This window comes from Cupriavidus necator N-1 (genome assembly GCF_000219215.1).
Taxonomy (GTDB): Bacteria; Pseudomonadota; Gammaproteobacteria; order Burkholderiales; family Burkholderiaceae; genus Cupriavidus; species Cupriavidus necator.
Map to the genome: position 1 here is coordinate 1,465,842 of NC_015723.1, position 57,671 is coordinate 1,523,512.

At 61.6% G+C, this 57,671-nt stretch carries 45 protein-coding genes and 1 pseudogene (1 of these 46 only partly in view); 23 read left to right on the forward strand and 23 right to left on the reverse strand.

The annotated features are described in order from the left end of the window. Window positions 1-650: 650 nt before the first annotated feature. Window positions 651-965, reverse strand: coding sequence for a high-potential iron-sulfur protein (locus tag CNE_RS39445; RefSeq protein ID WP_080569592.1), 315 nt, complete (start codon window positions 963-965; stop codon window positions 651-653). A gap of 396 nt (window positions 966-1,361) precedes the next feature. On the opposite strand from CNE_RS39445, the gene CNE_RS24800 reads away from it, so the two are divergent. From CNE_RS24800 to galU, 10 genes are all read left to right on the forward strand, one after another. Further along, window positions 1,362-2,804: a sialidase family protein gene (locus tag CNE_RS24800; RefSeq protein WP_013953036.1), complete on the forward strand. Its 1,443-nt coding sequence runs from the start codon at window positions 1,362-1,364 to the stop codon at window positions 2,802-2,804. Window positions 2,805-3,422: 618 nt separating this feature from the next. After that, window positions 3,423-3,878, forward strand: coding sequence for a cellulose biosynthesis protein BcsD (bcsD, locus tag CNE_RS24805; protein WP_013953037.1), 456 nt, complete (start codon window positions 3,423-3,425; stop codon window positions 3,876-3,878). Window positions 3,879-3,946: 68 nt separating this feature from the next. Then, window positions 3,947-4,558, forward strand: a complete 612-nt coding sequence (bcsP, locus tag CNE_RS24810; protein ID WP_013953038.1) for a cellulose biosynthesis protein BcsP — start codon at window positions 3,947-3,949, stop codon at window positions 4,556-4,558. Beyond that, window positions 4,555-5,328 carry a cellulose biosynthesis protein BcsQ gene (gene bcsQ / locus CNE_RS24815; RefSeq protein ID WP_013953039.1) on the forward strand — a complete coding sequence of 258 codons (774 nt, stop codon included), beginning with the start codon at window positions 4,555-4,557 and terminating at the stop codon, window positions 5,326-5,328. Before bcsP ends, bcsQ begins: the two co-directional genes overlap by 4 nt. 14 nt (window positions 5,329-5,342) lie before the next feature. Further along, window positions 5,343-7,520, forward strand: a complete 2,178-nt coding sequence (gene bcsA, locus CNE_RS24820; RefSeq protein ID WP_371827413.1) for a UDP-forming cellulose synthase catalytic subunit — start codon at window positions 5,343-5,345, stop codon at window positions 7,518-7,520. A 79-nt stretch (window positions 7,521-7,599) separates the two neighbouring features. Continuing rightward, window positions 7,600-9,924, forward strand: coding sequence for a cellulose biosynthesis cyclic di-GMP-binding regulatory protein BcsB (gene bcsB / locus CNE_RS24825; protein WP_013953041.1), 2,325 nt, complete (start codon window positions 7,600-7,602; stop codon window positions 9,922-9,924). Beyond that, window positions 9,921-11,162: a cellulose synthase complex periplasmic endoglucanase BcsZ gene (gene bcsZ, locus CNE_RS24830; protein ID WP_041228638.1), complete on the forward strand. Its 1,242-nt coding sequence runs from the start codon at window positions 9,921-9,923 to the stop codon at window positions 11,160-11,162. Before bcsB ends, bcsZ begins: the two co-directional genes overlap by 4 nt. Continuing rightward, the gene (locus CNE_RS24835) at window positions 11,135-15,523 is read left to right on the forward strand and encodes a cellulose biosynthesis protein BcsC (RefSeq protein WP_013953043.1); all 4,389 of its coding nucleotides are present in this window, start codon (window positions 11,135-11,137) and stop codon (window positions 15,521-15,523) included. The genes bcsZ and CNE_RS24835 overlap by 28 nt, the downstream gene beginning before the upstream one ends. Before the next feature lie 746 nt (window positions 15,524-16,269). After that, a complete protein-coding gene (locus CNE_RS24840) occupies window positions 16,270-16,860 on the forward strand; it encodes a phosphatase PAP2 family protein (protein ID WP_013953044.1) in 591 nt (196 codons plus the stop codon). Window positions 16,861-17,623: 763 nt separating this feature from the next. Continuing rightward, window positions 17,624-18,478, forward strand: a complete 855-nt coding sequence (galU, locus tag CNE_RS24850; RefSeq protein ID WP_404997180.1) for a UTP--glucose-1-phosphate uridylyltransferase GalU — start codon at window positions 17,624-17,626, stop codon at window positions 18,476-18,478. A gap of 143 nt (window positions 18,479-18,621) precedes the next feature. Here galU and CNE_RS24855 read toward each other — a convergent pair whose 3' ends face one another. From CNE_RS24855 to CNE_RS24870, 4 genes are all read right to left on the reverse strand, one after another. Next, window positions 18,622-18,867 carry a hypothetical protein gene (locus CNE_RS24855; protein WP_013953046.1) on the reverse strand — a complete coding sequence of 82 codons (246 nt, stop codon included), beginning with the start codon at window positions 18,865-18,867 and terminating at the stop codon, window positions 18,622-18,624. Between the two features lie 115 nt (window positions 18,868-18,982). Next, window positions 18,983-20,104, reverse strand: coding sequence for a hypothetical protein (locus tag CNE_RS24860; RefSeq protein WP_013953047.1), 1,122 nt, complete (start codon window positions 20,102-20,104; stop codon window positions 18,983-18,985). Window positions 20,105-20,271: 167 nt separating this feature from the next. Next, a complete protein-coding gene (locus tag CNE_RS24865) occupies window positions 20,272-21,969 on the reverse strand; it encodes a hypothetical protein (protein WP_041228640.1) in 1,698 nt (565 codons plus the stop codon). A 297-nt stretch (window positions 21,970-22,266) separates the two neighbouring features. Further along, window positions 22,267-23,067 carry a hypothetical protein gene (locus CNE_RS24870; RefSeq protein ID WP_013953049.1) on the reverse strand — a complete coding sequence of 267 codons (801 nt, stop codon included), beginning with the start codon at window positions 23,065-23,067 and terminating at the stop codon, window positions 22,267-22,269. Window positions 23,068-23,566: 499 nt separating this feature from the next. Here CNE_RS24870 and CNE_RS24875 point away from each other — a divergent pair, with 499 nt between their 5' ends. Next, window positions 23,567-24,514: a helix-turn-helix domain-containing protein gene (locus CNE_RS24875; protein ID WP_148271658.1), complete on the forward strand. Its 948-nt coding sequence runs from the start codon at window positions 23,567-23,569 to the stop codon at window positions 24,512-24,514. Window positions 24,515-24,544: 30 nt separating this feature from the next. Here CNE_RS24875 and CNE_RS24880 read toward each other — a convergent pair whose 3' ends face one another. Then, window positions 24,545-25,363, reverse strand: a complete 819-nt coding sequence (locus CNE_RS24880; protein WP_013953051.1) for a hypothetical protein — start codon at window positions 25,361-25,363, stop codon at window positions 24,545-24,547. Window positions 25,364-25,908: 545 nt separating this feature from the next. On the opposite strand from CNE_RS24880, the gene CNE_RS24885 reads away from it, so the two are divergent. The 5 genes and pseudogenes from CNE_RS24885 to CNE_RS24900 all read left to right on the forward strand — a co-directional run bounded on the left by CNE_RS24885 (window position 25,909) and on the right by CNE_RS24900 (window position 30,533). Beyond that, a complete protein-coding gene (locus tag CNE_RS24885) occupies window positions 25,909-27,288 on the forward strand; it encodes an undecaprenyl-phosphate glucose phosphotransferase (RefSeq protein ID WP_013953052.1) in 1,380 nt (459 codons plus the stop codon). Between the two features lie 154 nt (window positions 27,289-27,442). After that, window positions 27,443-27,556 (forward strand): annotated as a pseudogene (locus CNE_RS43120) (hypothetical protein); the annotation flags it as partial. 234 nt (window positions 27,557-27,790) lie between these two features. After that, complete coding sequence (locus tag CNE_RS24890; protein ID WP_013953053.1) at window positions 27,791-29,050, forward strand: glycosyltransferase WbuB; 1,260 nt, start codon at window positions 27,791-27,793, stop codon at window positions 29,048-29,050. Window positions 29,051-29,095: 45 nt separating this feature from the next. Beyond that, on the forward strand, window positions 29,096-29,653 hold the full coding sequence (locus CNE_RS24895; protein ID WP_041228642.1) for an LbetaH domain-containing protein: 558 nt from the start codon (window positions 29,096-29,098) through the stop codon (window positions 29,651-29,653). Next, on the forward strand, window positions 29,643-30,533 hold the full coding sequence (locus tag CNE_RS24900) for a glycosyltransferase family 2 protein (protein ID WP_049800644.1): 891 nt from the start codon (window positions 29,643-29,645) through the stop codon (window positions 30,531-30,533). The genes CNE_RS24895 and CNE_RS24900 overlap by 11 nt, the downstream gene beginning before the upstream one ends. A gap of 133 nt (window positions 30,534-30,666) precedes the next feature. Here CNE_RS24900 and CNE_RS41095 read toward each other — a convergent pair whose 3' ends face one another. The 11 genes from CNE_RS41095 to CNE_RS24950 all read right to left on the reverse strand — a co-directional run bounded on the left by CNE_RS41095 (window position 30,667) and on the right by CNE_RS24950 (window position 45,004). Beyond that, entirely contained in the window at window positions 30,667-32,037 is a 1,371-nt protein-coding gene (locus tag CNE_RS41095; RefSeq protein ID WP_148271659.1) for a pectate lyase family protein, read from the reverse strand. Window positions 32,038-32,266: 229 nt separating this feature from the next. Continuing rightward, the gene (locus CNE_RS39450; RefSeq protein ID WP_080569593.1) at window positions 32,267-33,424 is read right to left on the reverse strand and encodes a glycosyltransferase; all 1,158 of its coding nucleotides are present in this window, start codon (window positions 33,422-33,424) and stop codon (window positions 32,267-32,269) included. Window positions 33,425-33,427: 3 nt separating this feature from the next. After that, entirely contained in the window at window positions 33,428-34,663 is a 1,236-nt protein-coding gene (locus tag CNE_RS24910; protein WP_013953058.1) for a polysaccharide pyruvyl transferase family protein, read from the reverse strand. Between the two features lie 53 nt (window positions 34,664-34,716). Then, on the reverse strand, window positions 34,717-35,919 hold the full coding sequence (locus tag CNE_RS41565) for a hypothetical protein (RefSeq protein WP_041228644.1): 1,203 nt from the start codon (window positions 35,917-35,919) through the stop codon (window positions 34,717-34,719). Further along, entirely contained in the window at window positions 35,894-37,186 is a 1,293-nt protein-coding gene (locus CNE_RS24920) for an O-antigen polymerase (RefSeq protein ID WP_013953059.1), read from the reverse strand. Before CNE_RS24920 ends, CNE_RS41565 begins: the two co-directional genes overlap by 26 nt. A 9-nt stretch (window positions 37,187-37,195) precedes the next feature. Next, the gene (gene fcl, locus CNE_RS24925; protein WP_013953060.1) at window positions 37,196-38,197 is read right to left on the reverse strand and encodes a GDP-L-fucose synthase; all 1,002 of its coding nucleotides are present in this window, start codon (window positions 38,195-38,197) and stop codon (window positions 37,196-37,198) included. A gap of 5 nt (window positions 38,198-38,202) precedes the next feature. Then, window positions 38,203-39,333: a GDP-mannose 4,6-dehydratase gene (gmd, locus tag CNE_RS24930; protein WP_013953061.1), complete on the reverse strand. Its 1,131-nt coding sequence runs from the start codon at window positions 39,331-39,333 to the stop codon at window positions 38,203-38,205. Window positions 39,334-39,363: 30 nt separating this feature from the next. Continuing rightward, window positions 39,364-40,818, reverse strand: a complete 1,455-nt coding sequence (locus CNE_RS24935) for a mannose-1-phosphate guanylyltransferase/mannose-6-phosphate isomerase (RefSeq protein WP_013953062.1) — start codon at window positions 40,816-40,818, stop codon at window positions 39,364-39,366. Window positions 40,819-41,154: 336 nt separating this feature from the next. Then, window positions 41,155-43,419: a polysaccharide biosynthesis tyrosine autokinase gene (locus CNE_RS24940; RefSeq protein ID WP_013953063.1), complete on the reverse strand. Its 2,265-nt coding sequence runs from the start codon at window positions 43,417-43,419 to the stop codon at window positions 41,155-41,157. 11 nt (window positions 43,420-43,430) lie between these two features. Further along, the gene (locus CNE_RS24945; RefSeq protein WP_013953064.1) at window positions 43,431-43,868 is read right to left on the reverse strand and encodes a low molecular weight protein-tyrosine-phosphatase; all 438 of its coding nucleotides are present in this window, start codon (window positions 43,866-43,868) and stop codon (window positions 43,431-43,433) included. Further along, the gene (locus CNE_RS24950) at window positions 43,865-45,004 is read right to left on the reverse strand and encodes a polysaccharide biosynthesis/export family protein (RefSeq protein ID WP_013953065.1); all 1,140 of its coding nucleotides are present in this window, start codon (window positions 45,002-45,004) and stop codon (window positions 43,865-43,867) included. Before CNE_RS24950 ends, CNE_RS24945 begins: the two co-directional genes overlap by 4 nt. Window positions 45,005-45,697: 693 nt before the next feature. On the opposite strand from CNE_RS24950, the gene CNE_RS24955 reads away from it, so the two are divergent. Beyond that, on the forward strand, window positions 45,698-46,978 hold the full coding sequence (locus tag CNE_RS24955; RefSeq protein ID WP_013953066.1) for an MFS transporter: 1,281 nt from the start codon (window positions 45,698-45,700) through the stop codon (window positions 46,976-46,978). A gap of 1,751 nt (window positions 46,979-48,729) precedes the next feature. Beyond that, the gene (locus CNE_RS24960) at window positions 48,730-49,521 is read left to right on the forward strand and encodes a transcriptional regulator (protein ID WP_238553092.1); all 792 of its coding nucleotides are present in this window, start codon (window positions 48,730-48,732) and stop codon (window positions 49,519-49,521) included. A 415-nt stretch (window positions 49,522-49,936) separates the two neighbouring features. On the opposite strand, the gene CNE_RS24965 is transcribed toward CNE_RS24960, so the two are convergent. Beyond that, window positions 49,937-51,751 (reverse strand): L-lactate permease, encoded by a 1,815-nt coding sequence (locus tag CNE_RS24965; protein ID WP_041228645.1) that lies wholly within the window; start codon window positions 51,749-51,751, stop codon window positions 49,937-49,939. A 333-nt stretch (window positions 51,752-52,084) separates the two neighbouring features. Between CNE_RS24965 and CNE_RS39455 the strand changes: the two genes are divergently transcribed. The 5 genes from CNE_RS39455 to CNE_RS41570 all read left to right on the forward strand — a co-directional run bounded on the left by CNE_RS39455 (window position 52,085) and on the right by CNE_RS41570 (window position 54,985). Next, on the forward strand, window positions 52,085-52,591 hold the full coding sequence (locus tag CNE_RS39455; RefSeq protein WP_371827403.1) for a cupin domain-containing protein: 507 nt from the start codon (window positions 52,085-52,087) through the stop codon (window positions 52,589-52,591). 431 nt (window positions 52,592-53,022) lie between these two features. Continuing rightward, the gene (locus CNE_RS24975; RefSeq protein WP_013953070.1) at window positions 53,023-53,967 is read left to right on the forward strand and encodes a histone deacetylase family protein; all 945 of its coding nucleotides are present in this window, start codon (window positions 53,023-53,025) and stop codon (window positions 53,965-53,967) included. A 221-nt stretch (window positions 53,968-54,188) separates the two neighbouring features. After that, window positions 54,189-54,500, forward strand: a complete 312-nt coding sequence (locus tag CNE_RS41100) for a hypothetical protein (RefSeq protein WP_148271662.1) — start codon at window positions 54,189-54,191, stop codon at window positions 54,498-54,500. 33 nt (window positions 54,501-54,533) lie between these two features. Next, a complete protein-coding gene (locus CNE_RS24980; RefSeq protein ID WP_013953073.1) occupies window positions 54,534-54,803 on the forward strand; it encodes a hypothetical protein in 270 nt (89 codons plus the stop codon). A gap of 8 nt (window positions 54,804-54,811) precedes the next feature. Continuing rightward, a complete protein-coding gene (locus CNE_RS41570; protein WP_013953074.1) occupies window positions 54,812-54,985 on the forward strand; it encodes a hypothetical protein in 174 nt (57 codons plus the stop codon). Window positions 54,986-55,105: 120 nt separating this feature from the next. Here the strand turns inward: CNE_RS41570 and CNE_RS24985 are convergent, their stop codons facing one another. The 5 genes from CNE_RS24985 to CNE_RS25005 all read right to left on the reverse strand — a co-directional run. Next, window positions 55,106-55,327, reverse strand: coding sequence for a hypothetical protein (locus CNE_RS24985; RefSeq protein WP_013953075.1), 222 nt, complete (start codon window positions 55,325-55,327; stop codon window positions 55,106-55,108). A 247-nt stretch (window positions 55,328-55,574) separates the two neighbouring features. Then, complete coding sequence (locus CNE_RS24990) at window positions 55,575-56,162, reverse strand: hypothetical protein (RefSeq protein WP_041228885.1); 588 nt, start codon at window positions 56,160-56,162, stop codon at window positions 55,575-55,577. Between the two features lie 64 nt (window positions 56,163-56,226). Continuing rightward, window positions 56,227-56,481 (reverse strand): hypothetical protein, encoded by a 255-nt coding sequence (locus tag CNE_RS24995; protein ID WP_013953077.1) that lies wholly within the window; start codon window positions 56,479-56,481, stop codon window positions 56,227-56,229. 186 nt (window positions 56,482-56,667) lie between these two features. Continuing rightward, entirely contained in the window at window positions 56,668-56,961 is a 294-nt protein-coding gene (locus CNE_RS25000; RefSeq protein ID WP_013953078.1) for a lysozyme family protein, read from the reverse strand. A 16-nt stretch (window positions 56,962-56,977) separates the two neighbouring features. Beyond that, a protein-coding gene (locus CNE_RS25005; protein ID WP_228772344.1) for a hypothetical protein crosses the window boundary here: on the reverse strand, window positions 56,978-57,671 show its 3' portion. The gene runs 506 nt beyond the window's last position; 694 of the gene's 1,200 nt are visible here — the last part of the coding sequence; its start codon lies off the right edge, out of view; it ends in the stop codon at window positions 56,978-56,980.

Genomic DNA, 57,671 nt, shown 5'->3' on the forward strand with positions numbered 1-57,671 from the left:
GGACTCTGGATGCGGTGCCGGAATCGCGAATGTCCGTGCCGGCGATGAAGACTGCAGTGCATCGCCGACGACGGTGGCGACAGAAGGAAGCGGAAGCTTCCTCGGGCGTGGGCGGGTCCCCATCGCGGTCAGCCTAGCATTCTTGCTTGGATAACACCGCTATACAATCCCGATTCAAATTGACAAAATGTTCAATAAAATTTGACAGTGAATCGGGCCGCTGAGGCACCCTCCGTCGGCGACCTTGACTCGAGGTTGTGCTTCTTGAGCAAGAAGGCGGTTCTGATTGCACCGCCCCTCTCCTCCGCAGGTCAGGGCTGGCCCTTTGGGGCCGACGCGGGGTGGCTACGCGTGGCCGCTGCCGAGGCGCCTTGGCCGCCTGCACGCCCCATATTACGGTCAACGTCACCGTGAGCTGCGCTCTTGTCCTTTTTGGCGCTCTCGCCGGAGGCACCGCTGGCAGCCTGCCCAGACGGCTCCGCGCGCCTGCCAGTGTCAGTCCCTGGTGTTGGAGGGGGAGCCGTAGCGGCCGCCCTGGGCCCAAGCCGCAACAGCCGTAAGCGAAAGGGCGGCGAGGAAGGCTAGCTTTTTCATTGCTGTCTCCGTTCATGTGAGATAGCGCGCTTAGAGATAGAGGCGTATTAGATTTTTCAAACCTTCTTCACGTAAGAGTTGCACCAACCGTTTGCTGCGACCTGCTTATTACTGAAAATAGGACAGGGTCCCCACGCGTCGCCGGCTTTTCCTTGAAACAATTGGCAGTTGCTGCACTTCTGGCTTGCCTCGTGCCTTGGAAATTTGGCCTTATCGACCTTCGTTGTTTCGTGCTTGTATCCTAGTGAGACGGCTTGTGGATCGTTCTCGTCAAGCTTCCCCGCTTGTGCATTTGCCGGGGACTCGATGCCACCCACTGCGGCCGCAACAACGCCCGATATACCCCTCAAAAATGTTCGTCGAGTAGTCATCGCAGCACCTCCAGTCAAGACATTGTTGGTCAGCTTGTATTCGCCTCCCTTCCTTTCACGCTAGACGTTCGAGCGGCAAACACAAGCCATGAGGCCCGCTTTGCTTCGAACCGAAAAGTGCAGCACAAGACGCTGCGACCGGCGTAACCCAGCGCCGCCCCCTGGGGACAGCGCCGCGGCGGCAAACTGCATTGCATGAACGCCGGGCCGCGCGGGTGGCATCCGCTCCATCCCTTGCCATCGCCCTGCCCCAGCCGAAACATGGTTCAGGAAAGCACCGCTTGTAAGCCGGAGGTCAAAAAGCCAGGTCTCATACAGAATTAACAATTCGTCATCTTGCCAACGAGACAAGTTGCCTAAGCTGAGGCGAGCCGTCTGCAATTGGAGGAGGTCCTCATGCATTGCAATAACAAGCTTATCCCGTTGCTAGCCGGAACCGCGCTCTGCGCAGCCTTGACGGTCAGCCCCCCCAGCCAGGCGGCCACGCTGGTTTCCGGCCCCAGCCCATTTGCCGGATGCACCGTTGGCGGCGGCACCGGCATAAATTATTTGAATGCAGAGGTCGAACCTTATCTGGCCATCAATCCCGCCAACCCCACCAATTTCATTGGCGTGTGGCAGCAGGACCGCTGGTCGGATGGCGGCGCACGTGGTCTGGTTGCCGGTTCCTCCTTCGATGGCGGCAAGACCTGGACGCAGACGGCCCTGCCGTTCAGTGCCTGCGCCGGCGGGCTCGGTTACGAGCGCGCCTCCGACCCGTGGGTGTCGATCGGGCCCGACGGCACCGCCTATGCGATCTCGATTTCGTTCAACCGCTCCAACAACAGCAACGCGGTCGGCGCCGCGGTCTCGCGCGATGGCGGCAAGAGTTGGCAAAACCTAAGTGTCATCATTGCGGATAACGAACCCTCTTCGCAGTTCTTCAACGACAAGGAATCGGTGACGGCCAATCCGGTCACCCCTGGCGTTGCCTACGCCGTATGGGACCGTCTTGAGCAGCCGAATGCCAATCCGTATGCCAATTTGCACACCGCCGCCTTCCGCGGACCCGCGCTGTTCTCCAAGACTGTCGACGGCGGCCTGACCTGGAGCCCGCCGAAAGTGATCGTGAACACCCCGTCGCGGCAGCAGACCATTGGAAACCAGATCGTGGTCAACTCGCAGACCGGCACGCTCTACAACTTCTTCAACCTCATCAGGCCGCCCTTCAATATCACCGCGTCCAAGCTCGCGTTCGTCATGTCGACCGACGATGGCGCCACCTGGAGCAAGCCTGACGTCATCGCCGACATGCGCACGGTGGGGGTGACGGATCCCAATACCGGCGAAGCAGTGCGCACCGGGGACATCATTCCCGAGCCCGCCATCGACCCGGCAACCGGGCAACTCTACGTGGTGTGGCAGGATTCGCGCTTCAATGGCGGGCTGTACGATGAGATCGCCATGTCGACATCACGCGACGGCGGCCAGACCTGGAGCACTCCGATTCGCGTCAATACGCCTACCGGACGTCCCGCATTCACGCCGTCCGTGCGAGTCAATTCTGCCGGAATCGTTGCTGTTACCTACTACGATTTCCGCAACCTGGCCACCGGCAACACCACCACGCTGCCTACGGACTACTGGCTCACCACCTCGGGCAACGGGGGCGTTTCGTTCGGCGGCGAAGTCCATCTGGCCGGTCCCTTCGATATGAAGACGGCGCCGGCGGCATCGGGCTTCTTTGTCGGCGACTATGAAGGGTTGGCGACAATGGGAAATGCCTTTGTGCCCTTCTTTGTCCAGGCGAACTCAGGCAATACCGCGAATCGCACAGATGTGTTCGTGGTTGCTCCGTAACAGTAACCTGCATCATCGCTCCCTGCCTCTCCTGGCCGACGCCAGGTTAGGGGGAGGCGTGGTTGCAAGGATGGCTAGAAGGCCGGCGCTGTCAACTTGCTGGCAGTGCGCCGAATCTGAGGCAGGCTGGTACCACTGCACAGAAATCAGGGGCGCGAAGTACCGATCCCCATTTCTTCGAAGAGCTCGCGCCCCTTCACGATGCACTGCTGCTTAGCATCTTTAGATTTTTTGTACGCCCTTCTGCCGTCTTATTTCCCGTCAATCCACTGAAAGCTGTGCTTGCGCCTGCTGGCGGCTCCGGTTCACGCCGTTCTCCTGATTGCCATCATCGTATCGACGTCAATGACGCAAAAATCGCGCTGGACCAATGCGCATACTCCTCACGGATATCGGAGCGATAAGGGCCCGGTGGCGAATCAGAATTCCCCATGTTTGCAAATTGCGTTTCCCCGCTTTAGCAGGGGGAGGCTTCCCACCGCGGAGGGAAGCTGTCAGGCTCGCCGATTGCGGCCCGCGCAATGCGGATTTGCGAACGCCGGAGCCGCCGATTGGGCTTGCGCGCCTTAGCACGGGTGCGGCTGCGCCAGGTTTTCATAGGACAGGATTTTTTTAGGGATGAATCAAGCGATCTTGCAATACCTGACCGAGCGCCACTGCTCCTCGCAATGGCGTGACGTGCTGACGGCGTTGGCCGAGGAACTCTCGGGGGTGATGGACCCGCCCAGCCTGCGCGCCTTCATGTGGCGCGTTGGCGTGCGGTTTGCCCAGCGGTTTGATCCGGGCAACTGCGCCACGCTGGCCGAACTCGAGCGGGCGCTTGCGCAGATCTGGCTGGACGTGGACTGGGGATGGGCCAGCATCGAGGATGCTGGCGGCGCGCTGGTGATCCGCCACTACTGCGCGCCGCTGCAGGCAGCGCTCGGCGAGTCATCCGGCAGCTGGTCGCCGGCATTCCTGGAAGGGGCCTACCAGCACTGGTTTCGCATGCTGGGTTCGTCCGACACCCTGAAGGTCAGCCAAAGTACGCCGATCGATGCTGCTGGGTGCCTGGAATTCCGGTTTGGCCGTTGAGGCGACGCGGGCCCGCCCTGCCGGGCCGGCCTCCCCAGCAACAGCACTCCTCTCCGTGAGTCAGAACCATGAGCCAGTTAGACGACCTGTCCCAGCTGTTCCAGCGCTTTGGCGGCAAGCCGGAAGCCTATAAAGAGATCGTGCGCGAGGACGCCGCGGCGCAAGCGCGCGAGCGTTGGCCGCTGCTGTCGGCGGTGCGGGTGGACGGCGCCGGCCTCGTGCCGCCGGTGCATGGCGCTGGACAGCCTGCGGCGGCACCCGTTGCGCCCGTAGCGTCGCCGGCCATGACGGCCGCGGTAAAGCCGATGGCAAACCCGGTCGAGGCGCCCGCGATGGCGCCGCGCTTTCGCACGCCCGAAGGCATGCCGCCGGCGCCGCAGACGCTGGCCCAGGCTGTCCCGGCGGTGCCGCCCGCTTCAGGTCCCGCATCTGGCCACGCATCCGGTCTCACTCCTGCTGCCGAGCCTGCAGCATCCTCCTGCCCCGCCGCCATCTGGACGCCCACACCCGAGCCCGCCGAGCCGGAGCGGGCAAGCCCGATCCAGCCTGCCCAGCCGGTCGCTGCCGGCACCGAACTGTCGCGCGTATTCGCGCGGCTCGAAGGCCGCACGCAGCCGGCTCCGGCCAGCGAGCGGGTGCCCGCCCGCCGTTCCTTCCTCGATCGGCTGAATCGCTCGTGAAAATCATTGCAGTCGTCTCGGCCAAGGGCGGTGTGGGCAAGACCACGCTGTCGGCCAACCTCGCCGAAGCCCTGGCCATGGCCGGCGAGCACGTCCTCGCCGTCGACCTTGACCCGCAGAATGCACTGCGCCTGCATTTCGGCATGCCGCCGCACGAGGTGTCGGGCCACGCGCGCGCCACGCTGGCAGGCGAGGCCTGGCAGCAGAGCATGTACCGCGGCCGCTCTCGCGTGGTGCTGATGCCGTTCGGCGCGCTCAACGAAGCGGACCGCTCCGCCTTCGAGGCCCATCTCGTCACCCATCCTGGCTGGCTGCGCACGCAGCTCGGCACGCTGGGCCTGGGGCGCGACGACGTGGTGGTCATCGATACGCCGCCGGGCCCTTCGCCCTACATGCGCCAGGCGCTGTCATGCGCGCAGCTTTGCGTGATGGTCTCGCTGCCGGACGCCGCCTCGTACGCCACCATGCCCCTGATGGAAGACCTGATCCGCACCTATTGCGAAGGCCGTCCCGATTACCTAGGCCACGTGCTGGTCATCAACCAGGTGGACGTGAGCCGCCAGCTTGGCAAGGACGTGGTGCAAGTGCTGCGCGCCCAGCTCGGCGAGCGCGTGCTGGGGGTGATCCACCAGGACCAGGCCGTGGCCGAGGCGCTTGCCTACGACCGCAGCGTGCTCGAGTACAACCCACATAGCCAGGCCACGCACGACCTGCAGCGCTGCGCCGCGTGGCTGCGCCGCGTCATGGCGGCCCATGGAGAAGCCGCGTGAAGCCAGACCAGTCCATGCGCTCCCCCAACGCGTTGTCGGCGGCCTTGCAGCGGTTCGGCAATGGCTTCGTGGAACTGCCGCTGTGGAACCGCAGGCCGGTACGCACCCTGGCGCTGGTGCTGGCGCTGTTCATGTTCGCGCTGGTGGTCACGGTGCCGCTGGAATTCTGGCAGCAAGTCGGCTTTGTCACGGCCTGCATCGTGCTGGCCATGTGGCTGAACCGGGTCAAGGGCCATCTCGCCACCCTGATGATGGTGGTGCTGTCGGTCGCGGTGTCCAGCCGCTATATGTACTGGCGGCTGACGGAGACGATAAGCCTGGGCAATTGGGTCGACGCGGCGTTCGGCATCGGCCTGGTGCTGGCCGAGCTGTATGCCTTCGTGGTCCTCCTGCTCGGCTACTTCCAGACGGCCTGGCCGTTGAAGCGCCGTCCGGTGCCGATGCCCGCGGACAGCGCCACCTGGCCCACCGTCGACATCTTCATCCCCACCTACAACGAGCCGCTGTCGGTGGTGAAGCCCACGGTGTTCGCCGCCATGTCGATGGACTGGCCGCGCGACAAGATCAACGTCTACGTGCTCGACGATGGCCGCCGCGAGGAGTTCCGCGCGTTCTGCGAGAAGGTGGGCGTCACCCACGTGACGCGCAACCACAACCGCCACGCCAAGGCTGGCAATATCAACGAGGCGCTCAAGAACACCCACGGCGAGTACGTGGCGATCTTCGACTGCGACCACATTCCCACGCGCTCTTTCCTGCAGATCTGCATGGGCTGGTTCATCAAGGACCGCAAGCTGGCCATGCTGCAGACACCGCACTATTTCTTCTCGCCCGATCCGTTCGAGAAAAACCTGCGCACTTTCCAGGAGGTGCCCAACGAGGGCGAGCTGTTCTACGGCCTGGTGCAGGACGGCAACGACCTGTGGGACGCCACCTTCTTCTGCGGCTCGTGCGCCATCATCCGCCGCGCGCCGCTGCTCGAAGTGGGCGGCATTGCGGTGGAGACCGTGACCGAGGACGCCCACACCGCGCTCAAGCTGCACCGCAAGGGCTACGGCACGGCCTACCTGGCGATTCCGCAGGCGGCCGGGCTGGCCACCGAAAGCCTGTCCGGCCACGTCGGCCAGCGCATCCGCTGGGCGCGCGGCATGGCGCAGATCTGCCGGGTGGACAACCCTTTGCTAGGCCCGGGCCTGTCGCTGCCGCAGCGGCTGTGCTACCTCAACGCCATGCTGCACTTCTTCTACGGGCTGCCGCGGCTGGTGTTCCTGACCGCGCCGCTGGCCTACCTGCTGTTCGGCGCGCACGTGATCCAGGCCTCGGCGCTGACCATCGCCATCTTCGCGCTGCCGCACATGCTGCACGCGAACATGACCAACTCGCGCATCCAGGGCAAGTTCCGCCATTCCTTCTGGAACGAGGTCTACGAATCGGTGCTGGCGTGGTACATCATGCGCCCGGTGCTGGTGGCCTTCGTCAACCCGGCGGCCGGCAAGTTCAACGTGACGCCCAAGGGCGGCGTGATCGAGGAAGCGTACTTCGACTGGGTCATCTCGCGCCCCTACCTGGTGCTGCTGCTGTTCAACCTGCTGGGCGTAGTGGTGGGCCTGCTGCGGCTGTTCGTGTGGCACCAGGAGGCCACCACGGTGGTGCTCAACCTGGCCTGGACCTTCTACAACCTCATCATCCTGGGCGCGTCCATTGCCGCGGCCAGCGAGACGCGCCAGATCCGCGAGGCGCACCGCGTGGCGATGAAGCTGCCGGCCACGCTGCACTTCGGCGACGGCCGCGCCGTGGTATGCGAAACCATCGACTTTGCCGAAGGCGGCATCGGCATCCGGCTGCCGCATGGCGTCGAGGCCCAGGTGGGCGAGCCAGTGCGGATCTCGCTGTACCTGCAACACGACGAGCACATGTTCCCCGCCAGGGTGGTGTTCCAGGGCGAGTCGCACACCGGGCTGGTGCTGGGGGAGATGAGCCCGCGCGAGGAGATGGCCTTCATCCAGTGCACCTTCGCCCGCGCCGACGCCTGGATCGATTCGTGGGGCCGCAAGCGCCCGGACGCGCCCGGCATGGCGGCCGGCCAGATCCTGCGCATCGGCCTGCTCGGCTTCCATAACGTGATGTTCCACCTGAGCCGCGAGATGCGCCGGCTGCTGCGCCGGCCCGAGCCCGGCGCTTCCGCCAATTGACCAGCCAGAGCCGTTCACGCGCCGCGTCCCGTCCGGCTGCGGCGCACCACATGCAACGGACCACTGGCACAAGAAGAGAATGCGTTTGAACCAGACACCACGCCTGCCCGCACTCACCCGCATGGGCACCCTGTTCGCGCTCGCCATGCTGGCGGTGCACCCCGTCGGCGCACAGCGCCCCGCCCAGCCCGATATCTTGCGCGACACGGTTGCCGCGCAGGCTGCCGGTCCCTCGGCCGCACCCGCCGCGCCGCGCAGCGGTAGCCGCACCGTGCAAATCCCGCTCAAGCAGCTCGGCGCCGACGCCCCGTTCCAGTTGCGCGGGGTGGACGCCATCAACGGCGTGCCATTCTCGATCCGGGCCGACGAAGTGGTGACCGCGGCCAGGCTCAAGCTGCGCTATACGTACTCGCCCGCGCTGATCCCGTCGCTCTCGCACATCAACGTCATGGTCAATGGCGAGGTCGCTGCCACCGTGCCGGTGCCCAGGGAAACCGCGGGCACCAGCCTGGAGCGCGACCTCACCATCTCGCCGCGCCTGATCACCGAGTTCAACCGGCTCAACCTGCAGCTGATCGGCCACTACACCACGGAGTGCGAGGACCCCTTCCACTCCAGCCTGTGGGCCACCGTGGGCAACAGCAGCGTGCTGGAGCTGACGCTCGCGCCAGTGGCGCTGGCCAATGAGCTCTCGCTGCTGCCGCTGCCGTTCTTCGACCGCCGCGACGTGGGCCGCCTCAGGCTGCCCTTCGTGTTCGCGGGCCAGCCCTCGGCCGCCACGCTGGAAGCCGCCGGCGCGGTGTCGTCGTGGTTCGGCGCGCTGGCCGGCTATCGCGGGGCGTCGTTTGCCGCCTCCCTCAACCAGGTGCCCGCCAGCGGCAACGCAGTGGTGTTTGTCACCAACGACGAAAAGCCGGCCGGCGTGGCGGTGCCGGCCATCAACGGCCCGGCGCTCGCGGTGGTGCCCAATCCCGGCGATGCCAACGCCAAGTTGCTGCTGGTGATGGGCCGCGACAGCGCCGAGCTCAAGACCGCCGCGCGCGCACTTACGCTGGGCGCACGCGCACTCTCCGGCCAGAGCGCCACCATCAGCAAGCTCGACGAGGGCGCGCCGCGCGTGCCCTATGACGCGCCCAACTGGATCCGCAGCGACCGCCCGGTTCGTTTCGGTGAACTCGTCGAGGTGCGCGATCTCAACGTCTCGGGCTACAGCCCCGACCTGGTGCGCGTGAACTTCCGCCTGCCGCCGGACCTGTTCGGCTGGCGCAGCAAGGGCATCCCGATCGAACTGAAGTACCGCTACACACCGCGCCCGGCGCTGGACAAGTCCACGCTCAACATCAACGTCAACCAGCAGTTCCTGCGCGCCTACGCCCTGCGCCCGGTCAAGAACCCGGACGGCCGCGCCAGCCAGCTGCTGGCCAAGGTGTTGCCGGACGGCTCGGTGCCGGTGGATGAGCGTATCAAGCTGCCACTGTTCATGCTGCCCGCGCAGTCGCAGCTGCAGTTCCATTTCTACTACGACTATCTCAAGCAAGGCGCCTGCAAGGACGTGCTGATCGACAACGTCAAGGGCGCCATCGATCCCGACTCCACCATCGACGTCTCCGGCCTGCTGCACTTTATCGCGCTGCCGGACCTGGCAGTGTTCGGCAACAGCGGCTTCCCCTTCACGCGCCTGGCCGACCTCGCCGAGACCGCGGTGATCCTTCCGGACAAGCCCGGCGCCGAGGACTACTCCGCCTATCTCACGCTGATGGGCCGCATGGGCGAATCCACCGGCCACCCCGCCACCGGCGTGGCGGTGGCCGGCGCGGCCCAGGTCGGGAAGATGGCCGCGCGCGACCTGCTGGTGATCGGCACCACGCAGAACCAGCCGCTCTTCACCCAGTGGGCCGCGCGCATGCCAGTCTCGCTGGCGGGCAATGAAAAACACTTTGCGCTGACCGACATCGTCTCCACCGTGATGGGCTGGTGGAACGGCGCCGACGGTACGCGCAACCGTCCCGTGGAGACGCGCCTGTCGCTCACCAGCGTCAGCACGGACGCCGTGCTCAGCGGCTTCGAGTCGCCGCTGGCGTCCGGGCGCAGCGTGGTGGCGCTGGCCAGCAATGCGCCCCAGGGCCTGCTGGCGATGACCGAGGTGCTGCTTGATCCCGAGCAGGTGAAGCGCGTGCAGGGCAGCCTGGCGCTGGTGCACGGCAAGGAGGTCGAGAGCCTGGCGGCGCAGCAGAACTACCATGTGGGCAAGCTGCCGCCGTGGACCTATGCGCAGTGGTGGCTGTCGCGGCGGTCGCTGACCATGGTGCCGATGATCGGCGGCGCCGCGCTGTTGCTGGCGGCCTTGCTGTTCGTCTCGTTGCGCGCGCGTGCCAACCGGCGCAAGCGGGGAGAACCCACGTGAACGTCAACCAGCCGCGCCGCCGCTGGCTGGCGCGCCTGCCGGGGCTTGGCGCGATGGCCCGGCTCGCACCGCTGGCCGCCCTGCCGGCGCTGGGAGGCTGGCCGACGCTGGCGGGCGCCGCTGCGCCCTCCTCCTGCCCCTGGCCGCTGTACCAGCACTTCCTGTCGTCCTTCGTGCAGGCCGACGGCCGCGTGCTGGACCCGTCCACGCGCGAGCAGCACAGCACCTCCGAGGGCCAGTCCTACGGCATGGTGTTCGCGCTGATCGCCAATGACCGCGCCACGTTCGACCGCCTCTGGCAATGGAGCATCGCCAACCTCGGCGCGGGCAGCCTGCAGGACAAGCTGCCGGCCTGGCAATGGGGCCATCGCACCGACGGTTCGTGGGGCGTGATCGACGCCAACTCCGCCTCGGACGCCGATCTGTGGTTTGCCTTCGCGCTGTTCGAGGCGGCCCGCGTGTGGCGCCAGCCGCGCTATGCCGGGCAGGCGCGCGCACTGCTGAAGCTGGTGGCGCGCGAGGAAGTGGTGTCGCTGCCGGGCTTCGGTGCCATGTTGCTGCCGGGGCCGCAGGGCTTTGCCGAAGGCAAGGAAGACGGCGCGCGCCAGTGGCGCCTCAACGCCAGCTACCTGCCGGTGCCGTTGCTGCGCCGGTTGGCCGGCGGCGATCCGTCCGGGCCGTGGGGCACGCTTGCCACGCAGGCCGGGCGCCTGGTCGAGGCAGTGGCGAGACAGGGCATCGTGCCCGACTGGTCGGCATACCGCACCGACCAGGGCGGCATGGGTTTCCTTACCGACCCCGTCAACGGCGACGTGAGCAGCTATGACGCGATCCGGGTCTACCTGTGGGCCGGCATGACGCCGCGTGGCGATGCCGCCGGGCGTGTGCTGATGAAGGTGATGGCGCCGCAGGCGCAGCGCATGGTGGGGCGCGCCGCCCCGCCCGAGCGCATGCACGCCGGCAGCGGCGCGCTCGAGGGCGAAGGCCCGGCCGGCTTTTCCGCCGCGCTGGTGCCCTTCCTGCAGGCGGCCGGATCGCCGGCCGCCGCGGCGCAGCGCGCGCGCGCCGAGGCCATGCTCGGCGCGGCAGCCGCGGGCAAGCCCGCCGCCACGTATTACGACACCGTATTGGGACTATTCGGCCTCGGCTTTGCCGAAGGCCGCTACCGGTTCGCCCCTTCGGGGCAACTCGAGCTGGAGTGGGAGAAAGCATGCCGAACCGCAAGCGCCCGGCCATGAACGGACGCGCGACCATTTCCCTGCGGGCGCCACGCGCCAGGCAACTGCGCGCGAAAACGCTCGTGCTGAGCCTGCTGACCGCATTCACCGCAGCCGCCGCCGCCCAGGAGGACCCGGTCAAACTGCTGGTGGACCAGGGCAAGTACTGGCAGCAACGCGGCCGCAGCGACCGCGCCGCCGAAGCGTGGCAGAAAATCCTGCGCCTCAATCCCAACCAGCCCGAGGCGCTGTACGGAATGGGCGTGGCCGAGGCCGAGTCGGGCCGCGCCGATGCGGCGCGCTCCTACCTCGAGCGGCTCCAGAAAGCCCAGCCCGGCTCGTCTCAGGTGGCGCGTCTGACGCAGCTCATCACCAGCGGCGGCACAGGCCAGCAGCTCGAGCAGGCGCGCCAGCTCGCACGCAGCGGCCAGAGCGAGGAAGCGGTCAAGCGCTACCAGCAGGCCGCCGGCGGCGCCGCGCCGCAGGGCAACCTCGCGCTCGAGTATTACCAGACCCTGGGCGGCACCGCGCAAGGCTGGGAAGAGGCCCGCAAGGGCCTGGAGCAGCTCGCGCGCGCCAATCCGTCCGACCACCGCGCCCAGCTCGCCCTGGCCCAGCACCTGACCTACCGCGAATCCACCCGGCGCGAAGGCATCCGCGGGCTCGAAGCGCTCAGCAAGAGCCCCGACGTGGCGGGTCAGGCGCGCGAGAGCTGGCGCCGCGCGTTGACCTGGTTGGGCGGGCGCCCGGCCGATGCGCCGCTGTACCAGGCGTGGCTGGCCAGCCATCCCGACGATGCCACCATCCGCGCGAAGCTCGACGCGGTCAGGATCCAGCCGCAGCCACAGCAGGAAGGCGCGCGCTTGGCCGGCGCCAGCGTGAGCCCGGTGCGCCAGCTTGTGCACCAGGGCTTCGACGCCCTCGACGCGGGCAATCTCGAACGCGCCGGCGAGCGCTTCCAGAGCGCCCTGGCGCAACACGCCGACGATGCCGACGCGCTCGGCGGCATGGGCGTGCTGCGGCTCAAGCAGGAGAAGTTCGCCGAGGCGGTGGACTATTTCGAGCAGGCCACCAGGCGCGGCGCGGGCGGCGGCTACCGTGCAGCGCAGAACAGCGCCACCTACTGGTTGCTCTCCGAGCAGGCCAGCGCAGCGCGCAACACCGGCAACCGCGCCGAAGCGCGCCGCCTGCTCGAACGCGCCATCAAGCTCGACGCGCGCGAGCCCTCCGCTCAGGTCGCCCTGGCCGACCTGATGGCCGAGGAAGGCCAGTACGCGCAGGCCGAGGCCGCCTACCGCCGCGTGCTCAAACAGCATCCGGACAATCCCGACGCCACGCGCGGGCTGGTGGGCGTGCTGTCGGCGCAGAACAAGAGCGCCGAAGCGCTGGCCATGGTGCAGAACCTCACGCCGGCCCAGCAGGAGAAGGTCGGCTCGCTCGGCAAGCTGCGCGCCGACGAAGCGCGTGCCCAGGCGCGTGCCGCCCTGAAGCGTGGCGACACCGCCGGCGCGCGCCGCGCGCTCGAAGACGCCATGGCGGCCGATCCCACCAACCCGTGGGTACGCCTGGACGCGGCGCGCGCCTTTGCCTCGGTGGGCCAGAAAGAGCAGGCGCGCGGCATCATGGACGGCCTGCTGCTGTCCAACCCCGACATGCCGGACGCACTCTACGCCAGCGCCCTGCTGTCGGCCGAGACCGGCGACTGGCAAGGCGGGCTCGATGCGCTCGAACGGATCCCGCCGCAGAACCGCACGCGCGACATGGGCACGCTGCAGCGTCGCCTGTGGGTGCACGCCGAGGCCGCGCGCGCCGGCGAGTTGGCCGCCGCCGGCCAGCAGCGCGCCGCGCTGGCCGTGCTGCAGGAGGCCGAGCGCTATGCCCAGCAGGATGCCGACCAGCTTGGCGCGCTGGCACTGGCCTACGCAGATGCCGGCGACGAGGTGCGCGCGCTGTCGCTGATGCGCAGCGTGATGAGCCGCACACCGCGCGCGGACGTCGGCATGCAGCTGCAATACGCCGCCATCCTGCTCAAGACCAGGCAGGACGTAGAGCTGGCCGGGGTGCTGCGCCAGCTGGCGGGTGCCAGCATGAGCCAGCCCCAGCGGCGCGACTACGACGACGTGCGCGTGGCCTATATCGTGCGCCAGGCCGATGCGCTGACCGAAGCCGGCGACCTGGTCGCGGCCTACGACTCGCTGGCCCCGGCGCTGTCCGAGCGCCCCGGCAACGGCGCCGTGCGCGCGAGCCTGGCGCGCATGTACGCGCAGGCCGGCGAGAACAAGAAGGCGCTCGCGCTGTATGAAAGCGTGCTGGAGAAAGACCCGCGCAACCTGGACCTGATGCTGGCCGCAATCGGTACCGCCACCGCCGCCAAGGAGTTCAGCTGGGCCGAAGGCACCTTGCAGATGGCGCTGGCGCAGGCGCCCAGGTCGCCCAAAGTGCTGACCGCCGCCGGCCGCCTCTACCGCGCGCAGGGCAAGACGTCGCGCGCGGCCGACTATTTCCGCGCCGCGGTGGCGGCAGAGAACGCCGCCGGCACCGCGCCCGGCGCCCGCCCCGACGCCTCTGGCTTCGACCGCGTCCCTGCCAACCCCTTTGTCGGCCTGCCGGGCCAACGCGGCAGCTCGCAACTGCCGCCCCCGGGCTCGCCGGCACCTTACGTGGCCGTGCCGGTGCCGACCGCAGCAGCGGCCCTGCCCGCGCCGGTGATGATGCATACCAGCGCGCAGGCCTACGGCCAGCCGTATATCCCCGCGCCCCTCGGCACGGCGCCGGCCGCGGGTGCATTGGCCATCCAGCCGCAGGCCTACTACCCGCAGCCGGCCAGCGCATCGCCGCGCGCGCCGGCCGCCAGCAGCGCCACGCGCGGCAAGACCACGAAGGTCGGCGCGGCTGCGCCTGCCTATCCTGCCGCGCAGGCGCAGCAGCAGGCCGTGCAGTATCCGGCGCCGTTTCCGAATGCGGCGCCGTACCAGGCGCCACCATACCCGGCACCGCAATACCCCGCTGCCCAGACAGTGGCCGCAGCCGACGGCTACGGCGCCACATCCGCCGTGCCGGCCCGCCAGCCGCTCGGCGCCCAGTCGCGCGCGCCGTGGTTGGCCGACACCGATTCGCAGGCCAACCCGACCGGCCCCAGGACAGCCCAGCAGGAGCTGCAGGAAATCGAGTCCCAGCGTACCGCCACGCTCGCGGGCGGCCCCATGCTGCGCGGGCGCAACGGCGATTCCGGCATGAGCCAGCTCACCGAGTTGCAGGTCACGGCGGAGGCCAAGATGGCGGCGGGCAACGGCAGGCTGGTGGCACGCGTGACGCCGGTGGCGCTGGATGCCGGTTCGGTCGGCGGCGACTTCAACAACGCCTCGCGCTTTGGCGGCGGTCCGCTGGCTTATGGCGTGAACGGCGCGGCGGTCAACCTGAACGGCAGCCCGCTGAAATCCGCTTCGGCGGGCACGCAGAACGCCTTTGGGGTGGCGCTCGGCGTAGCCTACGAATCCGACCGTTTCAATGCCGACCTGGGCAGCACGCCGCTGGGCTTTCGCTACACCGACGTCAACGCCGGTGCGCGCCTGAACCTGCCGCTGACCCAGCGCACCACGCTGTCGCTCGGTGCTTCGCGCCGGCCAGTGACAGACAGCCTGTTGTCCTACGCAGGCGTGCGCGACGAGCGCACGGGCCAGCAATGGGGCGGCGTGATGAACAGCAGCGCGCGCGCGGACGTGGGCTGGGACGACGGACTCTTCGGCATCTACGGCTACGGCGGCTATGGCCTGCTGACCGGCCACGACGTCAAGCGCAACACGCGCTGGGAAGGCGGCGGCGGCTTCTACCTGCGCGTGATCGACACCCCAGACCAGCGCCTGATGAGCGGTGTGAACTTTACCTCGATGGGGTATGCGGAGAACTTGCGCTACTTCACCTTCGGCCAGGGCGGGTACTTCAGCCCGCAGACCTACTTCGCGGTCACGGTGCCGCTCTCGCTGTCGGGCCGCACCGGGCGGCTGGCCTACAACGTGCGCGGCGCGCTCGGGGTGCAGGCGTTCAGCGAGGATGACTCCAACTACTTCCCGACCGACGCGGCGGCCCAGTCGGCGGCCAATGCCGCGGTGGCCACCGCCAACAGCAAGGGCCTGACCAACGCGACCAGCGCGGTCTACCCGGGCCAGTCCAAGACCGGCCTGGCCTACAACCTGGTCGGCTCGATCGAATACCAGGCGGCGCAGCAACTCTATGTGGGCGGCCTGGTGGGCATCGACAACGCACGAGACTATCGCCAATGGTATGCCGGCGTCTACGTACGTTATGCGCTGCAGCGCCAGACCGGACTGATTGCGTTCCCGCCGGTGCCGCCGCAATCCGCGGTGGGCCCGCTGCCGTTCTGATTGCGCCGCGCGGCCGGCGCGGCGTCAATGATCGGAAAGCAGGCGCAGCCGGACAGACGGCTGCGGCGGGTGCTCAGGCCTCGGGATGGCCGCGGTGGGGAGCCATTCGAGTCCGGGGCAATCACATGGAATCCCCTACTTCGAAGGGATCGACATAGCCGACGAGTCGGTAGAATCAGGTTGCAGCGCACAATAAACGCTTGCGGTTCGAGCGTGGGCCGCTCAAGACAAGGCCTGTGCGCACACATTCACGAGCGGAGGTTGCAAATGAAATTTCCATCCCTCTTGATATTCGTGCTGGTTGCCGGGGGCGCCAATGCCGGCCAGCGTCTGGGTGTGGCCAGCTACGGCCAGACTGGTGGCACGCAGTACGGTGGTGCCAGCTACGGCTCTGGCCAAATGCAAAGCTACTCCGCGGGTGGCGTGAACGCCGATATTGGGAGGCGCTATAGCGGCACAACAGGCGGTTCCCAGTTTGGAGACACATCGTCTGAAAGAAGCGGAATGACAAATTCCCAGCCGCGTTCACCATCTCTGTACCCGTCCACGGGCAGTTCAACACTCCAGCAGCCAAAGGCTCCGAAATGAAGAGGCCGCCCGGCGACTCCGGCCCCGATCTGCCTTGACCTCCTGCGCTTCATCGCGGCATATGCCGTCGTGCTGTATCAGCTTGCCCCCCCGATTACCTTGAATGCAGTTTCTTTTGGCTGCGCTAAGCTGCGGCAGCTTCTCTCCCCAAAGAGACCATGTGGAACGCAATCAGCGATGTCGGCGATGCCGCATTGACGCTACCAGTCGCCATTTCATGCGCAGTCTGGCTGGGAATATCAGCTCCCCGCCTGGCCATCCGCTGGATACTGCTTCTGTCGGCCGGCATGGCACTCACCGGCATCACTAAAGTCCTATACGCCGGATGCGGGTTCGAGATTTCCTCGATCGGATTTCGCATGATCAGCGGGCATACGACCTTGTCGACAGCTGTCTGGACCGTCGCCATCGCACTCCTTTCCCGGGGCATGGGAGGCAACGCGGGCATCGGCGCCATCGCCGGCTTGCTTGTCGGCCTGCTGACTGCTGTCGCCAGGGTCTTCGATCACGCGCACACGGTTCCCGAAGTCATCGCGGGCTGGCTTTTGGGCGCTGCAATCGGCGCGCTCTTTGTTCGCGCTCTCACGCGTTCCGAATTCAGACCGTTTCGACCGGTTGGCGCCGCTGCTGCGCTCATCCTCGTCACCACCGCGGCGTATGGAAACCACGCGCCCTTCCAGACCATGATCGAGGCACATTCACGAGGTCTGTGCGCACGTGCATTCTCCGCAGTTTCGGCCGCACGCTAACGTCAAGTGGGGAGGGACTCGAGGTCGGACCCATTCGCTTGCAGTCCCTTACTCAGGGGGGGTTCGGCCCAGCTGACGAGTAGGTAGAATCAAGTTGCAGCGCACAATAAACTAGGAATGCGCTTCGCTCAGGGTCAATCTCACCGGTAAGCCGCGATGCTCTATTTGCTAGCGTTCGTCGCCTTCGAGGCGGCATGGTTCGTTCCATTCCGCATCGTGTTCAGGTCTGCGCGATTCAGCGCGCTATATGCCTATCTTTCCTTGATCCCGATTCTTGGGCCGCTGATCTGTATCTGGATACTCGCCGCGCGACCATGGCCGCTCAAGAGCAAGGTTGTGCGCACGTATTCTTGAAAGGGAAAGCCCCCCCGAAGGCCTTGGCGAAGGGGAAGCCGCTGGTGCGGAGGACCTGGACTTCAGCGCCAGGAAGAAGGCGCCGGGATAGGCCAGCCCAAATCGCCCCCGCATGCTTTCGAGCCTGCCTTATTCAAAATTCCGACAACTGCTCGATGCGAAATGCCACCGGGCTGGCATCGAACTGCTACGTCGCGCGACGTGGCTGGAGCGTGCATGCTGCCGCATCGGTCGTAACTGCGCGCCGCAGGCAGAAGTTGTTGGCTGAGCCAGCGTAACGACGGATCAGGGTGATGGCAAAGCCGATCATTGATGACGAGTTGTGGAAGCTGATTGAACCACTAAACATTCAGAAGGAACACCGGATATGGACAACCGAGTTACCAAGGCCGTCTTCCCCGTCGCGGGACTGGGCACCCGCTTCCTCCCCGCCACCAAGGCGAGCCCCAAGGAAATGCTGCCTGTCGTCGACAAGCCACTGATCCAGTACGCCGTGGAAGAAGCCATGGCCGCCGGCATTACCGAGATGATCTTTGTCACGGGCCGCTCCAAGCGCGCCATCGAGGACCATTTCGACAAGGCCTACGAACTGGAAGTGGAGCTCGAGGCCAAGAACAAGCAGGCGCTGCTGGACGCGGTCCGTTCTATCAAGCCGGCCAACGTCGAGTGCTTCTATGTGCGCCAGCCCGAAGCACTGGGCCTGGGCCACGCCGTGCTGTGCGCAGCCAAACTTGTCGGCGACGCGCCTTTTGCCATCATGCTGGCCGATGACCTGATCGACGGCAATCCGCCGGTGATGAAGCAGATGGTCGACATCTACAACCACTACAACTGCTCGGTGCTGGGCGTGGAAGAGATCGCGCCGGAGCAGAGCCGCTCCTATGGCGTAGTCGACGGACGCGAATGGGACGAGGGCGTCATCAAGATGTCCGGCATCGTGGAAAAGCCCGCGCCGGAAGATGCTCCCTCCAACCTGGGCGTGGTCGGCCGCTATATCCTGACGCCGCGCATCTTCGACCACCTGCGGCAGCTCAAGCCGGGCGCCGGAGGCGAGTTCCAGCTCACCGACGCCATCCAGTCACTGCTCGGCCAGGAGCAGGTGCTGGCCTACCGTTACCAGGGCAGGCGCTACGACTGCGGCAACAAGCTTGGCTACTTGAAGGCCACTGTCGAGTACGCGCTGAAGCACCCGGAAGTCGGCCCCGACTTCCGCCGCTACCTGGGGCAGGGTGACCATCATCAGGCTGACAGCGTGGTTGCCTGACGAAGCTGCCTGCCATTGAGTTTGGTGAGGGGGGCACCCCCTCACCCCTCTCTCCACCGTCCGTGCGGCTCCGCATACGGCGGTTCACAAACAAGACTGCAAGCGTCGCTGTGTATCCAGCGGCGATGCCAACCCCCATACAATCACGTACAAAGGGTGCGCGGATCCCGGTCTGCATCTGCAGCTTCTTCGGAAACACGGCGACTCTTCAGGCGGCTGTGCATAGCCTCGCATTGCTTCAACATCGTTGCCCTGTGCGCCTCTGCTGGGCTGGCAATGCCGGCCTCGGTGGCAACGCGCAGATATGCTTGCCGGAAGACTACGGCCACGGTCACGATGAGCGTACCGATGCCCAAGGCTCGAACTGCAAGCCAGGTGTATTGCGACATAGCGAAATTGGCTTGGTGACAAACAGGAATCAACACTACTACTTGGCCACGCTACTCGCGCCTCCCAGCCATCCTATGTCTGTTGAAAGAAAAGGACCGAGTCTGGATCTCGATTTCAGAACCCGGAGAAGCGAATGCCGATCGAGCCGTAGCCGTAGTACCGGTCCAGCTTGCCCGCGGTCGTGGCGTTATAGAGGAACGGGATGGTGCCGACGAAGTTGTACAGCGACGCCTGGCCGCGCAGGAACACCTCCACGTTCTTCACTACCGCATACGATAGCTCCAGCCCCAGCGTATGGTTCGAGCGAATCGGCGAGTAGCCATAGGTTTTCGCGCGGCTATCGACATTGCTGCGCAGCAGGTATTGGAACTGGTAGCCCAGCCGCGCGGCGAAGTTCTCGTACTTCCAGCGCCATGAGCCGCCCAAGTTCAGGTAGCCGGCGGTGTAGTTGAAGTCGTCGTTGACATTGAGCCCAAACTGGCTGGCATCGACCGCGAACGAGGCCGACTGGAGGGTAACATTGCCCGCGCGGCACGGCGCGGCCAGCGCGCCATTGGCGATATTGTCGGAGCCGATGGCGACGTTGAAATTGCAATTGCCCCGCTGCAGCCGTGCATTAATGTTCCCGATGGTCACGCGGCTGATCCCGAGCCCGACGAAACCCGTGAGCTGGTTGCGCTCGGTCAGCTCGCCAGAGAAGATGACGTCGGCCTGGCCCTGGACGTCATTCGCGTTGTTCACCGTGAGGCTGTTGAAGGTCGTGTTGCGAACCGTGACCGGCGTCGAGCGCTTCAGGCTCCCGGCGTGGTCTCCCCATAGCGAGAAGCGCACCATGACGCGATCGCGAGCGCCGGGCTCGGCCAGCGGGTCGTAGTGCATCGCCAACATCCAGCTGTCGATCTGGTTGTGGTCTTGTCCGTAATCGATACCGCGGCGCCAGTAGGTGGCCGACCCAGACCAGTACGGCGAGAACTTGTAGCCCAGCATCAGTTTGCCACCGCGATAGTCGCCGGCGTTGTCCGACACGGGGCCCTGCTGCCCGCGCAGGTTGAAGACATCCACGGTGCGATTGACCATGTCGTAGCTAGCCTCCACCCGCACCGAGGTGAACTCGCCCGTGGCGGGCTCGGCCTGCATGAACACGTCGTCCGGAGCGGCGCTGGCCGCGCCCGCGCACGACAGGCCCAGCATTAGGGCGCAGGCTTGCTCCAGCCGGCGGTTGCGAAACAGCTGCATAGAAAACTCCGAGGCCGCGGGGCAAGCCTCATTCGTGGCGCGTCCCCAAGGACTCGACGCAGACACAAAAAGAACCCGGCCACCCATGGCATTGCCCTGGGGCATGCGTCCGGATGACCGGGGGCATGGCCTTCCCCATCCTGGCGGAAGGCAGCACTACGCGCCGGTCACTGGTTGAGCGTAACCGTAGTCTTGAGGCCGTCGCCGGTCACCTTGGCCGCGTCGGTCCTCACCGACGCCGTCTTGGCGTTCTCCACGCTGCCGTCCACCAGCGCACCCAGCTTCACGTCCTTGCCGCTAATACCTGTCAGCGCAAACGTGACGGGGAACGTGCTGGGCGACTTCGGCGTGAGAGCGTCAACCTGCGCCTGGCTCAGCGTGCCGGCAGACTTGAGCTTGCCGAGGAACACCGTGAACGGCAGGTTCAGCGAGCCGCCGTTGGCGCTGTCGAACAGGTTGTCCGCCACGCCATTGGTCAGGCTTGCGGCAGCCGACACGTTGCCGCTGATCTCGAACGAATAAGTCGTGTTGGCCGGCACCACCACATCCACCAGTTGCGACCCGTTGAACGTCAGCGTCACGTTCTCGATGATGACGTCGACCTGGTTGCCGCCGTAGGTATAGCTCAGGCCAGCGCGCACTTGCGACGGGCCGCCATTGAAGGCATCGCCATTCTGCGTCAGCGCGACCTTGATCGAGCTCAGCGTGCCGCCCGTGACCGAGATCGTGTCGGTGATCGGGTAAGCCTGGCCGTTGATCGTCAGGTTGGACAGCAGGACGTAGTTGGTCAGCTTGACCGCGTTCGCCACGTTGTTGATCGCGGTGCTGTCCACCGCACTGCCCAGGTTCGAGGCTGCCTGCTGGATCTCGGCGGTATTGCCGGTCGACACGGCGTCGCCGAGCGCGGCCAGCTTGGCCGCGTTCGACGCATCGGTCAGCGCGGTTGGCGTCACGGCCTTGACCAGCGCCGTGGTCGTTGAGGACTGGGCGCTCTCGGTCACGACGTTGATCGATCCGCTTGCTTTCAGCTTCGACAACGTGTCGGCCGGGCTGCTGCTCAGCGCGATGTCGTTCAGCGCCGTGCTCACGCTCGACACCTGGCTCGTGATCAGCGGGGCGGCCAGTGCGGCCACGTTGGCTGCCACGGCGGTAATGTTCGACTGCAGGTTCGCGGGCAGGCCGCTCTGGGCGTTCTGCACAGCGCCCGACACCACGTTCGTCACCAGCGCGCTGCTGGTCAGGTCCGCCGTGCCCGACGCGCCGGCCACGGCGCTGGCGACCGCCTTGGCAGCCGCCGCGGCCGCAGCCTCGGCGGTCAGCGTGCCACCCGTGGCAAGGCCCGTCAGCGTCTTGGCGACCTGGTCGACCAGTTGCTGTACCACGACCGCCGCCCTGAGCGTGGCCGCGTCTTGCATCGGGTCCAGCGTGGCCAGGTCCTTGCCTGCCAGGCCGAGCTTCTCGGCCAGTGCAGCGGCCTGGGTCGGGCCGAGTTGCGCCACCAGCGTGGTCAGCGGCGAGATCACCGGTGTCACGCCCTCCTTGTATGTCACCGCCGGTGCCTGCAGCACCCCGGTGAACGGCTGGTTAGTACCGATGTCGGTGCCGCCGGTCACCTTGAGCGCGCTCGTGGCGCAACCTGCAGGGAAGGTGAAGTCGCCGGTTGCATTCGTCGTCGTGGTCTTGTTGCTGCAATCGAGGAAGGTGACCGTCGCGCCAGACAGGTAGAAGTCCACCGCCTTGCCGCTCACGGTGACAGAAGGCTGGGACGGCGTCGGCGAATCGTCGCCGCCACCGCAGGCAACAAGCGTTGCCGCGGCGGCAGCCATGATGCCGAGGGTGAAGATGTTCCGGGTTTTGGTTTGCACGCTTCTCTCTCCTGAGATCGATACTTCGGTACGTCGATACATTGGTGGGGAAATCCTGCGACGGAATACTGCCGCGCACAGTCTCCGGCGCCCTACGCTGCCCTGTCGTGCCACGCTTCGGCTCGCAAGCGGAGTTTTTGCTGCAGCAGCTTGCAGATCGCGCCAGCACACAGATAAACAAATCCCCTAATCGGTGTCACCCCTACTTGGCGGGGGATAGCCTGTCCTTGCGCGCAGCCACGTAAGCCGCACTGCGGCATTGCCGACGCACGCTCGCCGTGACTCACTACACCCTCGCTAACAGGCGTCTGCACCAGAGCAGAGCGCAGGAAAATCGCCCGGTCTCAGCCAGCCGGCAATGTACTGCCCCATCGCGTCAAGCAACACGTCAGACGTCAGTCCCGCTGCGCCGGCCAGTGCCGGGCAGATGATCCACGTGGTGCCGTCGTGCTCGAGCACGCGCAAGGTCTTGGGCAAGTCAGCCGGTTGCAGGATGTGGTCGGCGCCGCGCACATTCCCGAGCGCGAACGCCTGCACGAAATCGTCGGCGTGGCGCTCGCCCAGGCATACCACCACCTTTGGCTTCCAGAGCCTGCGGATCCTGTCGATGAAGGCGAAGCGCTGACCTTCGCGGCAAAGCTCGAGGTAACGCTGCCTGGGCACAAGCTCCGGCTGGCCGCGGAATGCCGTCGACCACGGTGTCTGGTTAATCAGCCGCGCTGGCAGCGGAAACAGGCTGAGCTTGAACTCCGCGCCGTGCGGCGCGTACAGATGATGTTCGAAGTAATGCTTCCAGTCCCGCTCGCCCAGGGGCGTGTTGAAGAAATGTGCGCGCGTTGCGGCCATGATTCTTGCAATCTTCTGGTGCGACTGCCAGCGCTCCATGTGGTCGCGGTGCTTGTGGCGGTACGCAGCGTCCCACGCACTGGCTTGCGCGTGCGGAACCAGCGGCGCCACCATCGACTCCGCTCTCGGATGCGGTGAACTGTCACAAAACCATACTGGCGCGTCCGGATTTCCCCCTTCCATCCCTACATACGACGCGAAATATTCTTCGAGCTGTTCACGCGTAAATACTGTATTCGGTTCTGTTTTCATGCCTCTACCGCGTGGGTGAGTAAAGGATGCCAAAAGGCTGAGCCCCCGCTCAGCGATTTGTTGCACCACACAAACTAGGCAGCGGCCGGATTCTGCGCGCGAATCAGCGTGTTTTCTCCCCCCATTCGAGGGATACGTTGTCATCTCGTTTCCCTTCGTAAGCGGGGTAACGTTCAACGCAATATCACGGCAATTACGCGCGCGAGGCCTCAATAAACTCGTAGCAAGTCAAGCTACAAGCGTGCCCGCCTGTCATCCGTACGTCGTGCCTTTCGGTTAAAGTAGCCCTCGTGTGCCAATCTTCTGTACCGTCTGGTAACAGCCAGCAAGCTTCGCGCCATCAATCGTGTCAAACGTCACTGCCCCATCGCGCCACGCTGCCCACCTCATGCGCGGCGAACCCGAACGCTTGCCGCACAGCCACTTCGAGGTAGGTGCCGATGGATCGCAGGCCGCCAGAGGTCAGATACTTGCGTGGCGACAACGCGTTGGGCACGTCATGGACCTGGAAGTCACGCGCGACAGCCTCCTTGCGCCCTTCCACGCAGCCATCGACCGCTACCTGATCGCGGACATGTCTTTCACGGACTGCCGCTGTGACGGCGTCAGGCTGCAACGCAGCCTCGCGCGTATCTCGACTGACTTGGCACGGCATCACGCGATACAGGTCTTCGTCGAAGGCAGCGCCGGCGTGGTGGCGGGCGAGCGCCGCAATCCACAGCCGCGCCACGGAGGTATTCTGCTGACGGACCTTGGGCAGCCGATTGAGATGCGGCGCGAGGCAACACGCGCGCTCTCATTCTTCGTCCCGCGCATCACGATGGAAGCAATTTTCATGGAAGCCGAGGCCGCGCATGGACGTATCGTGGAGACCGACACACCGCTGAGCCGACTGGCCGTCGCACACGCCGTCGCGCTCAGTCGCGATCTGCCAACCATGACACCCGAGGCCGCCGTGCACGCCATGCACACCGGAGTGGAGCTGCTGGTCGGGGCCCTGCGGCGAGGCGTGGGCCTGGACGGCAGCACTCGCGCCGCGGTGCGCAGCGCCGTACTGGCACGCGCCCGTCGGCTGATAGACGCCGATCCCGGCCAGGCCGGACTGTCGCCCACCAGGCTGCTGTCAAAGCTGGAAATCTCGCGAGCCACCCTTTACCGCTTGTTCGAACCCGAAGGCGGCGTGCAAGCCTATATCCGCAAGAGCCGTCTGCGGGCTGCCGCGCAGGACCTGGTGCGCTACCCCCACCTGGCTGTCAACGACATCGCCTACGGGCTGGGCTTCAACAGCCCGTCCGACTTTACGCGCGCATTCCGCCGCACCCTCGGCATGTCACCGCGCGACCTGCGGGCCTACGCGACTGACGCCGGCAACCGTGCCTTCTGGCAAGCCGCGATCGCAGTCCAGGGCAAGGATTATCAGCAATGGATGCAGCGTCATGCCGCGTGATGACACCGCAGCCGCAGTGGCCAAACGGTGTCACACCGAGGCTTCGGGCTCTTCCTGTCGGTGCCGATCGGGCTCTTCTGGCCGTATCTGGAAATCGGCGATCGTCAGCCACTGGCTGATGAAGTGCCCCATTGCATTCAACAGGACGTCCGATCCCAGGCCGGCAGCGCCGGCCACCGCCGGGCAGATAACCAGGCGCGTGCCCTGGTCCTGGTAGACGCGCAGTACCCGTGCCTGGTCAGCAGGCTTCAGGACATGCTCGGTGTATGGCTGGCCGCGCATGCCGAACGCGTGCAAGTAGTCATCCTCGTGACGCTCGCCCAGGCAGATCACCACCTTGGGGCGCTGGCGCCGGCGCAATGCCTCGATGAAGCGGAAGCGTCCGCCATTGCGGCACAGTGACAGGTAGTTGACCTTGGGATTGAGTTCGGGTTGCTGACCATACAGCCGCTTCCAGGGCAGCCCGTTGTCCGCGCGAGTCGGCAGCGGAAACAGGCTTAGCTTGAATTCCCAGCCGCGCGCACGGTAGAGATACTCGGCAAGATAGCGCTGCCAGCTGCAGTTATCGCGCCGGGCGAACAACACCATTTCCCAGGCCGCCGACATGATGCGCGCGATGCGCTGGTGCGTCTGCCACCTTGCCATATGGTGTGCGTGAGCGACACGAAAGTGCGCGTCCCAGGCGTTCGGCACTCGCTGCGGAGCCAGCGGCGCCGCCAGCGGCAAGCCCACCGTGGTGGCCACTTGATCGCAAATCCAGACCGCTGCCGCCGGGTTGCCTCCCTCCATGCCCACGAAGGAAGAAAAATAGGCGTCCAGCTCATCGCGGGTAAAAACGTTCCCTTTCATGTCTTGTTGCATCCTGCGGAAGATTGCCGTGACACCGGCTTGAGATCGGCACTACCGCGTTGCGCGCAATGCCGACGCAAGACTCTAGCCGTGGCGGCGCCTCGCACTTGACCATATGTCTCAAAACGGAAGAGAGCGACGTAAAGGTGCCACACAAACATCGCCCCACTTTCCCTTCTTACGCAGGGTACCGACGGGTCACGCTGCACCGCACTATTCGCACCAGAAACACGAAGCACACCGGCGCCACCAGCGCGCCGGCAGGAAGAGAGCGTTGCAGTTCCAGGGACGGCACTCAAGGATGCGGCCAGTGGCCGGTCACTAGCTGACCGCAGCCACGCCATGGAACCGACTGCCGCAAGGCAGTCCCGCACGACTCTGCTTTGTCTGCGCCAAGAGCATGCACACCAAGATGCATGCCAGCGACGAGCCTGGCCGCCACTGTGCACGGCCTGCAAGTTCGGAGGAGAAAAAAGGGCATGGGCACTCGCTTGAGCGCCCATTACGCGAACGCTTCGGGGGAAGCAATGGGTGTCTATCGCGATATGTTTGCCAGGCATCACGATCAGCTCGCGCTGATGGTGCGCCTGCTCGACGCCGGCGCCATCTGGCTTGCGGCAATACTGGCCAGCGAAGTTCGCTTTGCCAGCGCGCACGCGCCGATCCACCTGTTCGTGCAGTATTTCGGCTGCGCGATCGCCTTCATCGTGTTGCCCGGGTTCGACCTCTACAGCTCATGGCGTGGCCGTAGCCTGTTCTCGCTCGCCACGCGCCTGCTCTCCGCCTGGAGCCTGGTCTGGCTGATCAGCATTCTGCTGACCTACCTGCTGCACCAGGCCGACTCCCTCTCCCGCTTGTGGATGGTTTACTGGTACGCCTTCTCGCTGGCCGGCCTGCTGGGCCTGCGCGTGGCCAGCCGCGTCGTGCTCAACCTGTTGCGCGTCACCGGCGCTAACAGCAAGCGCGTGCTTATCGTTGGGTATGGCCGTACCGGACAGGAGATGTACCGCCGCGCGACCGCCAGCCACGCCACCGGATTCAAGATCAGCGGCATCTACGCCCCCGAAGGCGAGCCCACTCCGGAAGGACGCCGGCGCATCACCGATAGCGCCCAAATCCCCGAGTTCGCACGCGACCAAGGGATCGATGAGATCTGGCTCACCCTGCCGATGAGCGAGTTCCGCCTGATGCAGGAGATCAACTTCTCCCTGCGCAATGACTTCATCGACATCAAGTGGATGCCGAGCGTGCTCGACTTCGACCTGCTCAACCACAACGTCGGCAACTTCCTCGGCATGCCCGCGGTGGAAATGAACAGACCGCCCGCGCTCGGCGTACGCGGCACGATCAAGGCCATCTTCGACCGAACCTTTGCCGCGCTCGTCCTCATCGCCCTGTCGCCGCTGTTCCTGATCATTGGCCTCCTGATCAAGCGCGACTCCCCGGGCCCCGTCTTCTTCAAGCAGGAGCGCCTCGGGATGGATGGCCGCGTGATCCATGTCTACAAGTTCCGCAGCATGAAGGTTCATGCGGAGCATGGCAGCGTGACACAAGCCACCAAAGGCGACAGCCGCATCACGCCGATCGGCGCCTTCCTGCGCCGCACCAGCCTGGATGAGCTGCCGCAGTTTATCAATGTGCTCAGGGGCGAAATGAGCGTGGTTGGCCCGAGGCCGCATGCCATGGCGCATAACAATATGTACAAAGAGCAGTTGGACTTCTACATGATGCGTCACCGCGTCAAGCCCGGCATCACGGGCTGGGCCCAGATCAACGGCTACCGCGGCGAGACCGACACCCTGGACAAGATGGCCAAGCGGGTGGAGCACGACATCTTTTATATCCGGAACTGGTCGTTCTGGATGGATGTGAGGATTATTTTCTGGACGGCGTTCAAGGGGTGGACGGGGCGGAATGCGTATTGAACCGACGCGCCCGGGCGAGAGCGCCGCAACGCTGCTCTCCCCACGGGGCAGGCTCTGGCTCACCGTCGCCGCCTTGTTTTGCCTGACCATGCTGGTGGTGGGCAACCTCCCCGGCAACGCGCAGGGGCTCAACCGGGCCTTTGGCGACAAGGTGATGCAGCTTGGCGCCTATGCCTGCCTGAGCTGGGCGATCTTCCTGTCCCTCTCCCGATACCGGGCCGCCATCACGCTGGCCAGCATTGCCCTGCTGGGCGGCATGGATGAACTGATTCAATCGTTGTTTTCGTACCGCTCGTCCGACCTTTCAGACCTGCTGACCGATCTGCTGGCGGCCGCCCTCGCCATTGGCGCCGTCACAGTGGCATCCGCCTTAATTGCCCGTAAGACGGTGAGCCGCCAAGGCACCGGGCCGGAGTTGCCTGCCAGCGAAAAACCGCCTCCATCCCTCGAACCTTCCGTAGATCCTGGCCATGATCCTCACGCTTATCGGGACATTACTCACATGAAGATCCTCATGTACTGCATCAACTACGCGCCCGAACTGACCGGTATTGGCAAATACACGTCGGAACAGGCCGAATGGCTGGTGGCGCAGGGGCATGAGGTGCGAGTCATCACCGCACCGCCTTACTATCCCGAATGGAGAATTGCCGAAGGCTTTAGCGCGTCTTCGTATACCCGGGAAATGCGCAACGGCGTCACGGTGCTGCGCGCGCCCCTCTGGGTACCGCGCAAGCCCTCCGGGCTCAAGCGCCTGGTTCACCTCGCAACCTTCGCCGCCAGTACCCTGCCCTTGCTCTTCTGGCAGGCGCGTTGGAAGCCCGATGCCGTCTTCGTTGTCGAACCTCCGCTGTTCTGCTCTCCGGCGACCCTGCTCTTCGGCAAGGTGTTCGGGAGCAAAACCTGGCTGCATATCCAGGACTTTGAAGTCGACGCGGCCTTCGCTCTGGGCCTGCTGAAGAGCAAGCGCGCACGACAACTTGTAGAGCGGGTCGAACGTTGGCTGGTGCGCAAATTCGACCGCGTGTCGACGATTTCGCAAGCCATGAAACGTCTTGCGCAAGCTAAGGGCGTCGACGCAAACCGGCTGGTCCATTTTCCCAACTGGGTCGATGTCGCATCCATCCATCCGGGCGTGGATGGTCAAGGCATTCGAGAGGCACTCGGAATCCCGAAAAACGCGATTGTCGCGCTCTACTCGGGAAACATGGGGCGAAAGCAAGGCCTGGAAATGCTTGGCGAAGCCGCCGGCATCCTCCGCCACTCGGAAAAGGTCCACTTCATAATCTGTGGCCATGGGCCGGGCAAGGCCGAACTGGAGAAGGCATGCGAGCAACTTCCCCGCACTCACTTCCTGCCCCTGCAACCTGTGGAGCGCCTCCCGTTGCTTCTCGCGAGCGCAGACATCCATCTATTGCCGCAACGTGCCGACGCGGCAGACCTTGTCATGCCATCAAAACTAACGGGCATGCTCGCCAGCGGAAAGGCAATCGTCGCCACGGCCGGCAATGACACCGAGGTGGCCCACGTCGTCAAGGGGCGCGGTATCGTGGTAGCACCAGGCAATTCATTGGCGCTGGCGACAGCGATCCAGACCCTCGCGGACAACGATGCGCTTCGCACCACCTATGGTGCCGCCGCTCGCCAATACGCGGAAACCAACCTGGCACTGGACAGCCTGCTGGCCTGCTTCGAGGAAAGCCTGACGGCAGCCATTCATGAAGGCGCCGTTAGCGGACGCCCGGCAGCGCGCAGGTCATAGGCGGAAAGGAGACCGATGAGCGTATCACCTACCAGCCCGAATACCATGATCATCGAAGGCAACGACCCGACAGTCGAGCCTTCTTTCACGCTGCGCAATCGCCTGACGCGCCAGCTTTGGAACTCGGTATGGCTGTTCCTGTTCCGCCCAAGCCCGCGCCCGCTCCACGCGTGGCGCGCCTTTTTGCTGCGCGTCTTCGGTGCAAGGCTGGGTACCGACGTACACGTGTACCCGGCGGTGAAAATCTGGGCGCCTTGGAATCTCGACATAGGTAACAACGTCGGAATTGCCGATGGCGTCACCCTCTACAACATGAGCTTTCTAAGAATCGGCGACTACGCAGTCATTTCCCAGGGAGCCCATCTTTGCGGCGGATCACATGACTACAACTCGCCGAATTTCCAACTGATTGCTGAACCGATCACCGTGGAGAAGCATGTCTGGATTTGCGCTGAAGCCTTCATCTCGCAAGGCGTAACGCTTCCACCCGGAGCCGTCGTCGCCGCGCGCTCGGTCGTCAGCAAGCCTTTGGAACATTCGTGGACGGTCTATGCCGGCGTACCGGCTAAGCCCATTGGCAAGAGAACTCCGCATGACAAATAGCAAGCACGGCATTTCAATTCTTATCCTCACTAAGAATGAAGAACAGGATCTTCCGGGATGCCTACGGAGCGTCGCTTGGTCCGACGACATTCACGTGTTTGATTCAGGTAGCACCGACCAAACTGTTGACGTCGCCCAGCAGTTCGGCGCAACGGTGAGTTGCCGAACCTATAACTCGCCGATCGCATTTGGTGGTGATGAAGCCACACACAGAAACTGGGGTCTACAGAATTTGCCATTCAAGCATCCCTGGGTGTTCTGCATCGATGCAGATGAGCGGATAACCCCGGCACTAGTACAGAACCTCATCAGGGCAGTTAAGTCTGCAAAAGAGGAAGTCGCGTTCAGCGTAAGGCGACGTGATTTCTTTATGGGAACCTGGCTCAGACACGTCCAGGCCTCTCCGTACTACCTGCGCCTATTCCGCCCCGAGAAGATGCGCTATGAGCGACTCATCAATCCTATCTTGATCCCAGACGGACCCACGGCCAAGATCCCTGGCTACCTCGATCATTTTCCGTTCAGCAAAGGCTTGAATCACTGGATAAACCGGCACAATAACTACAGCACTCTGGAAGCCAAGCAGATTATCGAGAATCGGCGACGTCAACCAACCTTCAGCATTATAAAGGCGTTCACATGCTCCGATTTTCATCAAAGGAGATTCCACCAGAAAGAAATCTTCTACCGACTACCAATTCGACCGCTTATGAAATTCTTGATTCTGTATTTCGGAAAGCGAGGCTTTTTAGACGGCAGAGCCGGATTCACATACGCTACACTGCAATCGATCTACGAGTACTTTATTGTCCTGAAGACACAAGAGCTTTCATCCGAAAAGCTGGCGCAACATCCTACGGAGATTATGGTGCGAGAATAAAATCCCATCGTCGAATCGAGCGCTGGATATATGCAACGAGACTCTCGTCACCTTATGCAATCCGTGATCGTTTCGTTGCTCTCTCTCAAAGTTCTCCAAGCCGCTCAACTGGAGGACCTGCTTTACATGTATGCTAGCCGGCCAGTTGCAGGCCTCCATGCGAGCGGATACCACGAATGACATTGCGCTTGAAGAACTCTCGAGGAAGCTCTAATTTTCGATTACCCGCCAAGTAGCTATCCTCAAATTCTTGATTTGCTACCGTGGCGCCAAAGAGTGGTTTTCCGTCCCCAAAATCGCATTGCCTGATGGTATTTTTTCCCTGAACGGCCACCATTCTCCCACATTCTCCGGAAGAAACAGTTCCCGTAAACTTGCTCTCCACGAGCTTGTTTCCAACAACGTTATTCGGGTCATCACTACCAGAGAAGCTGTAATAGCGAGCGCAGCGCACCCCATCGTACTGTACCTGCGTGGTATTATTGGCACAGGCGACTCTTCCCGCCCTCGTCGCATCTGAATATTGCACCACGGCATTCTCATGAGCACCGCGGTGGGCAATCTCGAGGCCAAGGACGCTGCACTCCTCTGCATTAATGTAGTTAACTAACGCCGCCCTAAGCCTCACCGATCCGAAATCTACCTTTCCGTTGCTGTAGACAATTTTCCGGCCATTCTCCTGAATACTTATACCTGTCTGCGGCCTGTCCCCGCTTCCCTTACTCATCTCGAATTTAAAATTCTCAATTCGCGTCATGAGGGAGCAAAGTGATGTCTCGCCAACTCCGTCATCCACTTTTCCGGAGATATTGGAAAATACCGTTCTTTGATATGCGTTTCCGTAAACCCCACATTTTGCGGAATCTATTCGAATGTTATCGAACCTGCAATTTAGCGTCGCAGAGTCGGAAATATAGAAACCTTTGGTATCGACCCTAAAATTTCTAATTTCTCCATTACGCCAGAAAAAAAGAGGGACACCGTCTCGGCCGATTTGTGTTCCATCCAATCTGATAAACCCCCCCTCAAACTCCCGATCAATACTATATTTTAATTGCACCAACTCACCATTCACCGAAACAATCTCATTCAAAAAAATATACTTCGGAATTTTAAACCCGGAGGACACATAATATTCATCAGACATGATTATCACGCAATCATCCTTGCTCAATGTGGCAGCGTCGCGCGAGTTCCGCAACATTACAACACTTCCCACTTTGATTCGATCGCACGGAACCGCCCTCAATCTCCCAACATACTCCGGGTGGAAATTCCCTGGAGCAAAAATCGAGGACATCCTAAATGAATATTCTTTATTGACGTTCTTCAGCGTCGGCAGCCGTTCGCTCCCAATTAACGAAATATTCGCCCGATTTATAATAGGCCCTGTGATTCCATAGCCCCCATAGGGAAAATACACTTGACCGCCGCCCTTGGCTTGAAGATAGTCTTGAGCCCTTTCTATTGCCCGCAGCTGGTCAACACCGAAATCAAAATTCATTACGGCGGTTCGCTGCGATTCGGACATAAAATCAAATACACTGACCGACCGTCTGGAGTCAACCACCCCATCTGCCTTGGAATCTACGATCCGCAGAAATGGCCACAACGCGGTTGCGCCGAGTGTCGCACCACTCCATCGGGTGACTATTGCCCGCCTCATTCGATTCGTCATAATTTAACTCCAAAGCGAGTCGCACGCTATTCGCCAATGCCACGCTTCATTTTCACTAGCTGAATCGCGCATCCTTGAGTACATATTCGTACAGGTCGTGCACCTTCGCGGAAACGGAATCTGCAGAGAATTGTTTCCTAATGATATTTCTAGAGGCCGAAGACATTCGATCAATATCAACCTGCGACCAGCTATCCGCGACACGAAGTCCCGTCAAAATCTTTTCGCTGCTTTCCCCGATCTCTAAGGCAATTCCTTCGTCAAATCCGATCGACAGGTTGCAGGCGGCAGTCATGAGAACTGGAATTCCAGCCGCCCATGCTTCTAGCACGCCCATCGGTAGTCCTTCACTTTTTGAAGGCAAGACAAATACCGTCGCGGCCTGTATTGAAGCTGCCTTGTCGCCTCCGAATTGCGGCCCCGCATAGCATGCATTTCCATGTGCGAGTCGTAACGCCTCAACATGCATGTGGAAATCTTCTGATCCGTCAAGCCATCCACAAAATACAAGTTGTGAGCGCGCGGCGAACTCAGCATCAGTTTTACATAGAAGATCCCAGGCTTCGCAAAGTTCCCGCCATCCTTTCTTTTCGTGAATTCTTCCGAAGAACAAATAAATTCTCTTATTCTGAAACTCTTCTTCCCACCACTGAGGTTTGTCTGTCGTTGGTGTCGCCAGGGGTAGAAAATTAGGAATCACCATCGACGCGCCGTGCCGCACCATTGAGTCGACGTCTGTCTTCTCCTTCTTCGTGAGAATGTGGAAGGCAGATGCCCTCTTCAGGAAGCGGTTCTGATATATCTTCGATACCATCCATTTTTTAACTGGCGAGCGTGCCACTATCCACTTCTCCATGGTCCCATGGGGGGTGACGACATAGGGCTTCCCACGAAGCTTTGACCATAGCAAAACGACAAAACAATGGAACATCCACAATCCGTGGACATGCGATAGGTCGAAGTTCCCCCGAAGCATGTGCATCAGCAACCCAGGCGAAAAGCCATAGTTACTGGGCCCAAAATAGCGAAATGAAGTAACCTTAATTCCAGACCAATCTACTATATCCGTATCAAAGTGCTCATCCTTCAAAGTAATCACTTCTACCGAGATACGTGGGTGCTCTTTTGCCGCTTTAGCCAAAAGCTTAACCGCCTCGGCAACGCCTCCGCCTTTCCTCGAAATAGACGCGACTACAAATGCTGCATGGATCATTATTTATTCCTCATACTCAGGATTTATTGAGCGCATAACATCCTGCAGCCTCGAAAAATTTCTCTGATAAGCACTAACGGCTGAAGATATTTCCAATTCCGCACGCGCGAGGTCATTTAGATCGTCCGACAACTTCTCAACCACGCGATTCACGTCGACATCGTCGATTGGGGTGGATCTGTTACCCAGCTGAAGGTCGCTCATAATATACTCAGTCTTTGGCAGATACGAAATAGCAAATGTCGGACGCCCCGCCATCATTGAAAAGATGCAAGAATGGAATCGAGTTCCGATAAAAATCGTAGAGCGTCGAATGAGGGCGCGAAGTATCCATGGCTCATGGCTTTTCTCATCGACAACGATCCGACTCTTAGCGCGTTTCTTTACCAGTAACGCAGTCGGCAAATCATCTGAAACTTGATTAAAAATAACAGGCAACACCCCATATTCTAATGACATTCTGTCAGCGATTTCCGCGACCGCCGCGACATACGAATCGTAAGCGGCATTAGGCTGCGCATGTCGTGGAAACGTCCAGCCGACAACTGTAATTCCCAGAATTGGCTTCCCCTCAGCAAGGCCAAGCCGCAGTAACTCAGGCGTTACAACGGCGCTCTCTTCTTCCACCCTGTCATTCCAGAATGCACTATCGCCTGTCCGGTAGATTTTCCGCTCGGGAATACCAAGATCACGAACCAGGAAATTCGCTGAATAGCTCTCGCGTGGGCAAAGATAGGAAACCCGTGCAAGGACACGTCTGGCCAGCCATCTTGCAAAGCGGCCATGCAAGGGCCCGATGCTTTGAGGACCGAGCACAACAGCCTTCTGCAGCCTTGCCGCCAGCTCAATATGGAACAGAGCGATGATGTATGCGAAGTTCGTATCGTGAATATAGCCACCCGGTGCGCTGACGACGACGTTGCACTCCCGCATGGCATTGAGGGTATTTTGCTGTTCCGGCGGTAGCAATTTTTCCAGCCGCCGGAGGCCAGGGACGGTCGCGAGCCAGCTTGCCAGCAGCAAGCAAAGGGTGCGCACCTTGCCTCCCGGTGCATTCCCGATCCGCTCCGACCAAGCGATGTCTGGATGAACCAGTCTCGCATTGTCAGCCCCTTCGAACACAGCTGCCGAGATGGCTGCCTCGGGATTCCAGGCGCGGATTTCCGCAACACACTCATCCAGCAGCACGGAATCACCGCGATTCGAGCGCCCATATGCATTCACCACGAGTACTTTCATAGGTACACGCCAAATATTATTGCGAAATCTGAATGACGGTCGCCTGGATGCTCTCAGACAACACGGGTTCGATCGGCAAGAAAGATAATGCCGAAGCAGAAGAATGAGACACACAGCTCCATCAATATCCCCGCGACAGCACTTTCGACCCGGGTGAAACATAGAACGGACGTTACCACCACCATACATGTCAGCATGGCGTGAAACGACGGCAGCCAATTCCACGAAACAATCTGGTAGTGATAAAAATACGAAGAACTGAGCAGCCAACAGGCGCCGTGGACGCAAACCGCAAGAATCAGGGACGCGGATAGCCCCATTCTGTCCCGAACCAGAAACAGAGCGAGCCCGCCGCAAAGCAGGCCAACTACACCAACCAGGATGGTGGAGTATTGAGCGCTGAACGTCCTGAATCTCCGATTGCCACTATTCGCAGTTGTACGGTATAGCTTGCTGTATCCCGACCGTCTTAACAAAATCACGCACTGGTTGAAGACGCCGGAAAATGACTTCATGAAATTGAACTTGGCGGCCTCTTGCCCACCGCCGGCTCCCAGAATGGAGACGGAGATCACCCGCGCTATGACTTGCCCGGGAAGAAGCGTAAGGGAAACCACGAATCCCTCCTTGATCAGATAACCGATTGACCTCCGGTCTAAGCTCGCACGCCTTAGCACATGCTGGCGCCGCGTCCAAAATAAAGTCATCAGCGAGATGCATGCAAGCGCTGCACCGTTTATCCATCCGGCGACCTCTATCCGCAATGAGAACCCGAAGAGCAAGCTGGCCGTGACATATATGGCCACGAGAAAATAATTGAGGCCGGATATCAGACCGTATGCCGATTCGTCGTCGGCCACATCGAGAAATCCAGACATGTTCGCAATGCTGAACCAGAGACCTATCGCGGAGGCCAGCAAGAAGCGTTTTACCCCGGTATCGCCGTAGAGTTCCGCCGGAACCACGATCAAGGCAAACGTCATCAGCAACAGGATGGGAAGCCTCGCTATTGCGAACTCGAGCGGGTTCAGCGTTTGGACGCTGGCGCTCGCAGCCTGCCGTTGTAGCACCTGTCCGCCCCAGTCGATCACGACGAGCAGAAGCGCATTTACCCCCAATGCGGTTGTCAACGCGCCTGCGAGCGGATGCCCTGTGGAGATCAAAGCAAATGACGTAAGCAGCATCGATCCCTGGCCAATGAATGCTCCCATGACCAGGTTTACCAGTTTTTTATTGCGGATGAGGGACAGCAACATAGCGCGCCTTGTACACGGATTTCATCATTAACTGTTCCAATAGCAGATAAATGACGACGATCAATCCCACGCGATACACACCGATATCCACGCCACCGCGGACCAGGATAAATCCGATCAGCGTCGAAAGGACTCCGGTACGCAACCGGCCGAGATCCTCATTTGGTGCGTTCGCGGCGTAATTCTCCGCCTTTGCCACAATCAATCCAAAGATCAAGGCCATCATGGCCAGGCCAAAATAGTCGAACGCGATGACGCTTTCCCCAAACAGGCCTGGCGGCACCCCACCGTCCGTATCGCCGAAGAACTCTTCGCGAACTCGACGGCTCAACTGGATCGGTTTCTCGGGCCAGATCGCGCGCGGAACGAAGGCCACCAGGGCGTTGAGATAGACTTCTCCATAATCATTTCCGCGGCGCTCGGCATATATTTTTGAAAGGGCGATATGATCGATGAACGGTAGCCCGGTATAGGATGCTTCAACGATCGACGCCGCACTCATCTCAAACTGAGCGCTCGCCCCCTGTGCCCTATACCGTTCGTAGATGATATAACCAGAAGCTGCAACAAAAGCGGCGGCCAGCGCCAGGATTCCAAGGAAACCGGCCCCGGTGATTCTCTTGACCCGGACGATCAATAATGAAATCAGGAAGAGCAAGAGAATGGAGCGCCCGCCCGAAAGCGCAAGGAATATCGATTGCAGCACCAGACCGCCCAGGAACAAGCCGCGCAGCCATCGCGGTGGCTGCTTGGCTTTGATCAGCACCTGCAATACGAGGCAATAGACATTCACGCCTATCATCACCGGAAACAAAAAGTTCAGAGCGGAACTTTCTACGACGGTACGCGCGTAGGCGGCCCTCACCCATTCCTGCACGCCCTGGTACAGATAGACCGTCAATGAAACCTCCAGTGCAATCACGAATAACTGGATACAAACGTAGCGCAGCAGCTTCTTGTTTGATGGCAAATTGAGTGCTGGTTGCCAGCGACGCGACCTGCCCTTGCTTCTTCTGAATAGTCTGTAGGAAACGAAAGCCGCGAAATTCACGGCGGCCATTGGCACCCACGGAATATCTTCCACCCTGATCAGCCACGGTGCTATCAGTATGGAGCGCGTGACCAATTCGCTTTCAATCAGCGCGCCGAGTAGCCAGCACCCGAGCAGGGTGTAGACAAAAAAGACCGTGGAAGTGGCAAAGATGCCCCTCCTGGCGCACCAGACAAGGGGTATCAGATAGAACGGCAGCGTGACGAGACTGTACATTCTGAAGTGCTAGAGGCTATGGCGAAAGGTACTTTCCGTGCTCGTGTTCGATTGCGCCAAGGAGGAGAGGAAATCCTCGTATGCCAGGCGAAGTCCTTCCTGGAGGCCGACTTCGTTTCGCCAACCCAGTGCTTTGAGCAGTGAGTTATTCAGAAGCTTGCGCGGCGTACCATCGGGCTTGGCAGGGTCGGTCTCGATGTGCCCCTGATAGCCTACGGCGCACTTCACCATCGCAGCCAGATCCGCGATCGAGTATTCCTCTCCTGAGCCGATGTTGATGTGGTTCTGCATCGGCAGCGTATGGGCACGATACACTTCCGGCGAAAGGTCCATGACATGTACACATGCTCGTGCCATATCTTCGACGTACACGAACTCGCGCTTAGGCCTGCCGGTACCCCAAATGACCACCGTGGGGGCGTCATGCTGCTTCGCCTCATGAAAACGACGAATCAGCGCGGGGATGACATGGCTGTTCTCCGCGTGATAGTTATCGCCCGGACCGTACAGGTTTGACGGCATGACGCTGCGGAAGTCCGCTCCGTACTGACGGTTATAGCTTTCACATAGCTTGATTCCGGCGATCTTGGCTATCGCATAAGGTTCGTTCGTGGGTTCGAGTGGCCCCGTGAGCAGCGCTGCTTCGGCCATTGGCTGTTCCGCAAGCCGCGGATAAATGCAACTGCTGCCAAGGAACAAAAGCTTGTCGACTCCCGCGCGCCACGCCTCATGGATAACATTCGCCTCGATCATCAGGTTTTCATAGATGAACTGAGCCGGGAAAGTGTTGTTCGCGTGGATTCCGCCTACCTTTGCGGCGGCCAGATATACCTGGTCGACATCCTCCTGCGCGAAGAACTGGCGCACGGCATGCTGGTCAGTCAGGTCCAGTTCATCGTGACTGCGCGTCACGATTTGCACTGCACGGGAGGACGCCTGCAGCGCGCGGACGATGGCGCTACCTACCATTCCACGATGACCGGCGACGAAAATCCGAGTGTTATTCTTCATGTCCGTTACTCCACGCTGACCGCGACTTCGAATCCATGCTGCTTCAGCAATGCATGGCGGCGGGCCTGGTCCAGATCGCTGGCAACCATTTCTGCGATCATCTCGTCCAGCGTGATCTCCGGCTCCCAACCAAGCCTGGCCTTGGCCTTGGCCGGATCCCCCAGCAGGGTTTCCACTTCCGCCGGACGGAAATACCGTGGATCGACCTTGACAATCACGTCGCCGACGGCCAGAGCCGGTGCCTTGTCACCGCTGATCGCTGCTACCACGGCCACCTCGTCAACACCCTTCCCTTCAAATCGCAGCGTGATCCCCAGCTCACTGGCGCTTCGGCTGATGAACTCGCGCACGCTCACCTGCTTGCCCGTGGCAATGACGAAATCTTCCGGTTGCTCCTGTTGCAGCATCAGCCATTGCATGCGCACATAGTCGTGCGCGTGCCCCCAGTCCCGAAGCGAATCCATATTGCCCATGTACAGGCAGTTCTCCAGGCCTTGTGCGGTGTTTGACAGGCCGCGGGTAACCTTGCGCGTCACGAAGGTTTCACCGCGACGCGGGCTTTCGTGGTTAAACAGTATCCCGTTGCAGGCATACATGCCGTAGGACTCCCGGTAGTTCACTGTAATCCAGTAGGCATACAGCTTCGCTGCGGCATACGGGCTGCGCGGATAGAACGGGGTGGTCTCTTTCTGCGGAATCTCCTGCACCAGGCCGTACAGCTCCGACGTAGATGCCTGGTAGAAGCGCGTCTTTTTCTCCAGGCCGATGATGCGGATCGCTTCGAGCAGACGCAGGGTGCCGAGCGCATCCACGTCTGCTGTGTATTCCGGTGACTCGAAGCTCACCGCCACGTGGCTTTGGGCACCCAGGTTGTAGATCTCGTCCGGCTGGGTCTGCTGTACGATGCGGATCAGATTGGTACTGTCGCTCAGGTCGCCGTAGTGCAGCACAAAGTTCCGGTGGCTGACATGGGGATCCTGGTAGATGTGATCCACACGGGAGGTGTTGAACGAGCTGGCCCGGCGTTTGATGCCGTGAACGATGTAGCCCTTCTCAAGTAGAAATTCAGCCAGGTAAGACCCGTCCTGCCCCGTGATGCCGGTGATGAGTGCGGTCTTTTGAGTCGTCTTGGTCATTGTCGGTGTTCTGTTCTGAGATTCAGTCAATCAGGCCTGCTCGGCCTTGGATCCGGCGGCGGGCGCGCGGCCATAGACATCATCAAAGCGGACGATGTCGTCTTCGCCCAGGTAGCTGCCGCTCTGCACTTCGATCAGCTCGAGGGGGACGCTGCCGGGGTTTTCCAGACGGTGGATGGTGCCCAGCGGGATATAGCTGGACTGGTTTTCGCTGAGCAGGAAGGTCTCGTTGCCGCAGGTCACGCGGGCGGTGCCCTTTACCACGATCCAGTGTTCCGCGCGGTGATAATGCAGTTGCATGGAGAGCTTGGCACCCGGCTTGACCGTGATGCGCTTAACCTGGTAGCGCTGGCCTTCGTCAACCGAGTCATAGCTGCCCCACGGGCGGTAGACCTTACGATGGTCCACGGCTTCGCTACGGCCTTGCTTGCGCACCATGTCCACGAGCGCCTTGACGTCCTGGCACTGGTCCTTGTGCACCACGAGCACCGCGTCGGGTGTTTCCACCACCATCACGTCCTCGATGCCCGCAATGGCAACCAGGCGGTGCGACGCATGGACCAGGCAATCCTTCGCGTTGTGCGTGAGGACATCACCTGTCGTGACATTTCCGTCACCCTGCTTTGTGCCGAGTTCCCAGACGGCGTCCCATGCGCCAACGTCGCTCCACTCGGTGGCAAACGGCACCATCTGCGCGCGCGTGGTGTGCTCCATGACGGCGTAGTCGATGGAGTTGGTCGGACAGCGCGCAAATGCGCCTTCATCGAGACGGAAGAAATCGAGGTCTTTCTGGCCGAGGCTGACGGACTCCTGGACTGCGCGCACGATCTCAGGCGAAAACGCCTTCAGCTCGGCAAGGAACTCCGAGGCACGGAACAAGAAGATACCGCTGTTCCAAAAGTAGCCACCCTCCGCCAGGAATTGGTTCGCGCGCTGCAGCGATGGCTTCTCTTCGAAGCAGGCAACCTCGAAGCTCGATTCCGTGCGGCGCGCACCTGCCTTGATATAGCCGTACCCGGTAGCAGGCGCGGTGGGCGCGATACCAAAGGTGACAAGTGCTCCGGCTTGCGCAGCTGAAACGCCTTGCGTCACGATGTTTGCGAAGGCGGACGCGTCCCGGATCAGGTGATCCGACGGCAGCACCAGCATCAGCGGATCCTGCCCCACGGCCAGCGAATGCAAAGCAGCCGCAGCCAAGGCAGGGGCAGTATTCCTGGCATGCGGTTCCAGCATGAATTCGGCGTCGCTGATACCGATCTCGCGGGCTTGTTCCGCCACCATGAACCGATGCGCATGACTGGTGACAAGCAATGGTGCGCCAATGCCCGGAATCTCCTGCACACGCAGCAATGTATCCTGCAGCAGCGAGCGGTCACCCTGAAGCTTGAGGAATTGCTTCGGATAGCCTTCGCGTGACAGCGGCCACAGGCGTGTTCCGGAGCCACCACAAAGAATAACGGGAACAATCACGGCTGGGTCTTGCATCCGAACTCTCCTTCTGCCAATTCAAATGTCAGTCAGCCCCTCAACGTCGGCAAGACGAGTGAGGGCGCGCCGCCAGGTGGCGACGGTTTATCCCTGCATGGAAGAAATCCCTCTGGACAGCTGGATTGCCGCCTCAGCAGACAACCCAGCAGTCCGGATGGTCGGTGGGAAGGCGGTAGCCAGATGCGCACAATGACTGTGTTTACCGCCCATCACGCAGACTCGCCCGCTTCTTTGAGCTGGCTGATATATGGCCGGTCTCTATGCCGGCTCAGCCGTCGGTAATAGCATCCGACGTAGGCCCGGACCCCGACAGGTTCAACTCGTCCCGGCTCTTCATTTGCCCTCGACTGTCAACGGCTTGGTCGCGGTATCCGCTGCATAGCCGTAGTACGCATACCGATACCGTCCATACTTCGATCCGTATCCGTAGCGATATGCATTCGGATCCAGGCCATTGAACGCCACGCCATTCACATCGGCATTTGCCTGGCGTAGTTGCTTGGCGGATTCAGTCACTTCGCCGATGGTGGTTTTCTCGAACCGCGTCACCAGAAGCACCGTACCGCAGCGGGCGGCGAGGATCGCGGTATCAGAGACGGCAAGAACGGGCGGCGTATCGATGAGGACAAGGTCGTACTGGTGTTCCAACTCATTAAGAAGTTTCACCATGCGCGCGTTCAGCAACAGCTCAGCCGGATTCGGAGGCAAGCTTCCTGTACTGAGAAAGTCCAAGTTCTCAAGTACTTCGCGGTGTACCGCCTGGTCAACACTCGCGTTGCCGATCAGTACGTCCGCCAACCCGTTGTTACGGGGCTTCCCAAAATACTGGTTCAGGTGGCCCTTGCGCATGTCGGCATCGATCAGCAGCACGCGCATGCCGCCCGAGGCCATCACCGCGGCGAGGTTGGCCGAAATAAATGACTTGCCGACGCCCGGCGTGGGACCCGTGAGCAGCACGCGCTTGTTGTCCGCATCGAGCATGGCAAACTGCAGCGCCGTGCGCAGGCTGCGCAGACTTTCAATCGCTGGCTCATTGGGATTACGTTCCGCAAGCACGAAGTTGCCGCGTTTGCGCTGGCGGATTTCTTCGGTGAGGAAAGCCTGGGTGGTCGATAAAGGCACGGTCGCGTAGACGCTCAGACCCGTATGCTGCTCAATGTCCTGGGAGTCGGTGATACCACCGAACAGCGCATTGCGCACGAAGGCCACTACGACACCAATCAGAACGCCCAGAATAGCAGCCAGCGCTATGACCAGGCCCTTCTTGGGCTTGACACGCTCCTCGGGAACCGGGGCATTGTCGAGCAGCCGTACGTTGCCGACCTTGCCCGCCTTGACGAGCTTGAGCTGCTGCATATTGTTCAGCAATCCCACGTAGAGGTCGTTGTTGACTTGCACGTCGCGCATCAGCCGCAGGGTGTCCTGCTCCACATTGGGGAAGGCTCTCATGCGGGAAGCCATAGCGGCGACCTTCGAGCTTAATGCTGCAATCTGCTGGTCAAGGGCCTGCACGCCCGGGTGGGAGGCAGCAAAACGTGTCGATAGTTCGGTGCGCTTTTGCTTCAACTCGAGCAGCCTCGTTTCGGCCATCACGTTTTCCTGGAGGAACACCTTACCTTCCTCGCTCAGGTTGAAGGTATTGCGCTTGTTGCGCATCTCGTTGTACTTCACCTCGGCCCGTTCCAGCTCGCCCTTGAGTTGTGGCAGGAGATCCCCCAGGAAGCCGAGCGACTTCTCAGCCTCGGCGGCTTTACGCTTGATGTTCTGAGCGACGTACTCTTCACCAATCTCGTTCAGAATGCTCGCCGTAACCTTTGGGTCGGTGCCATCTAGCGAAGCACCGATGATGCCGCTCTGCTTTCCCTTCTCAACGATCTTGAGTTGATCCTGGAGGTCTTCGACTGTCTGCAGGTGCGAGTTCCGCACCAGGTTGAACGTGATGCCCGCCTTTGCCTTCATGTCCTTTACCAGGAGCGTGAAGTCGCCCACGCTCTGTCGCGCAGTCAGTGGCTGGCCTACACGCCCTTCAAGGGGCGCGTCCAGGCTGGAATGCTCCACTTGGTAGCGGCCCTCCCCCAGCGCAGTCAGCTTGAATGTTTCGCCCTCAATGGATTCCGGGACATCAAACTGCTCGACAATGATCGATTCCTTGGCCCAAGCGAAGCCACCGAACCCGAATAGTCCTGGCTCGGATAGACCCTTGGCGCGGCTAGCGATCTTGGCACCAACGAAAGGAAAATAATTGGGCTTCGCCGAAATGTAGAGCCGCAGATTGTCGACCGCCTTGCTGACTACCATGCGGGAGCGGAGGATCTCGATCTCAGCCGTGGCCTGGGCCTTGACATCGAACAGACTGGAGACGTCACCCAGCAGGCTGTTGGCGCTATTCGGATTGTCCTCCACCTGCACCAGGATATCGGCCCGATAAACTGGCCGAGCCAGAAACGCATACGCCACCCCCAACGCCAGCACCACACCCGCAATGGATGCAATCAGCCAACGGCTGGCAAGCAGCACATCAAGGTACCGGACGAGGTCGAGCTCGTCCTCCGGAGGCGCAGCCACAACAACTGGAGGGGGAGTTTGGTTCATCTGCATTGGTGAATCAGTTATCGAAGCGCCTGGATGCGCGGCACCCAGGCTTCCACGCCGCGTTGGATCAACCGCAGCACGTTTTCGAAGGCGGGACGTGCTTCACGATAGGGATCTGGCACGTCGAACCTGGCAAGCTCACCGATGCGGAAGACCCGACCGGTGGTGGCCGGGTGCAAGTGCTGGATGTCTTGCCGCTGGGCGTTGTCCATCACGAGAATGAGGTCCGCACGCGTCGTCATGGCGCGGCTCAGTTGCTGGGCCCGATGACCGGTGATATCCAGGCCAATCTCGTGCATGACTGCGATGGCGTGCGCATCGGCCGGCTTGCCCGTGAGCGCACCGAGGCCAGCGGAGATGATGTTGGCATCCGGCAATGCCTCCTTGAGGAGCCCCTGCGCCATAGGACTCCTGCAAATATTGCCGATGCAGACCACGAGTACGGTCTTGATCATTTGACCGCGTTCGCCGTGGACGTGAAGAAATTCCCACTCGGCAGCAGTTGGTTGATCACACGGCTCCAGCGGACCACACCTGCGGCATCCACGTAGACAACGTCCCTCGGCTTCAACTCGAACGACTCGGCCAGGGCAAAAGAGACAGGGGACTTGCCGTCGAGGTGGAACACCTCCGCTTCGCCATCGCTGCTCTTGCGGATAACGTAGAGTTCCTTGGCGTTGGCAGAGAGGGGGTTGACGCCGCCGGCTTCACCAATGGCCTCGCTGAGCGTCAGGCGGCCGTTGCGCGGCAGAACGGCAACAGGACGCACGACTTCGCCGGTCACGAATACCTTGCTGTCCTCGCGTTGTTCCACGCGAACGATGTCGCCGTTGCGCAGCAGGATTTGGGCGGGGTCGATGCCTCGCTGCAGAAGCGCAGGCAGATTGACGACGTAGGTCTTGCCCTCGCGCGAAACGCGGATGCGGCTGTTGTCGCCCGTCAGGACGTTGATACCCCCGGCGCGGTTGAGCGCTTCGACCAGGGTCATTGGTACGTCGTCGACGTTCTGGGGGCCAGGCGTCTTGACTTCGCCGTCCATGTAGACGCGCTTGCTGCGGAAGGCGAGCACGCGTACCGTGACCTGCGGCATGTTGACGACAGGTTTGAGCTGGGTGCTCAACTGTCCGCGGATTTCGTCCGGCGTGCGGCCGAGAACCTTGAGCACACCGGCATAAGGAAACTGGATGGTGCCTGCGGGACTCACGACGTAGCCCGGCACGTTGGCCGCGCCGCTGTAGTTCGGGATCTCGTATGCAGTACCAATCGAGTACGTTTGGGTGGGGAACACCAGTTCCGGGTGGTCCCACACAACGATCGAGAGAATGTCGCCCACGCCCACGGTATAGGGCCTCGGGTCTGCGAACAGCTCCTCCACCCCAGCGTTCGCTGGCTGTGTGGAGGCGTTCAGCGTGCGCACCAGCGCCGGCGTGATCCGGGTGATTTTGGGCACCGATTCCGGGTCCTCCGGATCGAGCGGTCGCTGCGGGTCGAAGCGCATCCCTGGTGCGAGTGCACAGGATGCCAGCAACGGAACGATCCCCAGGTACATTACCGCCCTGCCAAACGTCAGCCTGCTTGAAAGCTTTAGCACGTCTCGATTATTCCCTTGTTACAAGAAGGCCCGCATTGTCCGCCGTCTCCTGAGCGGGCTGTGTTGCGGGGATTCCGCTTGTCCGACATGGCACACGCTGGTGCCTTTCCGCTTGTTTGCGCTGCCTGCGGATTTGAACCTGGCGGTGTTGGCTTCGTGTTGCTCGGCGCGGTGGCGCGCTCTTTTTGCACTGCGTCATTACGCGAATGACCGGCGAAGTGTATGGCTCCAGCGGCTACATCTTCAAGGCACAAACGGCGTTTTTAGCGAGTTATCTATCCCCACGTAAGAGTGGACCCGCAAAAAGGAGGGATGTGCGCGAAGCGATATCGAGCCAGAATACGTGCCTCGTCGAGCGTGGGAAATTCCGTCATGCCGCTGCGCGTTTCGTCCCGGGCCAGCCAGCTTGCTGCTGTTCTTTCGGCCGTGTTACTGGCCTGCAAGATCGTCTGATCCGGCGCATCTTCCCCACCGGATTTCCGGACGCCTCTATACACCCTTCTTCCCGCAATTTGCCAAAGCACAAAAAAAGAAGGGTGTAGGCACAGGGAGTCCTACACCCTAACGGGTCAGGCAAGGGGTCAGGCTTGCCGGGGTTGATTATTGATGGGGGTCGGACCGGGTCTTACCCTGCTTTAGTGGGCCCCACGCTTAGGTGGGGAAAGTCATGAATTGGAGCATTGACGGTTGAAGATGGGGGAAGGAGACATTCAGAAAAGCGAAAGCGAACTCCGAAAGACTGTCGTCGCAACGTCTCTTGTCAGTGGACTGGAAACGTTTGACTTCACCGTGTTCGGATTCTTCGCGGCGATGATCGGAGACCAGTTCTTCCCGGCGGAAGATCCTCTGACTTCGTTGCTGTTGGCAGTGGGCACGTTTGGCGTTGGCTTTCTCATCCGGCCGCTTGGCGCGATGATGATCGGTGCCTACGCCGACCGTGTCGGGCGCCGCGCGGCGATGACGAGAACCATCGGCCTGATGACCGTCGGGACGGCGGCCATCGCCCTCTGCCCGCCGTTTGCAATGATCGGTGCGGCTGCGCCGCTCATCGTCATCACCGGTCGGGCGCTGCAAGGTTTCGCCGTCGGCGGCGAAATCGGCGTTGCCTCGGCATACGTGATGGAATCCGGACCGGTGTCGAGTCGTGGCCGCGTGGTCAGCTGGCAGTCCGTGAGCCAGGGCGCCGCTGCGTTGCTGGGAGCATCCCTGGGCGCCCCTCTCACGAAGGTGATGTCGCCGGAGGATCTGGCTTCCTGGGGCTGGCGTGTTCCATTCCTGTTCGGACTTCTGATCGCGCCCGTCGGCATCTACGTTCGCCGCCAGCTTCGCGAGGCGGCGCTCGTCGACACAAAGGGCAGAGATGCCGCCACGCCGCTCGTCGATCTGTGGCGCGAGCATCGCAGCACCATGCTACTGGCGATCCTGATCAGGATGGGGTCAACGATCCCGGTCTACGTCATCGTCTACTACATGCCAAGCTACCTGCATCGCGTGATGCACGTACCTGCCAGCACAGGATTCTTGGCAGCAACGTTGTCCGCGCTGCTGCTGACTGTCATCCCGCCGCTGTCCGGCCTGCTCATCGACCGCTTGCCCCGCCGCAAGCCGCTGGCCCTCTTCACGGCGGGATGCAAAGTGCTTCTGGTCTTCCCGGTCTTCCTGATGATTGTGCGTGCAGACGGCACGCTGCCAGTCCTGGTTGGCGTCGGGCTGATCAGCGCAATGGTGGCACTTGGCGCTGCCGTTGGCACCCTGCTTGTGCTCGAAGCATTTCCTGCACGGGTTCGCGCCAGCGGCGCCGCGATTTCTCATGCGCTGAACGTTGCGGTGTTTGGCGGCACCGCGCAGTTCATCGTGACGGGAATGATCAAGTTGACCGGCAACCCCATGTCGGCGGCCTGGTATATGGCAGCGACGTGCCTGCTGAGTTTCGGTGCGGTCGTGCTGATCAAGGAGCAGCGCCCACAAGCCTGAACCGCCCTATCAAGTCAGAATTCCCCGACGCTTCAGGCAGGCCGAGCACTTCCTTATGCTGCACTCGTACTTCCCATCGCTTGAGGGGTACCGCCGATGCTGCGATGCAGCACAATGCCAAGCGGCGACCCCGTTGCCAAACTTAAGGGTGTAGGCGCATCCCTGTGGCGCCTACACCCTCTTTCTTTGCCCTCAGCCCAAACGAGCTGTACGTAGTCGTTCGCCACGGCAGGTTCCATGGCGGAACAGAAAGGCGGCAGGACAATGTGTCCTGCCGCCGCTCAAGCGCGCGCCTCCCCCCCGGCCCAGGCGCGCGCCGCCATCCAACGTGCCTACTTGATGCAGGCGAGGTTGATGGCGAGGCCTCCCCAATCGGTGGCCTGGTTGTTGTTGACGTGCCTTGGGCCCGAACAGCTCATATGGATGCGTTTCATGGGATGCCCCCCTTTTCCCGGCTCTTAGGCACGTAAATTCGATGGCTTTGGCGAGCGCCAACGATGAGGTCAATCTAGCTGGCGGAATTGGAATGGCAAATCAGCTCTATGGACGAGGGGCGCACGTCCCACCGCTGGCGCTCAGGATAATGTCGGAGCGCACGGCATTAATCGCGTTGCGCTCTCTCCTCGGGACTTCTGGACTCTCGCAAAGCCTTGATGGACAAGGGATTGCCGACTATGGAGAGTAGTTTTTCGGAGGCTCCTACAGACACTGCGGGCAGCGGTATCCAGTGGCCTAAAAATGCTATCAATCCCCACTGGAGCGGGGTACGGCGCGCTAAACAGTTAATAAAAAAGTATTAGGTCAAATGACCTGAAGAATTTTCATAGCAAATGGAACGTCGTCGAGTACGCCGACTCACCGCGAATGTGCCACGCTTGCACTGAACGCGGAGCGCACGAACTTCAGGCGCCCCCCCTTTCAATCCCCTCCATAGAGGGGATTGAAAGGGGATAAGCCCAGAAATATCGCAGCGCAGCAAAGCCACTTATGTCAGACCTTAAAAGATTGGAATTCCTATTTCCGGCAGGTTTGGTTAAATTGACCTCAATTGCAGGAATCGGGGATAAGAATGCGGCCGGGCTGGAATACCGCATGGTTGCGCGTTTCGAGAGATTTTGATTTTGCCTCCTTGGCGCGCTATCGATATGCGGGTAATGCTCAGGCGATACAAAAGTAGTATCGGTTTGCGTCAGTGACAACAATCACATAAGAACGGATATAGCCTGGACCCCACCAAAGGGCCGGCTGGCATTTTTTTATTCAGTCGACATTGCTTTTCGTCATCGAAAGCGACGTGGCTGCATTTTCTGGCAGCGCGGCATGCGGGTACTGGCCTGGCCCTGCGGTTACGCAGGTGCCAAGACATCGCCGGTATTAAGGAACGACTAGCAATTACCGGTGACATGGCAGCGGGCGGGCCATTATACCGAGATCCCATCGGCACAAGGATGCCGCCCGCGAGGGCGCACTGATCCCGTTCGTACTCCGCCTGCAGAAAGAGTTTTTAAACGACCACAGTGGCACGCACGCCCCAGAGGCGGCGGCATGCTGCGGCATTGGATGTATGGGGGTCCCACCAGGCAGCAAGGGATAATATGCAGCATTCAGGGGTATTCACGCGTCAGGAACTGGATCGTTATTTTGCATCGTACGTGGGGATGGAAGGAGGCAACCCAAGAGCTCCCGTCTGGATATGCGACAGAAGCCCGCGCGCGTGGTTGGAGCCCCTTGTCGCGCCGCTGCAGCCGCGTGTGGCGCCGCCCGCCTGGGACGCCGAGTTCCGCCACCAGCAGCGGGAAAACATGGGCAAGTGGCTTGGCCATCAGTACATCGCCCGCATCATGGCCGCCGCGCGGGCTGAAGCACTGCGCGTTCGGCTCGCGGACAACGACTGGGAACAATACTACTGGCGCCATCTCTACGCGCCTGGGGGCGCCGAGTTCAGGCTCAGCCTGTTTCCCCTGCCCGCCCAACTCGATGGACGAACGCCTTGGTCCAAAGCGTTCCGAGGCCAGCCTGAACTCGTCCCACAGACGCGCTACGAGGATCTGTGCCGGCATGGCGAACGCTTCCGGTTTCTCGCGAAGACCTGCGCCCGCTGGCGCCCGAAGGTGGTCGTTTGTCTGGGCCATCGCCATACCGACGAATACCTCGAAGCCTTCTCGCTAGGCGGGCTCGCCAGCGAAGAGCACGCAATCCAGCCGGCCGACCAAGTCAGGCGCTTGCGCATCTTCGCCGGGGACGGCACGACGTGGATCATCTGCCCAGCGCTCGGCGGCAGCGCAGGACTGATCTCGCAGGTCCAGCTCGATGCGTTTGGCAAGCTTCTAGGCACGCGCCTGGCAGCGAGCGACTTCAAACACTGCCTCGATCTCGATCCCGTCGACAACGCCCCGTGGGCGCAGTTGGAGGTCTTGCCCGATCCGTACCGGAGGAGCCAGCTTCCTGCCGACGCGGCTGGTCGCCATACGGAGGAAGGTGCTCGGCCAGTGTTTCCCAGCAGCGAACACGCTCAGGCGGGGATTCGTGAATCCTTCGCCTAGTATGGGTGTATGCTAAGGGAATCCGCCATCACGAGTCGCGATAAAAGAGCCCGTTATCGTGCCCTGTCTTGGGCCCCGGCAACGCTGGTCTCACGCTCGTCCTGGTCTGACGTGCTGCCGGCATCCGTTGCTAGCCAAGCCTGGCCGAAGGGCAACGGCGGTTGCCGGCCATCAAGCGTCGTAGATCCGCGCGATCACTCGGTAGTTGAAACGTCGGCTCCAGGCAAGCTAACGGACTTTTGGCCAGCGATGCAAGTCGCTTCATCGGCCTTCCAAGACGTTCGCCGGTTGGTAGTTGGCTGGCAGCTTCGATGGGTGAAGCTGCCAGCCAACATATACGAAGTGCTGTTCTCCCACAATGAGTGGCCCGATCAACGGACGCCGTCTGGTCTGTGTCGAAGCTCCTCTTCATGCTTCATTTTCCGACCGGTGGTATCGGAATAATCCCCGGGAAGACGTAAGCTTGCAGAAGCGCTATCAGGCCGATAACCGCGGCTCCGGCGATTGAGTGCCAGAAAATCGTGCGGAAGATCGGTCCCAGCGCATGCGATCTCTCCTCTGGCTCGTCATAGCATGCTGCGCAGGCCACCATGATGGACTGCGCGTCGATCATTTTTCCCATCACGCCACCGGTCGAGTTCGTGGCGACGATCAGGATCGGATTCAAATTGAGTTGTTCGGCAGTGATTCGCTGCAGGCTACCGAACAGGGCATTGGAGGCAGTGTCGGAGCCCGTCAGGAAGACGCCGAGCCAGCCCAGGTAGGCGGCAAAGAAGGGATACAGGAAGCCGGCCCCGGTGAACGCGAGGCCGAGCACCGCGTCAGTACCGGCGTACCGCGTCAGGAAGCCGAGTCCAAGGACTTGCGCAATCACCAGGACTGGAATCTCCATGCGCTGGAGGGTCTGGGCGAAAGCCGCCTTCCATTGCGCCGCGCTCAGCCTGAGAACCAGGCCGGACACGATCGCGGCCACGAATACGCCGGTCCCAGCGGCCGAGAGCCAGTTGATGGTGAACCTTGCCACCTCCGGCTTGGCATTGGCTGGCACCACCGGGGGCATCCGTTGCACCAAGTTGTGCAGGGCGGGCATGTCCCAGACCGGCAGCGAGAGCGTCCCTGAGAATGGTGAGCCAAGCAGGGTAGTGGAAAACGTGATCGAGGAGAACAGGTTGTTCAAATACTTCTTAAACTCCGGTATGCCCCAGATGGCGCAGCAAAGGATCAGGATCACCCAGGGCAGCCATGCGTAGACTGTCTCCCGGGTCGTGTACGAGTACTTCCACTCGGTACTGTCGACCGTGGCTGTCGCGCTGGCCTTGCCGGCCGCAGCCAGCGCCTCGCGCTCGGCCCTGAGCAGGAAGCGTGTCTTCGGATGCCATGCAAAGCGAAGAAACAGCGCGGTGCAGATGACCGAGAACACGCCGGAGACCACATCCGTCATCAGGTGGAACTCGTTGGTCCCTGACGCGAACCACTGCATGACGGCGAACGATGCCCCCGCGCACAGCGCCGCCGGCCACACCTCGAATGCTTCCTTCCAGGTACCGCCTTCCATCTTCACGAACGTGGCAACAAGCCAGAACGGGACCAGGACCGAGACAAAGGGCAGTTGGCGGCCGGCCATTGCGGACAGTGTGACCTGGTCCAGGCCGCTCACCGCTGCCAGCGTGACGATCGGCGTGCCAATCGCTCCCCATGCGACCGGCGCGGTATTGGCCAGAAGATTCAGGACAGCGGACTGGAAGGGCTTGAATCCCAGGCCCACCATCACCGCACCCGCGATCGCCACCGGCGTCCCGAAGCCCGAAGTTCCCTCGATGATCGCCCCGAATGAAAACGCGATCAGCACGCACTGCAGCCGCCGATCGAACGAGATATGGATGATGGACTCCTTCACAATCTCGAACTTGCCCGTCACCACGGTCATCGTGTACAGGAACATCGCAGCCAGGACGATCCAGATGATGCCCAGGAAGCCGGACAGCGACCCGAGCGCAAAGGCTGACGCCGCCGAGGCAAGCGGCATCCTGAAGACGATGCAGGAGACCAGGAAAGCCGCGATGACGCCATAGAGCGCCGCATAAGGCGCGGAAATGCCGAGGTGTACGTTGCCTTGCGAATCGCGGTGCCGATGCAGGGCTATGAAGTACAAGAGCACAAGGATCGGGATCGCTGCCACCACGGTGGAAAGAAACACGTTCCCGAGCGGATTGTATGTCTGCTGGTACATGGTTTCCCTCATCGGTTACCCCGTTCAAATGAATCGGATGCTGCACATTCAGTGGGCGGATTAGTATCCGGCACGCGAGTTGTTCTTAGGCCGGCGAAGAGCAGCGGGGTCCGCAAAAATTCTACCGCCGCGTGCACCAGCCAGCAAACCTGAAGGTGTTCCTGGATCGTGGCCCGATGTCACGACCGCGCGGCAACAGCGTAATGGACTGCGAGTCATGCAGCGACCGGCGCTGTCAGTTGACGTGCTGGGCTAGCCACCTAAACTTGAATTGATCAGGAGCATTTCTCAGTAATCGGTGGCTGGCCGGAGTCTGTAGAACTGGCAGCTTCCATGCCAACACCACTTCACTTGGGCTGGAGCGATGAAATGGGTTCTGAGTCAAAGCCAAATTGGCGCGATCACGGAGTCAAGATCATTCCTGGCTCCCAACTCGATCTCAATACACCTCAAACGCCTGGCATGACGAGAGCGGCCGCAATCACACATGCGCGGGCGGGGGCTAGCAAACTTTGGGCAGGCACGGTCACCATTGATGCCAATGCCAAAACGGGAGCTCACCATCATGGCGAATTGGAAAGCGTCATATACGTTGTGAGCGGCCGGGCACGTATGCGATGGGGTGTAAATCTGGAGTTTGTCGCAGAGGCAGGGCCTGGCGATTTCATCTACGTGCCGCCATTCGTACCTCATCAAGAGATCAATGCAAGCAAAACTGAGGTTCTCAGTTGTGTGGTGGTCCGCAGCGGTCAAGATCCAATTGTCATTAACCTGGATATCAAACCCGCCGAGCCACCGGAAGAAGTCTATTGGGTCGATCCCATTCATCCGCATCCGTGAGTCCGACATGGGTATGAGCGGTTGGGGGGCGGATGAACGGCGGTTCAGGAACGTTCGGCGGGAAGAGCCCGCCGAAGACCGAATGCGACAAGATCAAGCCCCGGCCAAGGCGCCGGGCACAAACGGCGGCGGCCCTTAACCGGCTGGACCTGGAGCGGGCCATCGCGGCTTCAACCGCCCCCTGAGCAGGACTCTGCCGCTTCCGGCCAGCGCCACCGCCCGATGGGGCCACCCATCAAGAAGTTAACTACCACGCACAAAACGCACGGCCGTGCCGGGCTGGCGCTGCGACTCTTCAAAAAGGCTGGACAGTTGGTGTTCGCGCACTCCTGATATATTACATATCTGGTGGGATTGCCGTGACGATCGACGTAGGCCACCGGTGTGCGATTCAGGGAATCGTCGCCGGTTGAAACCGAGTACAGCCGAACATGACAACTACGATTATTTATACCCATACCGCGTGTCTCGAACACCGCCCCGGGCCGCACCATCCGGAGTCGCCCGAACGCCTTAGAGCCGTCGTGCAGGCGTTGCGAACGCCGGAGTTCGCTTCGCTGGAATGGCGCGATGCGCCAATGGGCACCGTCGAGCAGTTGCAATTGATCCACGATTTGCACTACATCGACGAGATCGCGCAAAGCGCCCCCACCCAGGGATACGTGCCGCTGGACGCGGGCGATACGATCATGTCTCCGGGCTCGTGGGAAGCCGTCATGCGCTGCGTCGGCGCTGCTTGCGCGGGTGTCGATGCGGTGATGGACGGCCAGGCGCGTAACGTGTTCTGTGCGACGCGGCCGTGCGGCCATCACGCTGAACCGGCGAAGGCGATGGGCTTTTGCATTTTCAACCAGGCGGCGATCGCGGCAGCCTACGCCTATGAGGTCCACAAACTCGAGCGCGTCGCTGTGGTCGATTTCGATGTGCATCACGGCAATGGAACGCAGGCAGCATTCTTCGACCGCCCGGAGCTGTTCTATGCATCCAGCCACCAGTCGCCTTTCTATCCCGGTACTGGAGCCCGGTCCGAGACAGGGGTGAACCACAATATTGTCAACGTTCCGTTGCCTCGCGGCTGTGAGCCGGCGCAGTTCCGTGCCGCGATTTCCGCCCTTGTGCTTCCCTCGCTAAGGGCATTCGCCCCCGAGATCCTCATTGTCTCCGCGGGATTCGACGCGCACCGCCTGGATCCCCTCGCTGGCATGAACCTGGAAGACAGCGACTTCCATTGGATCACCAAGGAACTGATGCAGATTGCCGACGAGACGTGCGACGGCCGCATCGTATCGATCCTGGAAGGAGGCTATAGTCTTGACGCATTGGCTACGAGTGCAATGGCTCATGTCAGCGCTCTGATGCAGCTCGATGCCGGGTGAAGAGACAGCGGTGCGACCGCGTTCAGCGCCGATAATACGTCGTCGCGCATGATGGTTGCCCCGGAACTCTTCATGACACTGTCCAGCGTTGCACGCACGCTCGCAGGCGCCCTCGCGGCTCCGACGATCCAGGCGGTCGCGCTACGTGAACTCAACAAGAATCCATCCTAGGAGACCTTTGGGGTACCTCCAGCGCTGCATCAGGAACTGAAGATTTCCAGGTGCCCTTCTCCCATCGGCCGTTTCTTGCCGGCCATCAAGCGACATCCCCGCAGAAGACCGCGCGGACGCTCAAACGTCAGGTATGGCCAAACAGCGGACGCTTGACGCGCGCCGCAACTGACGTGGGATCGTCGGCCACTCACGAACCATTGCCACCCTTTGAGGAACGGCTTGCGCATGGGAATTTGTTCTCGGCGACACTCATTCGTGCCATCATCGGCTGCGGGCAAGGGATGCTTTCTTTTGTCGGAGGAGGCTTCTTCAGCCTGGCTCTCTACGAGCATGCGAAGGCGGCGTTGTGCGACAACTGACCGCCGTTTCTACCCAGCACGGAGGAGGTGAAAATGGTCGAATCAAGAAATGGACTTTGGAGGCGGACGGGCGCAATGCTGGCCGCAGCCGGACTCCTGGCGCTATCGGGGGCTGCCCTGGCCACCAACCAGTCGCAACAGCGCCAACAAGGCAGGGACGCAAACCAGGCTGCCAAACAGGAAGCGCGCGCGGGCAAGGTCGACTGCCGGGCTGCAAACCAGAAGAGCAACTCCCAGTGCCGGCAAGACAAGCGCGACACGAAGCAGGAGGGCCGCCAGGAAAAACGGGACATCAAGTACTAGCGCGGCCGATGCTGGCCGACGAAACGATGCTACGTATTCGTGCGGCCGCTTTCTGGCGCGGCCCTGTTCATGCGCAACCGGCCAACTACGGCCACTCGACTGCGCTCTCAGGCCGACATTCGAATGTCGGCTTCTTTCTGAAAGTGCTGCTTGAAGGCGCCATTGCGACTGCCCCGGTCTGAACGGCAGCAGTGGGTCAGGGACGATCGCAGGTTCCCAGCGTGCATCCGACGGGACGACCGGCCAGGACCGGTCGGTCGTCGAGCCCGTCAATTTTGGGCTCTGGACCTCGCACCATTATTTCACTTCTCGTCGGGGCTCTTGTATGGCTGAAGTTTCCCAAGCACTTGCGCAACCAACGGCACTGTGGTGATGACCCCTACAGCGAGCAGCGTCCAGCCGACGGCGCGGCGTTGTTCCGGATTCATTCGGTCGCTGAGCAACAGTGCGAGGCCCGCAGCGCCTGCCGCCCGTGTTCCGGCAATCAATCCAATTTCTGGAATGGTCAGTGATACCTGTTTCATCTGTGCCTCCTGGCGGGTTGGACAGATTCGAAGTAGTTTGCGGCGCGTGCGGCACGCGGTCTGTGCGCAAGCCGACACTGCTGACGGTTAAAAGTCAACGAGACATGCTGACGGGACACGGCGAGTCAAGGACGCGGGGGGCGGTTCACCATGGCGACACGGCATTGTCCGCGCGCCGACCGCGGACACTAGGAAAGGGGCCCGCATGGTCGGCGGGCTTGGCCTGTCCTGTGATGATCCTGTGCCGCTACTTGCCTGCGCCCGGCTGCACGGATACAGCAACGGCCTCGGTATAGACTGCTTCGACCCGGTCGCCCTTCTTAATGCCCTTGATACGTTCCGGATCCTCGACCAGGAGGTCCACGGTGCGTCCTTTCGGCCCCTTCAGGGTGACGGTCTTGGTGCTGGTGTTGACCGCGACGACGTCCGCCGTGACGGTCACTTCCCGGCCAATTGTGCCGCCCGGCTTCGCTCCCGGCGCTGCACGATCTGAGATTTCGCGCTCACGCATTGCAAGCGGCCCGCTACCCTTCTTGAGGCTCATGGTCAGAGCTTCTTTGTACTCGATCGTGACGGTATCGCCGACTTTAAGTTGCTCGAAGTTCCTCGCCTCCGGTCCCACGACGAGATCCGTGGTCCTGCCGTCGGCGGATTTCAGCGAGACCGTTCGCGTCGGCACATCGATCTTGACGATCTTGGCGGTGAGCTTTGCCGTACCGGTCGCGGTCGCCTGTCCGGCTGACTGCGTGACATCCACGCGGGTTTCGGGTTGCGCCCACGCAGAAGCGGTAGCCGCCACCATCACCGCCGCAGCCAGAAGTGTCGTTCGTTTCATGCTGTATCCCCTCTGATCAGACTTGCATTGCGCCCATTCGCGATGTCCCATGCCGCCCCTCGCTTCAGTTGAAGCGCTCTCTCATCACGAGGGCGGAGATCTTGTGACCTTTCCAGAACATGTCGTGGATACGCCCCCGCAGCTTGTCCAGCGTGTCATCGTCGAGCGTATCGAAGGTCAGCCGCACGGCAGGCCTGGTACCGTCGCCTTCCATGTATTCGATGCTGGTATATTCCGGGAATCCGTACTTCAGCAGGAAGGCGCCGATTTCCTCATCGGTGGTTTTGGCGTCGAGGTTTCCAAGCAAGAGAATAGACATGACTCACCTCCCCAAAACGGTGCCGGCAGTCGCATTCTGCGCATGGGGACTGAGCGCGGCAGCCAGGCCCCCGACTTGCGTCTTGTTCCGAACTGTAGCGTCAGCCATGGTCGCAACAGAACTGAATCTTTTCGGACGATGAGATAAGAAAAATTTCTTCTACGTATGGCTGGAAGAATGACCATCCTATTGGACTCTGCGCCTTGTCAGCTTGCTGTTCACGTCGAAGTCTGCCGCGCAGACCTCGAAGCCGAGCGGTTGCCGATAGGTGGGGACCGCTAAGCGTCGAACTAGGACAGGGGCCCAGTTGCTTTGATGCCGGTTTGGAGGGTGGGCAGGATCCAGCCCGCGCGCAGCCGCCTCGGCGCGCATCTTCGCAATGTTGGAAAGGCCCGCGTTGTAACTGGCGAAGGCGAACAACGCGCGGTGCTCATCCGAGAAATGCGCATCGGGAAAGTACCTGGTCATCAGCAGATCCACATGCGGCTTCAGTTCCTCAATCCTTGTTGGGCTGAATCTTCATGGCGCTGTCGTCAGTGAAATTGTAGAGGTGCGTGTTGTCCGGCGTTTCCCCGATCCGTGTACCGCGCGGGCGAAACTCAAGGTGGCGGCGGAAATTCTCGCTGTCTGACCTGGCGCTCCGGTTAGCAAGTCTGGCCGCCTCCTGGTAGGTCATCGGGTCCTTTTCCTTCTCGATCTCCAGCAGCAACGTACGTTCGTTAACACGCACGCTGTACTTGCCCAGGTTATAGAGGAGGTACATCGCGAACAGGTTGTCGAAGTCCTGATACGCCCCCTCTTCCCTGCGGAAGTCCAGGGACAAGACCGATGGGAAACGATTGGGCAAGTCCTTGAACGCCACCTTTTCGTCCTCGTGAGGATCGACATAGGACGAGCCACCATATTTCTTGTACAGCACCACATCCATGCCATACCCGCGCTTGCCCCACTCCTCGATGAGCTTCATCGCCATTTCGGTGGGAACGTTGGCCGTGGCGGCCGCCACCACGCGGCGCCCGGAGAGAACCCTGGCACTGGTGACATCGAGGTCCCTGTAGTTGGCACCAAACTTGAATGCGGCCCCGATGGTCTTGGCGCAGTTGAGGCGCAAGTAATCGTACTTGATCTCGCCCCTGTGATACTCGGTGTTCCTGGCCCGTCGGTGATAGTCGTAATTGATGCGTTTGAAG

Excerpts from the sequence above, each read along its gene's own strand:
- CNE_RS39445 (WP_080569592.1), bottom strand. The coding sequence starts at position 965 with ATGACTACTCGACGAACATTTTTGAGGGGTATATCGGGCGTTGTTGCG.
- CNE_RS24800 (WP_013953036.1), top strand. The coding sequence starts at position 1,362 with ATGCATTGCAATAACAAGCTTATCCCGTTGCTAGCCGGAACCGCGCTC.
- bcsD (WP_013953037.1), top strand. The coding sequence starts at position 3,423 with ATGAATCAAGCGATCTTGCAATACCTGACCGAGCGCCACTGCTCCTCG.
- bcsP (WP_013953038.1), top strand. The coding sequence starts at position 3,947 with ATGAGCCAGTTAGACGACCTGTCCCAGCTGTTCCAGCGCTTTGGCGGC.
- bcsA (WP_371827413.1), top strand. The coding sequence starts at position 5,343 with ATGCGCTCCCCCAACGCGTTGTCGGCGGCCTTGCAGCGGTTCGGCAAT.
- bcsB (WP_013953041.1), top strand. The coding sequence starts at position 7,600 with ATGCGTTTGAACCAGACACCACGCCTGCCCGCACTCACCCGCATGGGC.
- CNE_RS24835 (WP_013953043.1), top strand. The coding sequence starts at position 11,135 with ATGCCGAACCGCAAGCGCCCGGCCATGAACGGACGCGCGACCATTTCC.
- CNE_RS24840 (WP_013953044.1), top strand. The coding sequence starts at position 16,270 with ATGTGGAACGCAATCAGCGATGTCGGCGATGCCGCATTGACGCTACCA.
- CNE_RS24855 (WP_013953046.1), bottom strand. The coding sequence starts at position 18,867 with ATGTCGCAATACACCTGGCTTGCAGTTCGAGCCTTGGGCATCGGTACG.
- CNE_RS24860 (WP_013953047.1), bottom strand. The coding sequence starts at position 20,104 with ATGCAGCTGTTTCGCAACCGCCGGCTGGAGCAAGCCTGCGCCCTAATG.
- CNE_RS24870 (WP_013953049.1), bottom strand. The coding sequence starts at position 23,067 with ATGAAAACAGAACCGAATACAGTATTTACGCGTGAACAGCTCGAAGAA.
- CNE_RS24875 (WP_148271658.1), top strand. The coding sequence starts at position 23,567 with ATGGACCTGGAAGTCACGCGCGACAGCCTCCTTGCGCCCTTCCACGCA.
- CNE_RS24880 (WP_013953051.1), bottom strand. The coding sequence starts at position 25,363 with ATGAAAGGGAACGTTTTTACCCGCGATGAGCTGGACGCCTATTTTTCT.
- CNE_RS24885 (WP_013953052.1), top strand. The coding sequence starts at position 25,909 with ATGTTTGCCAGGCATCACGATCAGCTCGCGCTGATGGTGCGCCTGCTC.
- CNE_RS24890 (WP_013953053.1), top strand. The coding sequence starts at position 27,791 with ATGAAGATCCTCATGTACTGCATCAACTACGCGCCCGAACTGACCGGT.
- CNE_RS24895 (WP_041228642.1), top strand. The coding sequence starts at position 29,096 with ATGATCATCGAAGGCAACGACCCGACAGTCGAGCCTTCTTTCACGCTG.
- CNE_RS24900 (WP_049800644.1), top strand. The coding sequence starts at position 29,643 with ATGACAAATAGCAAGCACGGCATTTCAATTCTTATCCTCACTAAGAAT.
- CNE_RS41095 (WP_148271659.1), bottom strand. The coding sequence starts at position 32,037 with ATGAATTTTGATTTCGGTGTTGACCAGCTGCGGGCAATAGAAAGGGCT.
- CNE_RS39450 (WP_080569593.1), bottom strand. The coding sequence starts at position 33,424 with ATGATCCATGCAGCATTTGTAGTCGCGTCTATTTCGAGGAAAGGCGGA.
- CNE_RS24910 (WP_013953058.1), bottom strand. The coding sequence starts at position 34,663 with ATGAAAGTACTCGTGGTGAATGCATATGGGCGCTCGAATCGCGGTGAT.
- CNE_RS41565 (WP_041228644.1), bottom strand. The coding sequence starts at position 35,919 with ATGTTGCTGTCCCTCATCCGCAATAAAAAACTGGTAAACCTGGTCATG.
- CNE_RS24920 (WP_013953059.1), bottom strand. The coding sequence starts at position 37,186 with ATGTACAGTCTCGTCACGCTGCCGTTCTATCTGATACCCCTTGTCTGG.
- fcl (WP_013953060.1), bottom strand. The coding sequence starts at position 38,197 with ATGAAGAATAACACTCGGATTTTCGTCGCCGGTCATCGTGGAATGGTA.
- gmd (WP_013953061.1), bottom strand. The coding sequence starts at position 39,333 with ATGACCAAGACGACTCAAAAGACCGCACTCATCACCGGCATCACGGGG.
- CNE_RS24935 (WP_013953062.1), bottom strand. The coding sequence starts at position 40,818 with ATGCAAGACCCAGCCGTGATTGTTCCCGTTATTCTTTGTGGTGGCTCC.
- CNE_RS24940 (WP_013953063.1), bottom strand. The coding sequence starts at position 43,419 with ATGCAGATGAACCAAACTCCCCCTCCAGTTGTTGTGGCTGCGCCTCCG.
- CNE_RS24945 (WP_013953064.1), bottom strand. The coding sequence starts at position 43,868 with ATGATCAAGACCGTACTCGTGGTCTGCATCGGCAATATTTGCAGGAGT.
- CNE_RS24955 (WP_013953066.1), top strand. The coding sequence starts at position 45,698 with ATGGGGGAAGGAGACATTCAGAAAAGCGAAAGCGAACTCCGAAAGACT.
- CNE_RS24965 (WP_041228645.1), bottom strand. The coding sequence starts at position 51,751 with ATGTACCAGCAGACATACAATCCGCTCGGGAACGTGTTTCTTTCCACC.
- CNE_RS39455 (WP_371827403.1), top strand. The coding sequence starts at position 52,085 with ATGCCAACACCACTTCACTTGGGCTGGAGCGATGAAATGGGTTCTGAG.
- CNE_RS24975 (WP_013953070.1), top strand. The coding sequence starts at position 53,023 with ATGACAACTACGATTATTTATACCCATACCGCGTGTCTCGAACACCGC.
- CNE_RS24980 (WP_013953073.1), top strand. The coding sequence starts at position 54,534 with ATGGTCGAATCAAGAAATGGACTTTGGAGGCGGACGGGCGCAATGCTG.
- CNE_RS41570 (WP_013953074.1), top strand. The coding sequence starts at position 54,812 with ATGCTGGCCGACGAAACGATGCTACGTATTCGTGCGGCCGCTTTCTGG.
- CNE_RS24985 (WP_013953075.1), bottom strand. The coding sequence starts at position 55,327 with ATGAAACAGGTATCACTGACCATTCCAGAAATTGGATTGATTGCCGGA.
- CNE_RS24990 (WP_041228885.1), bottom strand. The coding sequence starts at position 56,162 with ATGAAACGAACGACACTTCTGGCTGCGGCGGTGATGGTGGCGGCTACC.
- CNE_RS24995 (WP_013953077.1), bottom strand. The coding sequence starts at position 56,481 with ATGTCTATTCTCTTGCTTGGAAACCTCGACGCCAAAACCACCGATGAG.